Annotated in this window: 57 protein-coding genes (1 of these 57 only partly in view); 21 read left to right on the forward strand and 36 right to left on the reverse strand. The window is 61.8% G+C overall.

Going from position 1 to position 55,542, the window contains the following annotated elements; translation table 11 throughout:
* Positions 1–1,624 carry the 3' portion of a peptidylprolyl isomerase gene (locus tag ACMA5I_RS12335; protein WP_525886582.1) on the forward strand. 182 nt of this gene lie to the left of the window's left edge, so 1,624 of the gene's 1,806 nt are visible here — the last part of the coding sequence; its start codon lies beyond the left edge, outside the window; it ends in the stop codon at positions 1,622–1,624.
* Positions 1,621–3,114 carry an anthranilate synthase component I gene (gene trpE, locus ACMA5I_RS12340; protein ID WP_525886583.1) on the forward strand — a complete coding sequence of 498 codons (1,494 nt, stop codon included), beginning with the start codon at positions 1,621–1,623 and terminating at the stop codon, positions 3,112–3,114. The genes ACMA5I_RS12335 and trpE overlap by 4 nt, the downstream gene beginning before the upstream one ends.
* Positions 3,115–3,127: 13 nt before the next feature.
* Here trpE and ACMA5I_RS12345 read toward each other — a convergent pair whose 3' ends face one another.
* Entirely contained in the window at positions 3,128–3,271 is a 144-nt protein-coding gene (locus tag ACMA5I_RS12345) for a hypothetical protein (RefSeq protein ID WP_525886584.1), read from the reverse strand.
* Positions 3,272–3,361: 90 nt separating this feature from the next.
* Between ACMA5I_RS12345 and ACMA5I_RS12350 the strand changes: the two genes are divergently transcribed.
* From ACMA5I_RS12350 to lexA, 4 genes are all read left to right on the forward strand, one after another.
* Positions 3,362–3,943, forward strand: a complete 582-nt coding sequence (locus ACMA5I_RS12350; protein WP_525886585.1) for an anthranilate synthase component II — start codon at positions 3,362–3,364, stop codon at positions 3,941–3,943.
* Positions 3,940–4,959, forward strand: coding sequence for an anthranilate phosphoribosyltransferase (trpD, locus tag ACMA5I_RS12355; protein WP_525886586.1), 1,020 nt, complete (start codon positions 3,940–3,942; stop codon positions 4,957–4,959). The genes ACMA5I_RS12350 and trpD overlap by 4 nt, the downstream gene beginning before the upstream one ends.
* Positions 4,956–5,765: an indole-3-glycerol phosphate synthase TrpC gene (gene trpC, locus ACMA5I_RS12360; protein WP_525886587.1), complete on the forward strand. Its 810-nt coding sequence runs from the start codon at positions 4,956–4,958 to the stop codon at positions 5,763–5,765. The genes trpD and trpC overlap by 4 nt, the downstream gene beginning before the upstream one ends.
* Positions 5,766–5,872: 107 nt before the next feature.
* Positions 5,873–6,538, forward strand: a complete 666-nt coding sequence (lexA, locus tag ACMA5I_RS12365; RefSeq protein WP_525886588.1) for a transcriptional repressor LexA — start codon at positions 5,873–5,875, stop codon at positions 6,536–6,538.
* Here the strand turns inward: lexA and ACMA5I_RS12370 are convergent.
* Complete coding sequence (locus ACMA5I_RS12370; RefSeq protein WP_525886589.1) at positions 6,535–8,541, reverse strand: ComEC/Rec2 family competence protein; 2,007 nt, start codon at positions 8,539–8,541, stop codon at positions 6,535–6,537. The genes lexA and ACMA5I_RS12370 overlap by 4 nt on opposite strands.
* A gap of 62 nt (positions 8,542–8,603) precedes the next feature.
* Between ACMA5I_RS12370 and gltX the strand changes: the two genes are divergently transcribed.
* Genes gltX through ACMA5I_RS12385 form a run of 3 tightly spaced genes read left to right on the forward strand, consistent with a single transcriptional unit; the run spans position 8,604 to position 11,830 of the window.
* Positions 8,604–10,007, forward strand: coding sequence for a glutamate--tRNA ligase (gene gltX / locus ACMA5I_RS12375; protein WP_525886590.1), 1,404 nt, complete (start codon positions 8,604–8,606; stop codon positions 10,005–10,007).
* A 54-nt stretch (positions 10,008–10,061) separates the two neighbouring features.
* Entirely contained in the window at positions 10,062–11,351 is a 1,290-nt protein-coding gene (locus ACMA5I_RS12380; RefSeq protein ID WP_525886591.1) for a citrate synthase, read from the forward strand.
* The gene (locus tag ACMA5I_RS12385; RefSeq protein ID WP_525886592.1) at positions 11,348–11,830 is read left to right on the forward strand and encodes a YbaK/EbsC family protein; all 483 of its coding nucleotides are present in this window, start codon (positions 11,348–11,350) and stop codon (positions 11,828–11,830) included. The genes ACMA5I_RS12380 and ACMA5I_RS12385 overlap by 4 nt, the downstream gene beginning before the upstream one ends.
* Here the strand turns inward: ACMA5I_RS12385 and lpxB are convergent.
* The 12 genes from lpxB to pyrH form a co-directional block, all read right to left on the reverse strand.
* Entirely contained in the window at positions 11,808–12,908 is a 1,101-nt protein-coding gene (gene lpxB / locus ACMA5I_RS12390; protein ID WP_525886593.1) for a lipid-A-disaccharide synthase, read from the reverse strand. The two genes, ACMA5I_RS12385 and lpxB, sit on opposite strands and share 23 nt — an antisense overlap.
* A complete protein-coding gene (lpxI, locus tag ACMA5I_RS12395) occupies positions 12,905–13,732 on the reverse strand; it encodes a UDP-2,3-diacylglucosamine diphosphatase LpxI domain-containing protein (protein WP_525886594.1) in 828 nt (275 codons plus the stop codon). Before lpxI ends, lpxB begins: the two co-directional genes overlap by 4 nt.
* Complete coding sequence (gene lpxA / locus ACMA5I_RS12400; RefSeq protein ID WP_525886595.1) at positions 13,729–14,514, reverse strand: acyl-ACP--UDP-N-acetylglucosamine O-acyltransferase; 786 nt, start codon at positions 14,512–14,514, stop codon at positions 13,729–13,731. Before lpxA ends, lpxI begins: the two co-directional genes overlap by 4 nt.
* A gap of 2 nt (positions 14,515–14,516) precedes the next feature.
* Complete coding sequence (fabZ, locus tag ACMA5I_RS12405; RefSeq protein ID WP_525886596.1) at positions 14,517–14,972, reverse strand: 3-hydroxyacyl-ACP dehydratase FabZ; 456 nt, start codon at positions 14,970–14,972, stop codon at positions 14,517–14,519.
* Entirely contained in the window at positions 14,965–15,474 is a 510-nt protein-coding gene (locus tag ACMA5I_RS12410; RefSeq protein ID WP_525886597.1) for an OmpH/Skp family outer membrane protein, read from the reverse strand. Before ACMA5I_RS12410 ends, fabZ begins: the two co-directional genes overlap by 8 nt.
* Before the next feature lie 46 nt (positions 15,475–15,520).
* Positions 15,521–17,770: an outer membrane protein assembly factor BamA gene (gene bamA, locus ACMA5I_RS12415; protein WP_525886598.1), complete on the reverse strand. Its 2,250-nt coding sequence runs from the start codon at positions 17,768–17,770 to the stop codon at positions 15,521–15,523.
* Positions 17,771–17,803: 33 nt separating this feature from the next.
* Positions 17,804–19,129 (reverse strand): RIP metalloprotease RseP, encoded by a 1,326-nt coding sequence (gene rseP / locus ACMA5I_RS12420; RefSeq protein WP_525886599.1) that lies wholly within the window; start codon positions 19,127–19,129, stop codon positions 17,804–17,806.
* A gap of 1 nt (position 19,130) precedes the next feature.
* Complete coding sequence (gene dxr, locus ACMA5I_RS12425; RefSeq protein WP_525886600.1) at positions 19,131–20,267, reverse strand: 1-deoxy-D-xylulose-5-phosphate reductoisomerase; 1,137 nt, start codon at positions 20,265–20,267, stop codon at positions 19,131–19,133.
* On the reverse strand, positions 20,268–21,044 hold the full coding sequence (locus tag ACMA5I_RS12430; RefSeq protein WP_525886601.1) for a phosphatidate cytidylyltransferase: 777 nt from the start codon (positions 21,042–21,044) through the stop codon (positions 20,268–20,270).
* Positions 21,041–21,751 (reverse strand): polyprenyl diphosphate synthase, encoded by a 711-nt coding sequence (uppS, locus tag ACMA5I_RS12435; protein ID WP_525886602.1) that lies wholly within the window; start codon positions 21,749–21,751, stop codon positions 21,041–21,043. Before uppS ends, ACMA5I_RS12430 begins: the two co-directional genes overlap by 4 nt.
* Positions 21,751–22,308 (reverse strand): ribosome recycling factor, encoded by a 558-nt coding sequence (frr, locus tag ACMA5I_RS12440; RefSeq protein WP_525886603.1) that lies wholly within the window; start codon positions 22,306–22,308, stop codon positions 21,751–21,753. The genes uppS and frr overlap by 1 nt, the downstream gene beginning before the upstream one ends.
* 72 nt (positions 22,309–22,380) lie before the next feature.
* Complete coding sequence (gene pyrH / locus ACMA5I_RS12445) at positions 22,381–23,106, reverse strand: UMP kinase (RefSeq protein WP_525886604.1); 726 nt, start codon at positions 23,104–23,106, stop codon at positions 22,381–22,383.
* Positions 23,107–23,141: 35 nt separating this feature from the next.
* On the opposite strand from pyrH, the gene ACMA5I_RS12450 reads away from it, so the two are divergent.
* From ACMA5I_RS12450 to ACMA5I_RS12465, 4 genes are read left to right on the forward strand one after another with little or no spacing between them, the layout of a single operon-like run.
* On the forward strand, positions 23,142–23,297 hold the full coding sequence (locus ACMA5I_RS12450; RefSeq protein WP_525886605.1) for a hypothetical protein: 156 nt from the start codon (positions 23,142–23,144) through the stop codon (positions 23,295–23,297).
* Positions 23,298–23,322: 25 nt separating this feature from the next.
* The gene (locus ACMA5I_RS12455) at positions 23,323–23,880 is read left to right on the forward strand and encodes a hypothetical protein (RefSeq protein WP_525886606.1); all 558 of its coding nucleotides are present in this window, start codon (positions 23,323–23,325) and stop codon (positions 23,878–23,880) included.
* A 56-nt stretch (positions 23,881–23,936) separates the two neighbouring features.
* A complete protein-coding gene (miaA, locus tag ACMA5I_RS12460) occupies positions 23,937–24,818 on the forward strand; it encodes a tRNA (adenosine(37)-N6)-dimethylallyltransferase MiaA (protein WP_525886607.1) in 882 nt (293 codons plus the stop codon).
* A 30-nt stretch (positions 24,819–24,848) separates the two neighbouring features.
* Positions 24,849–26,420 carry an ABC transporter substrate-binding protein gene (locus ACMA5I_RS12465; RefSeq protein WP_525886608.1) on the forward strand — a complete coding sequence of 524 codons (1,572 nt, stop codon included), beginning with the start codon at positions 24,849–24,851 and terminating at the stop codon, positions 26,418–26,420.
* Here ACMA5I_RS12465 and ACMA5I_RS12470 read toward each other — a convergent pair.
* Positions 26,417–26,815, reverse strand: a complete 399-nt coding sequence (locus tag ACMA5I_RS12470) for a DUF6314 family protein (protein ID WP_525886609.1) — start codon at positions 26,813–26,815, stop codon at positions 26,417–26,419. The genes ACMA5I_RS12465 and ACMA5I_RS12470 overlap by 4 nt on opposite strands.
* 48 nt (positions 26,816–26,863) lie before the next feature.
* On the opposite strand from ACMA5I_RS12470, the gene purB reads away from it, so the two are divergent.
* A complete protein-coding gene (purB, locus tag ACMA5I_RS12475) occupies positions 26,864–28,165 on the forward strand; it encodes an adenylosuccinate lyase (protein ID WP_525886610.1) in 1,302 nt (433 codons plus the stop codon).
* A 66-nt stretch (positions 28,166–28,231) separates the two neighbouring features.
* Here the strand turns inward: purB and ACMA5I_RS12480 are convergent, their stop codons facing one another.
* On the reverse strand, positions 28,232–28,558 hold the full coding sequence (locus tag ACMA5I_RS12480) for a DUF1476 domain-containing protein (protein ID WP_525886611.1): 327 nt from the start codon (positions 28,556–28,558) through the stop codon (positions 28,232–28,234).
* A gap of 120 nt (positions 28,559–28,678) precedes the next feature.
* Between ACMA5I_RS12480 and purC the strand changes: the two genes are divergently transcribed.
* Genes purC through ACMA5I_RS12505 form a run of 5 tightly spaced genes read left to right on the forward strand, consistent with a single transcriptional unit; the run spans position 28,679 to position 33,434 of the window.
* Positions 28,679–29,434 (forward strand): phosphoribosylaminoimidazolesuccinocarboxamide synthase, encoded by a 756-nt coding sequence (gene purC / locus ACMA5I_RS12485; RefSeq protein WP_525886612.1) that lies wholly within the window; start codon positions 28,679–28,681, stop codon positions 29,432–29,434.
* 15 nt (positions 29,435–29,449) lie between these two features.
* Positions 29,450–29,680 carry a phosphoribosylformylglycinamidine synthase subunit PurS gene (gene purS, locus ACMA5I_RS12490; protein WP_525886613.1) on the forward strand — a complete coding sequence of 77 codons (231 nt, stop codon included), beginning with the start codon at positions 29,450–29,452 and terminating at the stop codon, positions 29,678–29,680.
* Positions 29,677–30,351, forward strand: coding sequence for a phosphoribosylformylglycinamidine synthase subunit PurQ (gene purQ, locus ACMA5I_RS12495; protein WP_525886614.1), 675 nt, complete (start codon positions 29,677–29,679; stop codon positions 30,349–30,351). Before purS ends, purQ begins: the two co-directional genes overlap by 4 nt.
* A 7-nt stretch (positions 30,352–30,358) precedes the next feature.
* Positions 30,359–32,095, forward strand: a complete 1,737-nt coding sequence (locus ACMA5I_RS12500; RefSeq protein ID WP_525886615.1) for a sensor histidine kinase — start codon at positions 30,359–30,361, stop codon at positions 32,093–32,095.
* A 4-nt stretch (positions 32,096–32,099) separates the two neighbouring features.
* Positions 32,100–33,434 (forward strand): sigma-54-dependent transcriptional regulator, encoded by a 1,335-nt coding sequence (locus ACMA5I_RS12505; protein ID WP_525886728.1) that lies wholly within the window; start codon positions 32,100–32,102, stop codon positions 33,432–33,434.
* On the opposite strand, the gene ACMA5I_RS12510 is transcribed toward ACMA5I_RS12505, so the two are convergent.
* The 17 genes from ACMA5I_RS12510 to ACMA5I_RS12590 all read right to left on the reverse strand — a co-directional run bounded on the left by ACMA5I_RS12510 (position 33,431) and on the right by ACMA5I_RS12590 (position 48,561).
* Entirely contained in the window at positions 33,431–33,676 is a 246-nt protein-coding gene (locus ACMA5I_RS12510) for a hypothetical protein (RefSeq protein WP_525886616.1), read from the reverse strand. The two genes, ACMA5I_RS12505 and ACMA5I_RS12510, sit on opposite strands and share 4 nt — an antisense overlap.
* Positions 33,667–34,563, reverse strand: coding sequence for a histone deacetylase family protein (locus ACMA5I_RS12515; protein WP_525886617.1), 897 nt, complete (start codon positions 34,561–34,563; stop codon positions 33,667–33,669). The genes ACMA5I_RS12510 and ACMA5I_RS12515 overlap by 10 nt, the downstream gene beginning before the upstream one ends.
* Positions 34,560–37,334, reverse strand: coding sequence for a bifunctional [glutamine synthetase] adenylyltransferase/[glutamine synthetase]-adenylyl-L-tyrosine phosphorylase (locus ACMA5I_RS12520; protein WP_525886618.1), 2,775 nt, complete (start codon positions 37,332–37,334; stop codon positions 34,560–34,562). Before ACMA5I_RS12520 ends, ACMA5I_RS12515 begins: the two co-directional genes overlap by 4 nt.
* Positions 37,334–38,107, reverse strand: coding sequence for an enoyl-CoA hydratase-related protein (locus tag ACMA5I_RS12525; protein WP_525886619.1), 774 nt, complete (start codon positions 38,105–38,107; stop codon positions 37,334–37,336). The genes ACMA5I_RS12520 and ACMA5I_RS12525 overlap by 1 nt, the downstream gene beginning before the upstream one ends.
* A 56-nt stretch (positions 38,108–38,163) precedes the next feature.
* Positions 38,164–38,556, reverse strand: coding sequence for a cytochrome c-type biogenesis protein (locus tag ACMA5I_RS12530; RefSeq protein WP_525886620.1), 393 nt, complete (start codon positions 38,554–38,556; stop codon positions 38,164–38,166).
* The gene (locus ACMA5I_RS12535) at positions 38,553–40,481 is read right to left on the reverse strand and encodes a heme lyase CcmF/NrfE family subunit (protein WP_525886621.1); all 1,929 of its coding nucleotides are present in this window, start codon (positions 40,479–40,481) and stop codon (positions 38,553–38,555) included. The genes ACMA5I_RS12530 and ACMA5I_RS12535 overlap by 4 nt, the downstream gene beginning before the upstream one ends.
* A 52-nt stretch (positions 40,482–40,533) precedes the next feature.
* Positions 40,534–41,097 (reverse strand): 3TM-type holin, encoded by a 564-nt coding sequence (locus ACMA5I_RS12540; protein WP_525886622.1) that lies wholly within the window; start codon positions 41,095–41,097, stop codon positions 40,534–40,536.
* Entirely contained in the window at positions 41,088–41,699 is a 612-nt protein-coding gene (locus ACMA5I_RS12545; protein WP_525886623.1) for a holin-associated N-acetylmuramidase, read from the reverse strand. Before ACMA5I_RS12545 ends, ACMA5I_RS12540 begins: the two co-directional genes overlap by 10 nt.
* Positions 41,700–41,753: 54 nt before the next feature.
* Positions 41,754–42,164, reverse strand: coding sequence for a cytochrome c maturation protein CcmE (gene ccmE / locus ACMA5I_RS12550; RefSeq protein ID WP_525886624.1), 411 nt, complete (start codon positions 42,162–42,164; stop codon positions 41,754–41,756).
* On the reverse strand, positions 42,154–43,047 hold the full coding sequence (locus tag ACMA5I_RS12555; RefSeq protein ID WP_525886625.1) for a YhjD/YihY/BrkB family envelope integrity protein: 894 nt from the start codon (positions 43,045–43,047) through the stop codon (positions 42,154–42,156). Before ACMA5I_RS12555 ends, ccmE begins: the two co-directional genes overlap by 11 nt.
* Positions 43,044–44,075 (reverse strand): N-acetyl-gamma-glutamyl-phosphate reductase, encoded by a 1,032-nt coding sequence (gene argC, locus ACMA5I_RS12560; RefSeq protein WP_525886626.1) that lies wholly within the window; start codon positions 44,073–44,075, stop codon positions 43,044–43,046. The genes ACMA5I_RS12555 and argC overlap by 4 nt, the downstream gene beginning before the upstream one ends.
* Positions 44,076–44,114: 39 nt before the next feature.
* Complete coding sequence (locus ACMA5I_RS12565) at positions 44,115–44,948, reverse strand: sulfotransferase (protein ID WP_525886627.1); 834 nt, start codon at positions 44,946–44,948, stop codon at positions 44,115–44,117.
* 104 nt (positions 44,949–45,052) lie between these two features.
* Entirely contained in the window at positions 45,053–45,562 is a 510-nt protein-coding gene (gene rpsI, locus ACMA5I_RS12570; protein WP_525886628.1) for a 30S ribosomal protein S9, read from the reverse strand.
* Complete coding sequence (rplM, locus tag ACMA5I_RS12575; RefSeq protein ID WP_525886629.1) at positions 45,562–46,026, reverse strand: 50S ribosomal protein L13; 465 nt, start codon at positions 46,024–46,026, stop codon at positions 45,562–45,564. The genes rpsI and rplM overlap by 1 nt, the downstream gene beginning before the upstream one ends.
* Positions 46,027–46,167: 141 nt before the next feature.
* A complete protein-coding gene (locus ACMA5I_RS12580; RefSeq protein WP_525886630.1) occupies positions 46,168–46,572 on the reverse strand; it encodes a PaaI family thioesterase in 405 nt (134 codons plus the stop codon).
* A 3-nt stretch (positions 46,573–46,575) separates the two neighbouring features.
* Positions 46,576–47,718, reverse strand: a complete 1,143-nt coding sequence (gene ctaA / locus ACMA5I_RS12585) for a heme A synthase (RefSeq protein ID WP_525886631.1) — start codon at positions 47,716–47,718, stop codon at positions 46,576–46,578.
* Positions 47,719–47,808: 90 nt separating this feature from the next.
* On the reverse strand, positions 47,809–48,561 hold the full coding sequence (locus ACMA5I_RS12590; RefSeq protein WP_525886632.1) for an RNA methyltransferase: 753 nt from the start codon (positions 48,559–48,561) through the stop codon (positions 47,809–47,811).
* Between the two features lie 122 nt (positions 48,562–48,683).
* Here ACMA5I_RS12590 and ACMA5I_RS12595 point away from each other — a divergent pair, with 122 nt between their 5' ends.
* Positions 48,684–49,898, forward strand: coding sequence for an NADP-dependent isocitrate dehydrogenase (locus ACMA5I_RS12595; protein ID WP_525886633.1), 1,215 nt, complete (start codon positions 48,684–48,686; stop codon positions 49,896–49,898).
* Positions 49,899–50,030: 132 nt separating this feature from the next.
* Here the strand turns inward: ACMA5I_RS12595 and ACMA5I_RS12600 are convergent, their stop codons facing one another.
* Positions 50,031–50,597, reverse strand: a complete 567-nt coding sequence (locus ACMA5I_RS12600; RefSeq protein WP_525886634.1) for a hypothetical protein — start codon at positions 50,595–50,597, stop codon at positions 50,031–50,033.
* A gap of 190 nt (positions 50,598–50,787) precedes the next feature.
* Entirely contained in the window at positions 50,788–51,720 is a 933-nt protein-coding gene (gene hemC / locus ACMA5I_RS12605) for a hydroxymethylbilane synthase (protein WP_525886635.1), read from the reverse strand.
* A gap of 100 nt (positions 51,721–51,820) precedes the next feature.
* On the opposite strand from hemC, the gene hemE reads away from it, so the two are divergent.
* Positions 51,821–52,846, forward strand: coding sequence for a uroporphyrinogen decarboxylase (gene hemE / locus ACMA5I_RS12610; protein WP_525886636.1), 1,026 nt, complete (start codon positions 51,821–51,823; stop codon positions 52,844–52,846).
* 32 nt (positions 52,847–52,878) lie between these two features.
* On the opposite strand, the gene alaS is transcribed toward hemE, so the two are convergent.
* Positions 52,879–55,533, reverse strand: a complete 2,655-nt coding sequence (alaS, locus tag ACMA5I_RS12615) for an alanine--tRNA ligase (protein ID WP_525886637.1) — start codon at positions 55,531–55,533, stop codon at positions 52,879–52,881.
* Between the last annotated feature and the right edge of the window lie 9 nt (positions 55,534–55,542).

Below are 55,542 nucleotides of genomic sequence, written 5' to 3' on the forward strand. Positions count from 1 at the left end.
GATCGCCCAGCAGACCGGCACCGCCGTGAGCCGCGACCAGATGCAGGCGCAAGGGATTGATCGTGCAGTGCTTTTCAATCTGGTCTCCTCCGCCGCGCTTGGCGAGGAAGGCGCGGATCAGCGGCTTGGCGTGAGCGATGAGACGCTGCGCGCCGCGATTGAGGCGACCGAGGCGTTCCAGGGTGCGAATGATCAGTTTGATCCCGCGACGTACCGCACGCTCTTGAACCGCTCCGGCTATTCGCCGTCGGATTATGAAGACAATCTGCGCGCCGATGAGCTGTCGCGAATGATCCAGACCGCGATTCAGGGCGGCGATCTGGCTGCGCCCGAGGCGGCGGCGCAGCTTCTGGCCTATGCCAATGAGCAGCGCAGCGCCGAATGGGCGATGGTGACCGAGGACATGCTGGACGCGCCCGTCACCGTCGATGACGCCGATGCTGAGGCGTATTACGAGGCCAATCTGGAAGCGTTTGTCGCGCCGGAGCGCCGCCGCGTGGCCCATGTCGCGCTGACGCCGGAGACTTATGCGGAGACGGCGGAGATCGGCGACGAGGATGTGCGCGCCGCTTATGAGCGCGCGGCCGATTACAACACGCCGGAGCAGCGGATCGTGGAGCGGCTGGTGTTTTCCGATCAAGCGGCTGCCGATGCGGCCAAGGCTGCCGTGGATAGCGGTGAGAAGAGTTTCGACCAACTGCTCGAGGAAGCTGGCTTAACGCCGGAGCAAGCCGATCTTGGGGCCGTGCGCCGCAATGCGCTTGGCGCGGCGGCGGAGACGGTGTTTGCGCTGACGGATACCGGCATCGCGGGCCCGGTCGAGACAGATTTCGGACCGGCGCTTTTCCGCGTCAACGCGATCATCCCGGCCAATGAAACGCCGCTCGAAGAGGTGGAGGCGGAGATCCGCGCCGACCTTGCAGCGCGGGCGATGGAGAGCGAAATGGCCCCGCTGTCGGAGACGGTGAATGACATGCTGGCGGGCGGCGCGACGCTAGAAGAGGTTGCGGACGAGACCGCCCTCACCTATGGCGAGACCGAAATTGGTGCCGATGATGGCGAGGGTATTGCGACGGATACCGCCTTCCGGATCGCCGCCGAGAACGCTGATCTCGATTTCCCGACCGATGCCGAACCGCTGACCCGCGGCGGCATTTTCGCCCTGCAACTTCTCGAAGTCATCCCCGAAGCGCAGCAATCTTTCGACGAGGTCCGCGAGCTGGCGGAGGCTGGGGCGCAGGAGCAGGCACTGGCCGGAGCGCTCACCGCGCGGGCCGAGGAGATGGTCGCGGCGGATGCGTTGCCCGAAGGCGCGGAAACGGTTGAGGGCCTCACCCGCAACGGGCCGAGCGCCCTGCCCGAAGCGCTGAAAGCGGCGCTGTTCGAGGCCGAACCCGGCACGCTCGTGAGCGGCGCGGATGGTGCGAATGTCGCGGTTGCGCGCCTCACCGAGATCACGCCCTTTGATGGCGGCTCGGAGGTGCTCGATCAGGTCGCCACGGTCCTCGGTCAGGCCCGCAAATCCGACCTCAACACGCTCTACATCCAAGCGCTTCAGCGCAAGCACGAGACACGGATCAACCAGGCCAATATCGACATCGTCCTTGGGGAGATCCCGAATTGAAGATATCGCCGGACTACGCTGATTTCGAACGCAAATACGACAGCGGGCTGAACCAGATCCTGTGGGCGCGCTTCCCGGCGGACCTCGACACACCGGTCTCGCTGATGCTCAAACTGGCCGGGGCGGGCGAGATGAGTTTCATGCTCGAATCCGTCACCGGCGGCGCGCAGAAGGGCCGCTATTCGCTGATCGGGATGGAGCCGGATCTGATCTGGCGCTGCCATGGCGAGACGAGCGAAATTAACCGGAATGCGCTGAGACAGGACCTGTTCGAACCGGTGCCGGGCCATCCGCTCGACGTGCTGCGCGCCCTGCTCGCCGAAAGCCGGATCGAGATGCCGGTGGAACTGCCGCAAATCGCCGCCGGGCTTTATGGCTATCTCGGCTATGACATGATCCGCCTTGTCGAGCATCTTCCCGATGTGAACCCCGATGTGCTCGGCACGCCCGACGCGATCATGGCCCGGCCCGCGCTGACGGTCGTTCATGACAACGCCAAGGGGGAGGTCATTCTTTGCGCGCCGGTCTGGGCGGGGCGCGACACGCAAAGCGCTTATGAGGCCGCCGCCGCGCGGATCGAAGCCGCCGCCACGCGCCTCTCCGCCGCGCTTCCGCACCAGCCCGCGGGCGAGCCGGTGGACCTGCCGGACGCCGTCTCGAATATCAGCCATGAAGGCTATCACCAGATCGTCGAGACCGCGAAAGATTATATCCGCGCGGGCGATATTTTTCAGGTTGTCCCCTCGCAAAGATGGGCGCAGCCCTTTGACCTGCCGCCCTTTTCCCTCTACCGGGCGCTGCGCCGGACCAACCCGTCGCCCTATATGACCTATTTCAATTATGGCGATTTCCAGATCGTCGGCGCGAGCCCGGAAACGCTGGTCTCGGTCGAGAATGGCAAGGTCACGATCCGCCCGATTGCGGGCACGCGCAAACGCGGCGCGACCGAGGCGGAGGACAAGGCGCTGGAGGAGGATCTGCTCGCTGACCCGAAGGAGCTAGCCGAGCATCTGATGCTGCTGGATCTCGGCCGAAACGATGTGGGCAAAGTGTCGCAAACCGGCACCGTGACACCGACGGAAAAGTTCATCATTGAGCGCTATTCGCATGTCATGCACATCGTCTCGAATGTCGAGGGCCAGCTTGCGGAGCAGCATGATGTCGTGACCGCCCTGCTCGCCGGTCTGCCTGCGGGCACCGTCTCCGGCGCGCCCAAAATCCGGGCGATGGAGATTATTGACGAGCTGGAAACCGAAAAACGCGGCGTCTATGGCGGCGGTGTCGGGTATTTCTCGGCGGGCGGCGATATGAACCTTTGCATCGCGCTGCGCACCGGGGTGGTGAAAGATAAAACCCTCTACATTCAAGCCGGTGGCGGCGTTGTCTATGACAGCGAGCCGGAAGCGGAATTTCAGGAAACGGTCAATAAAGCGGGCGCATTGCGGGCCGCAGCGCGGGAAGCCGGGCGGTTCCGGGGCGGCGCGAATTAAGCGCCCGGCAAGGTTAATCGGCCTTCAGCTCGATCAGCTCCGCACGGGCGGCATCCGGGTCCACCGGGTTCGCAATCCACACCACGCAGAGCAGCAGAGTCGCGAGGATTACCCCCGCCAGAACGCCATCGAGAAATGTGAGCCGCAATGTTCGCATCTTCGCCTCATAACACCGCCGGGCCGGTCTTGACCCTGCCCTACATTAATGCGCATCTGTGACACAAAGCTGAAGACGAGACAAGAAACCATGCTGCTGCTGATCGATAACTATGACAGCTTCACCTATAATCTCGTGCATTATCTGGGCGAGCTTGGCGCGGCGGTCGAGACCATCCGCAACGATGCGCTGAGTGCGGCAGAGGTGATCGCGAAAAAGCCCTCCGCGATCATGCTTTCCCCCGGTCCCTGCACCCCGAATGAAGCGGGCGTTTGCCTTGATTTGGTGGGCGCGGCCGCCGAGGCGCGCGTGCCGCTCATTGGGGTTTGTCTCGGGCATCAGTCGATTGGTCAGTATTTCGGCGGCAAAGTGGTCCGCGCGGGCGAGATCATGCACGGCAAAATGGGTGAGATTCACCATAAGAACAGCGGTGTTTTCAAGGATTTGCCAAGCCCTTTTCAAGCCACGCGCTATCACTCGCTGATCGTTGAACGAGGCAACCTGCCGGACTGTCTGCAGATCACCGCCGAGACGCCGGACGGCACCATCATGGGGCTGCAACATCGTGAGTTGCCGATCCACGGGGTGCAGTTCCACCCGGAGAGCATCGCTTCGGAACAGGGTCATAAGCTTTTGAAAAATTTCCTCGATACCGCAAAGGAGCCCGCATGAATGACGCTGTGAAACCGCTGATCGGTCTCGCCGCCAAGGGGCCGCTCTCGCGTGAGGAAGCCCGCACGGCCTTTGGTGCGATGCTCTCCGGCGAGGCCAGCGAAGTGGAGATCGCCGCGCTTCTCATGGCCATGCGCGCCCGCGGCGAAGCGCTTTACGAGGTGATCGCCGCCGTCGAGACGATGCGGAAAAACATGCGCAAAATCAACGCGCCAGCGGACGCTATTGATATCGTCGGCACGGGCGGCGATGGCAAATCGACGCTGAACATCTCCACCGCCGCCGCGCTCGTGATTGCCGGGGCTGGCGTGCCGGTTGCGAAACATGGCAACCGGAATGTTTCTTCGAAATCAGGGGCTTCGGACGCACTCTCCATGCTCGGCGTCGACATTATGGCCGAGCCGGAGGTGACCGAGAAGGCCATTGCGGAGTGCGGCATCGGCTTCATGCACGCCATGCTTCACCATCCCTATATGAAGCACGTCATGCCGGTGCGCGCCGCGCTCGGCACGCGCACGATCTTCAACATGCTCGGCCCGATGAGCAATCCGGCAGGTGTGAAATACCAACTTACGGGTGGATTTGCGCCGGAAATTCTGCGGCTTATGGCGGAGACTTTACGTGAACTCGGCTCGGAGCGCGCTTGGCTCGTGCATGGTCATGACGGCACGGATGAGCTCTCCATCGCCGGTCCGAGTACCGTGGTAAAGCTGGAGAATGGCGAGATCACCGAAACCGAGATTTCTCCTGAAGACGCAGGGCTTTCCGCGCATCCCTTCTCAAAAATCGTTGGCGGCGCGCCCGAGGACAATGCCGCCGCGATGCGCCGGCTTTTGGAAGGCGAAACATCGGCTTATCGCGACGCGGTGCTGCTGAACGCGGCGGGCGGGTTGCTTGTTGGCGGCGCGGTCACCGATTTGCGCGCCGGTGCGGCGCTTGCGGCGGAGGCCATCGACAGCGGCAAGGCCCGCGAAAAACTGGATCTTCTCGTCGAACGGAGCCATGTAAGCGCATGAGTATTCTGCAAAAAATTCGCGACTATAAGCTCGAAGAAGTCGCCGCAGCGAAGGCCGAACTCCCCGAGGAGCAATTGCGCGAGGCGGCGCTCGCCGCGCCCGCGCCGCGCGGGTTTCGCGAAGCGCTGATGACGGCCTCGAAGGCGGGCGGTTATGGCCTGATCGCCGAGATTAAAAAAGCTAGCCCCTCCAAGGGGTTGATCCGTGAGGACTTCGATCCCGCCAGCCTCGCGGAGGCCTATAAAGAAGGTGGCGCGACCTGCCTCTCCGTGCTGACCGACGCGCCTTCTTTTCAGGGCGCTCCAGAATTCCTGCGCGAGGCCCGTGCGGCGGTCGATCTGCCGATTTTGCGTAAGGATTTCATGTATGATCCTTATCAGGTCGCCGAGGCGCGGGCTTGGGGTGCCGACGCGATCCTGCTGATCCTCGCCTCGCTCAGCGATGACGAGGCGCGGGCACTGATCGACGCGGCGAAAGAGATGCAGCTTGATTGCCTTTTCGAGGTGCACACGCTGGATGAAATGCACCGCGCGGAGAAACTCGGCGCGGATATGATCGGCATAAACAACCGCGATCTCAACAGCTTCGAGACGGATATTCGCGTCACCAAAAAGCTCGCGGGCGAGCTTCCGGCGGACACGATTGCCATCTCGGAATCCGGTCTCAGCACCCGCCGTGACCTCACGCAGCTTGCAAAATGGGGCATCCGCTGCTTCCTGATTGGCGAGAGCCTGATGCGGCAGGACGATGTGGCCCGCGCGACAGAGCAATTGCTGGCAAGCCCTTGGAGTCCAGAGGGCGAATAACCCGCCGGAGCCTCGACGGCGTTTCGCAAGAACAAAGTCAAACCCGTTGACACAAAACGAGAACATGGGTAGAACTTCCCCAACAGGAACATTGGGGAGACGCGCCCATGCTGACCAAGAAGCAGCTTGAACTTCTGACCTTCATTCACCAGAGAATGCAGCAGGAAGGCGTCCCGCCCTCCTTTGACGAAATGAAGGATGCGCTTGATCTCAAGAGCAAATCCGGGATTCACAGGTTGATGACAGCGCTGGAGGAACGCGGCTTTGTGCGGCGTCTGGCGCATCGGGCGCGGGCCATTGAAATTCTCAAGCTGCCGGAGGGCATGAACACGGATATTCCGGCGGAGACAGCGAACACGCCCGCGCCGCCGGTTGCGCTCCCGGACAATATTCTCGAACTGCCCGTTATGGGCCGGATCGCGGCGGGCACGCCCATTGCCGCCATTCAAGAAATCTCGCATCACGTGACGGTCCCGGCGGATATGCTATCGCGCAATGCGCAGCATTATGCGCTGGAGGTGCGCGGCGACTCGATGATCGACGAGGGCATCCACGACAATGACATCGTCATCATCCGCGAGCAGAGTTTTGCGGATAATGGCGATATCGTGGTGGCGCTTGTCGAGGATGAAGAGGCGACGCTGAAACGCTTCCTCAGACGCAATGGCCAGATCGCGCTGGAAGCCGCAAACCCCGAATATGAAACGCGAATTTTCCGCGACGATCAGGTGAAGGTGCAGGGTAAACTGGTCGGGCTGTTCCGCATTTACTAACGGCTCCAGAGTCTGCTGCGGCGACCGGCTGTGCGCATCGCGCCGCCGGGATGGTGGAAGGCGATGGCACCTGCGGCTGCGAGGTCCGTTTTGTCGAGAATGCGGCACGGCGCGGGCGGTGCGTCTTCGTCTTTGCGGCGGATGAGAAGCCATGATGTACCGCAATCGGCGCCCTGCCCTTCGCTGTTCACCCCTATCGTTTCAAGAGGATAGCGAGACGCGCGCCCCGCGGCCTCTTCTTGCGTGGCCGGGTCTCCATCTTCTTCCAGCCAAAGCTGCGCGGCGAAATTTTGCGACGTCGCGCTGGAGAGCGCGCGGCCTTCTGGGGTCGTCCAACCAATGAGTTTGCCGCCGGGCGCGATGAGAAGCGCATCGCGCGGGAGCGCACCCCAGAGGACGAGCGCGGAGGCGATCATGACGGCACCCACGAGTTTGCCACGCCCGCGCCAAAGCACGGTGATTAGGCCGCCGAGTGTGATGAGACCGAGGACGTAGCCGGGGGCGCCTTTTACCATCATGGCGCTGATATCGAGCCCGCCGAGACCTTCCGCGACCCCAAGGACTGCGGCAATGCCGGCTTTCATAAGAAGCGCGGGCAAGGCACTGATTCCAAAGGGCATAAGGGCCAGCATCAGAAGACCGGCGGGCATGATGAGCGAGCCCATGAGCGGGACGGCGAACAGGTTCGCGATCAGGCCGATGCGCGAGACCATGTGGAAATGCCATGCGCCGAAGGGCGCCGTCGCCATGCCCGCGACGAAGGAGGCGAGCGCGAGGGAGAGCGTGGCGGCAACCATGCGGCCTGCGAACCCGCGCTGGCGGGTGATGCGAACCGTGCCGAAGACCCAGACAAGCGCCGTGGTGGCCGCGAAACTCATTTGAAATCCGGCATTTGTGAGCGCTGACGGAGTGATCAGCAGGATCAGCGTTGCCGCCAGCGCCACGGAGCGGAGCGAGATGGCTTGCCGGTCCATCAGGATCGCGAGATACAGGCACGTGACGGTGACGAAGGCGCGGACCGTGGGGATGCTCGCGCCGGAAATCACAAGATACAGCGCACCCGAAACGATCCCGCCAATCGCCGCGATTTTCTTGACAGGCCAGTGAATCCCGGCGCGCGGCCAGAGGGCGAGGAGGCGCAACAAGGTAAACACGGTGCCCGTGAGCAGCCCCATATGCAGGCCAGAAATCGCAAGCAAATGCGCGAGGTTACTGCGGCGGAGCGCGTCGAGCGCGCCTGCGTCGAGCGCCGTTCGGTCGCCCACCAAAATCGCGGCGGCGAAGGCCCCTTCCCGCCCGCCGACCTCGGCGCGGATCAGGGTCGCGAGATGTGCGCGCATCCGGGCGATTTTTTGCGCAAAAGCGGGCTCAGGATCGGTTTGGGTCAGCAGAACCGGGCCCTTCGCCGAGCCGACCCCGCCGATTTGCTTGAACCAAGCATAGCGGCGGAAATCGAAGCCTTCGGGCTGCGTGGGTTCGGGCGGCGGGCCGAGCGAGGCGATCAGCATCACGCGGCTTCCGATGGGCGGCGCGGGCTCTGGCACAGAGATGCGGATCTGATGGGGCGGGCTGCGCGAGGCCAGCCGCACATCGCCGAGCCACATGCGCAGACGTCCATCGCCGGCGCGGTCATAGCCGCGGACCTCGCCGGTCACCGGCCCCGTGTAAAACCAACTCAGCTTGGGCGCGGCGACGCGGTGCGCTTCCCAGGAGGCGAGCGTCAGGCCGAGCAGAAACACCATGGGCAGGCGCATAAACCGGAGCCGGAGCGAGACCAGCGCCGCGATCCCGGTCAACACCGCGAGCAGGCGCAAATCCGGCTCGTGATGGAGCGCGAAATAGAGCGCGACGCCGCCGCCGAGAAAAACCGGCACCCAAAGCATCCGCCGCGACGCTTGCTGCGCCAGCACCGCCGCGAGCCGCGCGCGCCAGAGCAAAACACGCGGCGCGAGAGAAAACCCGCCACCGCCCGTCAATTCCATGACCCGCGTCTCTTGTGTCAAACCGCGCCTTTCGCCTAAGTTGCGGTCAAGGTAAATCGAGCTTCATTTCCGAAAGGTTAACCATGTCCCAAGCTGTCGTGACTCGTTTCGCGCCTTCGCCCACCGGGTTTTTGCATATTGGCGGCGCGCGGACGGCGCTGTTTAACTGGCTTTTCGCGCGCCATCATGGCGGCACCTTCCTTCTGCGCATCGAGGACACGGACAAGAAACGCTCCACGCCCGAGGCGACGGCGGCCATTCATGACGGTCTGGCCTGGCTTGGGCTGGAGGGCGACCAACCAGCAGTGAGTCAGGCGGCGCAGGCGGAGCGTCACGCTGAGGTGGCCCATGAAATGCTTACGCGAGGTGCGGCCTATAAGTGTTTCTCGACAAAGGAGGAAATTGACGCCTTCCGCGAGAAAGCCGCTGCCGAGAAGCGCGACACCGTGTTTCGCTCGCCCTGGCGCGATGCGGACCCGTCCACCTATCCCGACGCGCCTTATGTGATCCGCCTCAAAGCGCCGCGCGAGGGCGAGACTGTGATCGACGATCAGGTGCAGGGCAAAGTTACGTTCAAAAACAAGACCTTCGACGACCTTATTCTCCTGCGCTCCGACGGCACGCCGACCTATATGCTGGCCGTTGTTGTCGACGATCACGACATGGGCGTGACCCATGTGATCCGCGGCGATGACCACCTCACCAATGCGGGGCGGCAGGCGCAGATTTACCATGCGATGGACTGGGATCTCCCTGTTTTTGCCCATATTCCGCTGATCCATGGGCCGGATGGCGCGAAACTGTCGAAACGTCATGGCGCGCTCGGCGTCGAGGCCTACCGCGAAATGGGCTATCCGGCCGAGGCGATCCGCAACTATCTCGCGCGGCTCGGCTGGTCCCATGGCGATGATGAGGTGTTTACCACCGCGCAGGCCGTGGAGTGGTTCGATCTGGACGGTGTCGGCAAGGCTCCGGCCCGGTTCGACTTCAAGAAACTCACCCATCTGTCGGGCCAACATATCAAAATGATGGATACGCCCGAGCTGATGGCCGCCCTCGATCAATGGTGCGCCGCAACAGACACAGCGATGGATGCGGAGAAGCGGAACAAAATTGAAACAGCGTTGCCGCTCATTAAGGAGCGTGCGAAGATCCTGCCAGATCTCATTGAAATGTCAGCGTTCTATACCGAAGAGCGCCCCTTCACACCGGACGAGAAAGCCGCCAAACAGCTTGATGAGACGGCACGTGACCGTCTCGCGAGATTGACTGAGCAGTTGCAACATGCTAGCTGGTCACGGGAAGAACTGGAGGCCGCGGTTGCAGAGTTTGCCGAAGACGAAGGGGCAAAACTTGGGCAGATCGCGGGGCCCCTTAGGGCCGCCCTTACGGGCTGTTCTGTCAGCCCAAGCGTGTTCGACATCATGGTGCTGATCGGCCAAGCCGAAAGCCTTGCGCGGCTCTCAGACGCTGCGCGACAAGGATAACCGAGGTCTGCACGACCATATGACAATGGGCTCCGGCCCCGACAGGAGGACAATATGACCGACAAGACTGCAAAACTGAGTTTCCACGATCAGGAACTCGAGCTGCCGATCCTCTCCCCCACAGCCGGGCCGGATGTGATTGATATCCGTAAGCTTTATGGTCAGGGCGATGTGTTCACCTTCGATCCGGGTTTCACCTCGACGGCGGCTTGTGAAAGCGAGATCACCTATATCGACGGCGACAAGGGCGAGCTGCTCTATCGTGGCTACCCGATCGACCAGCTGGCCGAGCATTCCAACCATCTCGAATCCGCTTATCTGCTGCTCTACGGCGAGCTGCCGACGACCGAGCAATATGAGGATTTTCAGGACCGTGTAACCCGTCACACCATGGTTCATGAGCAGATGAACTATTTCTACCGCGGGTTCCGCCGCGATGCGCACCCTATGGCGATCATCTGTGGTGTGATGGGCGCGATGTCGAGCTTTTACCACGATTCGACGGATATTACGGACCCGTGGCAGCGCGAGGTCGCCTCGATCCGCATGATCGCGAAACTGCCGACCATCACCGCGATGGCCTATAAGTATTCGGTGGGTCAGCCTTTCGTTTATCCTGACAATTCGCTGTCTTATGCCGGAAACTTTCTGCAAATGTGCTTCGCGGTTCCGGCGGAGAAATACGAAGTCGATCCGATCCTTTCCAAAGCGATGGACCGCATCTTCCTGCTCCACGCCGATCACGAGCAGAACGCCTCGACCTCGACCGTGCGTCTCGCCGGCTCCTCGGGCGCGAACCCGTTTGCCTGTATCGCCGCCGGGATCGCCTGTCTCTGGGGCCCGGCCCATGGCGGCGCGAACGAGGCCTGTCTGCGGATGCTCCGCGAGATTGGCACTGTCGATCAGATCCCCGAATACATCAAACGCGCCAAGGACAAGGACGATCCGTTCCGCCTGATGGGCTTCGGCCACCGCGTTTACAAGAATTTCGACCCGCGTGCGAAGGTCATGAAGGAAAGCGCCGACGAGGTGCTGGATCTCCTTGGCATCGAGAACAACGAGACCCTCAAGGTCGCGAAAGAACTCGAAAAAATCGCGCTGGAAGATGAGTATTTCGTCGAGAAGAAGCTCTATCCGAACGTCGATTTCTACTCGGGCATCATCCTCGACGCCATGGGCTTCCCGACCTCGATGTTCACGCCGATCTTCGCGCTCTCGCGCACCGTCGGCTGGATCGCCCAGTGGAAAGAGATGATATCCGACAAGCACAACAAGATCGGCCGCCCGCGCCAGCTCTACACCGGGCCGACCGCGCGCGACTACATCAACATCGACAAGCGGTGAGCAAGTCGCTGAAACGGGTTCGGGCGGCGGCGGAAACGCTGGCGCTCGACATCGAGATCGAGGAAACCTCGGGCTCGACACGCACCGCCGCAGAGGCCGCCGCCGAACATGGCTGCGATGTGGCGCAGATCGCGAAATCCATTCTTTTTCATGCCCCTGAGAGCGACCGGATCGTTCTGTTCTTGACGTCCGGCGCCTATCGCGTGGATCTCACGCAGGCCGAAGCGCTGATCGGTGAGCCGCTCGCCAAAGCCGATGCCGCGCTCATCCGCGAGCGCACGGGCTTTGCCATCGGCGGCGTCTCTCCCATCGGGTCAAGCGGCCCCGTGGTGGAGTTTTTCGACCGCCGTTTGCTCGATTTCCCGGTGATCTATCCCGCCGCAGGGACGCCCCGCCATACCTTCGCCATCGCGCCGCAGCGCCTGGCCGAAGTAATGGACGCGCAAATCGCAGATTTCAGCGTCGATTCAGATAGTTGAGAACAGACTCTGCCGCACGTTGACCCGGCGGCGGGCCGTCTTCGCCCAAGAGCCGCATGGACTCCGCCATTACCTCATGCTGCGCCGCTGCGTCGCCTTTGAGAAGGTTTGAAACGGCTGGAAGAATTTTCTCCACCGTGCAGTTTTCAAACAGATATTCCGGGATCTCCCGCCGCTCTGTCAGCAGGTTGATGAGCGTCGCCGTGTCGATCTTGACCATCCGCCGCAGCAGAAGTTGCGTGAGCCAATTCGCATCATAGGCGATCACCATCGGCGTGCGGTAGCGTGCAAGTTCGAGCGACACCGTGCCCGAAGCCGCCAGCGCCACATCCGCCGCCGCGAAAAGCGCATATTTTTCAGCATTGTCGCGCGGTGTGATGATCTCCATCTCTGGCATCAATTCCCAAAGCGCGGCCTCTCGACCGGGGGCTGCCAGAGTCAAAACGCGCGCGCCCAGAAGCCGTTTCGACACCTCATTGAACACCGGCGCGAGCCGCTTGATCTCCGAATTGCGCGAGCCCGGCAGCACCAACACCCGCGGTCGGTCTCCCTTCAGCGCGGCAACCTCCGCCGGGTCCGCATCCGGCAGACTGACAACCGGGTGGCCGACGAAATCGCAACTTAGACCCTCGGCCTCGAAATAGGGCGGCTCGAAGGGAAGAACGGCCAGCAAATGATTGAAAATCTCGGCGAATTTCTTGGCACGGCCCGCGCGCCAGGCCCAGACCGTCGGCGCGACATAATGGACGCGCGGGATCTCAGGCCGCAGTTTGGCGACCCGCTTGGCGACCCGCGTCGCGAAATCGGGACTGTCGATGGTGATGAGCGCGTCGGGCCTCAGATCCGCGACCGCCTCCGCTGTCTCGCGCACCCGGCGCAAAAGCTGCGGCGCGCGCGGCAGAATTTCGGCGATGCCCATGACCGACAGCTCATCTATCGGAAAGAGACTCTCCAGACCCGCCGCCTCCATCTGGCTCCCGCCAATCCCATGAAACGCAGTATTTTCAGGGAAATAAGGCATCATCGCCGCCGCGAGTGCGTCGCCGGACGCTTCCCCCGCGGCGAGAAAAAACCTCATGACCGCGCCCAGAGAAACAAGCCGTGCGCATCCGCCTCGCGGATCACCGCGTCACGGTCGAGCACGATCACGCCGCCCGCCGCGATCACCACCCCCGCAAGCCCGGCCTCGGCAGCCTTCCGGACCGTCTCGACACCAATCGCCGGGAGATCCGCGCGCCAGTCCTGACCTGGCTTCGGCGCCTTATAAAGCAAGCCCTTAGCGCCATCTGCATCGGTCAGAAACGCGCCTTTCTGCGCCGTGACGGCCTCCAGCATCGCGTCGGTGCCGCTGATGCTCTCGACGCCAAGCGCCAGCCCTTGCCCGACCACCGCGCCCTGCCCGACATCAAGCTGACCAAGCGCCGCAACGATCTCAGCCGCGCGCGCCGCATCGGATTTATCCGCATCACTCGGCTTGAGCGTCGTCGGGCAACCCTCTGGCATCACAAGATTTTCGAGGATGTCATGCGCGCCCACGACGGTGAAACCTTCACCCTCCATTGTCTTGGTAATCGCGCGCAGCGTCTCGTCATCGCCCTTCTTGAGCGCAGGCAGCAACGTTCCGGCGAGTTTGAGAAATTTCCAGTCGAATTTCAGCGGGTTAAGCTTCGGCCGCACCATCGCGCCCGCATAGCACACTTCGTCGCAATTTGCCTCACGCATGGCTTTGAACATCGCGCCGGGCTTCTCATATTGTGCGACCAGATGCGGATGCTCGCTTGACCATTTGGGCATAAGCCCCTGAAAGCCAACAACCAAATAGGGCGAATCCATCGCGGCGCGATGCTCGGCGAGAAGGCGGGGAAGGTCGCCCTCCCCGGCAATGATCGCGAGACCGCTCATCGGGTTTGCGGCGTCGTCAGGTGACGATCCGTCTCTGCGAGAATGAAATCAATGACTTGGAGCGACTGCTGCGTGTTGGCGAACTCGCCGCGCAGCGCTTCGGCGCGGCTCTTAACCGTGCCGTCGCCACTGAAGAGCTTCTCCATAAGGTGCCGTAATTGGTGCATTTCCTCGCGCGGCGCACCGCGGCGTTTCAGCCCGACGAGATTGAGGCCCGCCAGATGCGCGCGTTCTCCAACCACGGAGCCGTAAGGGATCACATCCGCCGCCACCGCCGCAAGGCCGCCGATCATCGCGCCTTGCCCGATCCGGCAGAACTGATGCACACCGGCCAAAGCGCCGATAACCACTTGATCTTCAATGATAGAATGACCACCGAGCGAGGCGTAATTCGCCAGCACGCAGCCATTGCCGATCATGCAGTCGTGGCCGACATGGACGCCCATCATGAACAAATTGCCGTCGCCCACGCGGGTCAGCCCGCCGCCCCCCTCGGTGCCGGGGTTCATGGTCACATATTCGCGGATCGTGTTGCGCGCGCCGACCTCCAGCCGCGTATCCTCGCCCGCAAATTTCAGATCCTGCGGTTCATGGCCGATGGAGGCAAAGGGGAAAATCCTTGTTTTCTCGCCAATTACCGTCCGTCCTTCGACCACCACATGAGAGTGCAGCTTGACGCCATCCGCGAGCCGCACCTGAGGGCCGACCACGCAAAACGGACCGATCTCGACGCCGTCGCCAATCTCGGCCCCCTCATGGATGACCGCGCTTTCATGGATCATGCTTACTCCTCCGGCGATGCGATCATCGCGGTGAATTCGGTCTCGGCGCAGAGGGTTTCGCCGACCATGGCGCGGCCTTCGAATTTCCAGACCTTGCCGCGGCCGCGCAGAACTTTCACATGCAATTCAAGCACATCGCCCGGCCCGACCGGCGCGCGGAATTTGGTTTTGTCGATCCCCATGAAATAAACGAGGCTGTCGCTGTCATGGAGACCCATGGTTTTCGCGACCAATATCGCCGCGGTCTGCGCCATCGCCTCAACCATATAAACGCCGGGAAACACCGGTTTCGCCGGAAAATGGCCGGTGAATTGCGGCTCGTTCATGGTGACATTCTTGATGCCGACCGCGCTTTCGCCCGATTTCACATCCAGCACTTTATCGACCAGAAGGAAGGGGTAACGATGCGGGATAAGCCGCTGGATTTCAACGATATCTACAAGTGCAGCGTCAGTCATTCTCGGTTTCCTCCTCAGGCGTCGTTGATGTGTTCTGGTCGAGCATCCGGATCGCTTCGGCCGTAATATTGGTGCCCGGCGCAGCGAACAGCACGGTTTCACTGTCCAGAAGCATCGTTGCCCCGTAACTGTTCATCAATTCAAGCATCAAGGGCACGATATCACGGAAAAATTCTTGCCGCTTTTCTTCGGTATGGGCGGCGAGACGGGTCAGCTTGTCCTGTTGTTGGGCGCGCAGGCGCACCACTTTGGCGTCAAACGCGTCTGCAAGCGGCAGAAAGGCTTCGGGCGTCATGGCCTCGCGGCGGGCCGCGAGCGCCTGCTCCTCCGCTTCAAGCTCGCTCTCGATCTGTCTGTTTTCGCTGGCAAGTTCCTGCTGCTCGGCCTCGATCTGACGGAGCAGCGCCTGACCGCGCGCGGAGCGGGTCAGAAGCTGGTCCTGATCGACCACGAGGATCGGCTGCTGCGCAATGCGGGGGCCCGTCTGGGCCCCCTGTGCCATGGCGCTTGTCGCAATCAGACCGCTGCCAAGCAGCGCGAGGGCCAGACTAGAAGCGCGTATCCATCGTGAAACGGAAGGGTTCTTCTTCGTCATAGTCTTCTTTCTTGACTGCTTTGGCGAAATTGAAGCGGAGCGGGCCAAGCGCGGTGTCCCAGAAGATCGACGCGCCGACCGAGGCCCGCAGATTGGCGTCCTCATCGACGAAACCGCCATTGTCATCGAGACCCCAGAGCGTTCCGACATCCGCGAACACCCCGCCGAAAATGCCGTATTCTTCCGGCAGACCGATCGGGAAACTCGCCTCGGTGCGCATGATGGCGTAGTAATGCCCACCGAGCGCATCCTCGTTTTCCGCTTCCGTATCGCGCGGGCCGAGACCGCGGGATTCGAAGCCGCGGAAGCTGTTGCCGCCAAGGTAGAAACGGTCCGTGATGCGGCTCTCATAATCGCCGAAGGTGGCAAGTGCGCCGCCCTCCACTTCCGCCGACAGGATCACGCGCTCGCGGAAGAGCGAGCTGTAAACCCGCGCATTGGCCGTGGTTTTCGAATATTGCGAGTCCCCGCCAAGGCCGGCGAGTTCTTCATCGAAGCGCAGGATGAAACCGCTGGTCGGCGCCACAAGCGAGTTCCGGCGGTCATAGGTGTAGGTCAGCCCGACCGCGCTGGTGATGTTCTCGCCCTCATCCTTGGTGATGAGTTCGGAAATACCCTCCTCGAAATTCTGGATCTTGTCCTGTTCGATGACGTAGCGCAGGCGCAGACGGCCATTCTCGCTCACAGGGAAGGAGGTGTAGGGCGTGAAGCTGATCCGGCGCGAGTCATAGCTGGTCGAGTCAGATTCGTAGTTGCGGTAGAGAATGTCGAAGCCGACCGAAAGGTCGCGGTCCAGAAGGAACGGCTCTTCGAAGGACAGGCGGTAGTTTTCGTTGTCATCGCCGCTTGAAAGGGCCAGACGCACCCGCTGCCCGCGCCCGAGGAAGTTGTTCTCACGCACTTCCACATTGCCGGTGATGCCCTCGCTCGACGCATAGCCCACGCCAAAATTGAGGCTCCCGGTCGGGGCTTCCTCGACATTCACGTCGATGATCGCCTGATTGGGGGACGAGCCCTCCCGCACGCGCACCTCGACATTGCTGAAATAACCAAGCGCGCGGATGCGCTCTTCGGCCCGGCGGATGGCCACGCGGTCCAGCGGATCGCCTTCCACCACGCGGAATTCGCGGCGGATCACCCGGTCGAGAGTCTGAGTATTGCCTTCAATATCAATCCGCTCGACGAAAACCTTCGGGCCCTGGCTGAGGTTGAAGGTGATATCGACCGTCTGGTTCGCATTGTTCTGCTGCACCTGCGGGTCGATGCTCACGAAGGGGATGCCCTGACGCGAAAGCTGCGTCTCGATCCGCTCGATAAAGGTCTCGACACGGGTGCGGCTGTAAAGCTCGCCGCTGCGCACATCGAGCTCGCGCTGGAGGCTGGAGAGGTCAATGCGCGGATCGGCCGATTGCACGGCGACCTGACCGAAGCGGAATTGCTGCCCTTCCTCGACATTGAAGGTCACATAGAAATCATCCCGCGCACTCGACAGCTCGGCGCTCGACGAGAGGACGCGGACATTCGGAAAGCCGCGATCCTGATAGAAGGCTTCGAGTTTCTGACGGTCATTGGCGACCCGGCCCTCATCATAGGTGTCATTCGAGAAGAGGAAGGACACCAGATTCCGCTCCCGCGTATCAATCGCACGGCGCAATTGGCTGTCGCTAAACGCGCGGTTGCCGACGAAACCGACGCGGCCAATCTCGGTCACATCGCCTTCGGTGATCTCGAAGGCCACATCGACGCGGTTATCGGCGCGCTCGATGATGACGGGGCGCACGGTCGTGTCATAGCGCCCTTGCGAGCGGTAGAGATCCGCGATCCGCGCGGCATCCTGCTCGGCGGCGGCGGCGGTGTAGACCCGGCGCGGCGTCAATTCGACAATCTCGCCGATCTGCTCATCGCTTATCCGGCGGTTGCCCTCGAAATTGATGCGGTTCACGGTCGGGTTTTCCTCGACCAGAATGATCACCGAGCCGCCGATATTCTGGATCTCGACCCGCGAGAAGAGCCCCGTCGCATAAAGGTTCTCGGTCGCCCGGCTCAGATCGCCAGTGGAGGTGCCCTGGAGATCGGCATATTCGGCGATGGTTTGCGCCGCGATCCGTTGGTTGCCATCAATGGTGATGCTCTGCGCAAAAACGGCGCTGCCCAAAGAAAGGGCCAGCGCCGGTCCCGCCAGAAGTTTAAATTTTGTGCTCATGCTCATCTGCCCGTCCTCATTTTGCGCGGAAGCTCATGAGCTGAACTGCCGCATGATGTCATTATAGGTCGCAAATAGCATTAACAGCAGAAGCAGGCTCATGCCAACCGTCATCATGAAATTGACGGCTTTTGCTGGCAAAGGCTTACCGCGAAGCCACTCTGCGAGGTACAGCATGAGATGACCGCCATCGAGAACGGGGATCGGGAAGAGGTTCATCAGGCCAATCGCGGTGGAAATGACCCCAATAAGCGAGACGAGTTGCAGCCAACCGCCTTCCGCCGCCTGCCGCGAGAAATCGGCGATGCCGAGCGGGCCTTGCAGATTGTCCGCCGAAACCTGTCCGCCGAGGATTCCGATCAGCCCGGCAATGGAGGAGGAAATCACGAACCAGACCCGCTCCACGCCGCGCCCCATGGCGGTGAAGAGGCCCGGCGTCTCCGTCACGGGCGACATCACCGGCGCGCCGAAAACGCCGATCATCACCCGCTTTTCGAACCCGTCGGCGGTCTGGCTGTCCATCTCTTCGGGCACCAGCGTGAGGGTGATCTCCTCGGCGCCGCGCAGCACGGTCAGATCCAGCTCCTGGCCGACAGACGGTTCAACCGTTTCGCGCAAGGCGTTGAAGCCCCAGATGGTTTCGCCATTGATCGCCCGGATCACATCACCTTCTTCCAGCCCCGCATTGGCGGCGGGCGAATAGGGTTGCACGCCGCCCACGAGCGGCGGGAAGGGCATCGGGCCCGGCACGGTCAGCGTGTCGCCATCCCGGCGGATCAGATAATCGACACTGGCGGCGTCCGGCAATTCGACCGCGAAGACCTCGCCAAGGCTCGCGACCTCCTGCCCGCCGACCGCCAAAATCTCGTCGCCGACCTGAAGCCCGCTTTCCACGCCCGGAATTTCGACCAGCGCGCCGATCTCGGTGCCTTCTTTCGCCTGCCCCACCCAGAAGGCGAGCGCAGTAAAGATCACCGCCGACAGGATGAAATTCGCGACCGGCCCGGCCACCACGGTCAGCGCGCGGGCAAGCAGCGAGGCATGAGGGAAACTCCGCGCCTGATCCTCGGCGCGCACCGCCGCCGTGGTCGCCGCATCGGCGCGGCTCGTCGCATCGGCATCGCCCAGAAATTTCACATAGCCGCCAAGGGGAAGCGCCGCGATCTGCCAGCGCGTCCCGCGGCTGTCCACCCGGCTCCACAGCACTTTGCCAAAGCCGATGGAGAACACCTCCGCATGGATCCCGCACCAGCGCCCCACGATATAATGCCCGTATTCATGGATCGCGACCACGATGGAGAGCACGAAAACAAAGGGCAACAGCGTGCCGATGAGGGGGATGGAGGTCAGAAATTCCATGTCAGACTTTCACTTTGCGGGCGCGCGCGCGGGCACCCACGTCAATCGCTTCAACATCGGCGAGACTGGCGGGCTGCGCCTCGGTCTCCTCCATCACATGGGCCACGAGGGGCGCCATGTCCAGAAAGCCGATCTCTCCGGCGATGAATTTATCGAGCGCGATCTCCTTGGCGGCGTTGAGCGCGATCTGCGCGCCCTGCCCTTGCGCCATGGCTCTGTAAGCGAGGTTCAGCGCCGGGAAACGCGCATGGTCCGGCGCTTCGAAATCCAGCCGGCCGAGCGCGCCGAAATCGAGCCGCTCCAGCGGCAGATCGCGCCGCTCCGGATAGTTCAGCGCATAGCCAATCGGGCCGCGCATATCCTGCGCGCCGAGATGCGCGAGCCAGCCGCCATCGACGAATTCCACCATCGAATGAATGAGGCTCTGCGGATGGATCACCACCTCGATCTGCTCAGGCGCGAGGCCGAAAAGCTCTTTTGCCTCAATCACCTCCAGCGCCTTGTTGAACATGCTGGCGCTGTCGATGGAAATCCGCTGACCCATCTCCCAATTCGGGTGCGCCACCGCATCAGCAACGCTCGCTACCCGCATGTCCTCCAACGACTTTTTGCGGAACGGCCCGCCGGAGGCGGTGAGCGTCACGCGGGAGACTTCACGTAAAGGATGCCCGCCAAGGCATTGGAAAATCGCGCTATGTTCGCTGTCGGTCGGGATGAGCGTGGTGCCGTGGGTGGCGCAGATCTCGTGAAGCTGCGGCCCGGCGCAGACCATGCTTTCTTTGTTGGCGAGCGCCAGCACCCCGCCATGTTTCGCGCTCTCGGCGGTCGGCCCGAGACCCGCCGCGCCGACAATGGCGGACATGGTCCAGTCCACCTTGCGGCTTGCCGCTTCGAGCAGAGCGGTGCGGCCCGCGGCAACCTCGATACCCGTGCCCGCCAGCGCGTCGCGCAGATCGCCGAGCAAGCTCTCTTCCGAAGTCACGGCCAGTTTCGCGCCAAGCGCTTTTGCCTGTTCAGCCAGAAGGGGAATATTGCGCGCGCCCGTCAGCACCTCGACGGCAACGTCCTCTCCCGAAATCAAATCAACGGTTTGGCACCCTATCGACCCGGTGCTGCCGAAAATCGAGAGGGTCCGCATTCAGGCAAAAAGTCCGGTGAGTGCGCCATAGCCTGAGACCGCGAGCGCCGCGCCGCCGAGCCCATCGATCCGGTCCATTAGCCCGCCATGACCGGGGAACATGGTGCCGCTGTCCTTGACCGCGAAGATGCGTTTGAGGGCGCTTTCCAGCAAATCGCCCGCCTGCGCGGCGGTGGCGGCGAGGATCGAGGCGAAGAGCATTCCGCCAAGCGGCCAGCCCATGATCAGCGCGTAAATCAGCGTAACGAGCAGCGCCAGCGCCTGCCCGCCGATCATCCCGGCCCAAGTTTTGTTGGGGCTGACGCGCGGCCAGAATTTCGGCCCGCCAAAGCGTTTGCCCGCGAAATAACCGCCCACATCGGTGGCGATCACGATCAGGATCACCCAAAGCATCGGCCAGAACCCCATGCCGAGGCGAATGGCGAGGAACCCGGCGCAGGCCGCGGCCACATAGAGCGAGCCGAAGGCGCGCAGGCCATCCGCCCGCGGGGTCACGATGTAAAGAACGCCCGAGACGGCGAGCGAGGCCAGCGCGAGCAGCCAGTTGCTGTCCCACACCGCCAGCACCGCTAGAACGCCGGTCAGCACCATCAGCAGGGTTTCGAGCGAGGCGCGTTTCACCCCGGCCATGCGGCCAAATTCGCGCATCACCAGCCCCATCAACGCGCCGACGAGGATCAGCGCCCACCAGCCGCCCATGGCGAGAAACACCAGCGGGATCGGGATCATCAGCAGGGCGGAGAAACTCCGCTGGCGCAGGTCGTCAAAGGCACTCATAGCACGGCTCCAAAGCGCCGCTCGCGGGTGCCGAACTGATTGAGCGTGTCGCGGAACGCGGCCACGGTGTAATCCGGCCAGGCGAGATCCACGAAAGCATATTCGGCGTAAGCGGCTTGCCACAAAAGGAAATTCGAGATGCGCTGCTCGCCAGAGGTGCGGATCACCAGATCCGGGTCCGGCAGCCCGCCCGTGTCGAGATGGGCGGCAACGGCATCCTCGGTAAACTCCGTCACGCCCGCTTCCGCCATCCGCGCCATGGCCCGCATGATCTCGTCCCGCCCGCCATAATTCAGCGCGACATTGAGGTGAAGCCGCGTGTTTCCCGCCGTCTTTTCCTCCAGCGCGCCCATCAGCGTCTGTAAATGCGCGGCCAGCGCGCTGCGATCCCCCAGAAACCGCACGCAAACGCCGCTCTGATGCAGCTTCTCCGCCTCTTTTTGCAAGAAGTGGTTAAAGAGCCGCATCAAACCGGCGACCTCTTCCTCCGTGCGCTTCCAGTTCTCCGTCGAGAAGGCGAAGAGTGTCAGATAATCCACCCCGAGCTCCGGGCAGGCGCGCACGATGTCGCGCACCCGGTCCACGCCCCGCCGATGACCGGCAAGCCGCGCGAGACCGCGTTTCGTGGCCCAACGACCATTGCCATCCATGATGATCGCAACATGTTTCGGGCCGCTCATGGGCAGGCTGGGGGCCGGTTGCGCCATCAGACCTGCATGATCTCCGCTTGCTTGTTTTCCAACGCCTTGTCGATTTCGGCAATCGTGCTGTTGGTCAGTTCCTGAATTTCGCCTTCCCAGAACTTCACATCATCCTCGGACATATCGTCCTTGGCCTTTTTCACCTGATCCATCCCGTCGCGGCGCACATTACGCACGGCCACGCGGCTTTGCTCGGCATATTGACCCGCGAGTTTGCCAAGTTCCTTGCGGCGCTCTTCGTTCAGCTCCGGGATCGGCAGACGCAGCGTCGTGCCATCCATCACCGGGTTAATGCCGAGCCCGGCATTGCGGATCGCCTTGTCGACGGTCCCGACCATGCCCTTATCCCAGACATTCACCGTCACCATGCGCGGCTCCGGCACGTTGATCGTCGCGACCTGATTGAGCGGCATCTGGCTGCCATAGGCATCCACCGTCACCGGGTCGAGCATCGAGGCCGAGGCGCGGCCCGTCCGCAGACTCGCAAAGTCGGATTTCAGCGAGCTCAGCGCCCCATCCATCCGTTTCTTGATTGCGTCGAGGTCAATTTCCACATCTGCCATGTTTTTCTCCTTATCGGCCATGCGGCGCGGCTGCCTTGGGCACCGCGCAGGTCATCGCCGGTGGTCTTGGTGTTAACTTTCGGGGCCGACTATGGTGTATTTGGCGTCGCCGCTCAAGACGCCCTTGAACCCGCCCGGCTCATCGAGCGAAAACACGATGATCGGCAGGTTGTTGTCCCGTGCGAGCGCAATGGCCGAACTGTCCATCACTTTAAGATGCTTGGCCAAAACCTCGTCATAGCTGACTTTCTCATAGCGCTTGGCATCGGGGTTGGTCTTGGGGTCGCTGTCATAAACCCCGTCCACCTGCGTGCCTTTGAGGATCGCTTCACACTGCATCTCATTGGCGCGCAGCGTCGCGGCCGTGTCGGTGGTGAAGTAAGGATTGCCCGTCCCGGCGGCGAAAATACAGACGCGGCCTTTCTCCAAGTGGCGCACCGCGCGGCGGCGGATGTAGGGCTCACAGACCTGATCCATCGGGATCGCTGAAATCACCCGCGTGTAAATCCCGCGCGCCTCCAGCGCCGATTGCATGGCGAGCGCGTTCATCACCGTCGCCAGCATCCCCATATAATCCGCCGTGGTCCGCTCCATGCCCTGCGCCGAGCCCTGCAGCCCCCGGAAAATATTACCGCCGCCGATCACCATGCAGATCTCGGTGCCCATTTCATGCACCTTCTGCACCTCATCGGCGATCCGTTCCACCGTGGGGGGATGCAGCCCGAACCCCTGATTGCCCATCAGCGCCTCGCCGGAAATTTTCAACATGACACGGTTATAAACGGGGGCGTCACTCATTCTTTGTCTCCGGCTCTCTCTGCTTTGCGCGGACCATGCCGAAAACGGCGGCAAAGTTCAACGGCTTTGCCGGTGTCTTTGATGCCGCCGCGCGCGGTTTTGCGCCATGCGGGCGTGGTTTTTCGACATTGTCTCAAATCTATTTGATCTCGCGTGAGGATGTTAACGGGTTGGCGGGGCCCCGCGCGTAAACTTGGCGCAGTTTTGGAGGGGATTATGCAGATCAACCCCGTCACGCCGCAGATGCTGAGCCTGCTTTTGGGCCATGGGAGTGACGCACAGATGGCGGCGCTGGCGCAAAAACTCGCGGCGTATGAGCGGCAAAACCCCGGTGCGGTCGCCCGCGCGATCTCGGCCCATGCGAGCGGGGTGAGCGTGGGCCGCAGCGCCGCGCAGATCCCGCCGCTGACGGAAGAGCAATGGGCGAAGGCCGCGCAGACGGCGATGGCGCTGGCCAAGGCGAAGGACGCGCCCGTAGCCGCGGAACCGCGCCCGCTCTCGCCCGAGATCACCGCGCGGCTTGGCGATCCCGGTCTGCCGCGCCCGCCTTTAGAAGCCGCCTATAACCCGATGATCTGGCGCGAAGACCCGCCGCCGGAACCGCCGCCCCCGACCCGGCGCTATCTCACCGACGGGTTTGAAGCGCTCCAGATCGGGACGCGGAGAACGGCAATGGCGCTTGGCGGGATGCTGAGTCTCAAAGGCGGGTTCGGGCGGCGCTCCAAAATCGCGCTGCTGCTGGTCCTGCTGATCCTCTGGCTGCTGCATTATTAAGCGCCCATGGGCAGGCCCCATAGACAGGCGGCACGCAATCGGGCACATCCCTTGCCATGAACTGCCCCGTTCTCATCGCTGGCCCGACCGCCTCGGGCAAATCCGCGCTCGCGCTGGAGATCGCGGCGGCGCGCGGCGTGCCGATCGTCAATGCAGACGCCTTGCAGGTCTATGCCAACTGGCGCGTGCTCACCGCCCGGCCAAGCCCCGCCGAAGAGGCCGCGCATCCGCACCGCCTCTACGGCCATATCCCGCGCGACACCGCCTATTCCGTCGGCCATTGGCTGCGCGAAGTGGAACCGCTTTTGCCGCAAAATCCGGTGATTATCGGCGGCACCGGCCTTTATTTCATGGCGTTGACCGAAGGGCTCGCGCCGATCCCTCCCATTTCGCCCGAGACCCGCCAAACCGCCGACGCGATGGACCCCGCCGAAATGCGTTCGCTGCTGGAGGCGCGCGACCCGGAGACCGCCGCGAAGATCGACCTCGCCAATCCCGTGCGGATTCAGCGCGCTTATGAAGTGCTGATGGAAACCGGGCGCGGCCTCTCAAGCTGGCAGGCCGAGACGCCGCCGCCGCTGGTGACAGACGCGCATCGCCTCGTGTTCCGCCCCGAAGTGGACTGGCTGAACACCCGCATCAATCGCCGCTTCGATCAGATGATCGCGGAAGGCGCGCTTGAGGAAGCCGCCGCCAATCGCGACGGTTTCGATGCCAAACGCCCCGCCGATCAGGCGCTCGGCGCGAAGGAGCTTGTCGCCCATCTGAGCGGCACACTGCCCCTTGAGGACGCCATTGCCGCCGGCAAGCTCGCCACCCGCCAATTCGCCAAACGTCAGCGCACATGGTTTCGCAAACGGATGCGGGACTGGCACAGCCTCGATCCGGCCACACCCCTAAGCGCGCAAATCCGCGCGATTCCTAACCTGATCCCTTGATTTCGCCTGCTCTTCCGGCAGGATAGAGCGATGAAACGCTCCGACCTGTCCCGCCGCGAATTTCTCGCGCTCGCCTCTGTTTTTGCCGGTGGTGCGGGCTTTCCCGCTCGCAAGGCCTGGGCACAGGAGGCGGCGGGCGGCACGGTGCTGCGCATCCAGATGGACGTGCCGGAGTTCACCGATCCGCGCCTCTTCGAGCAGCCCGAATCCGCCAATATCCTGCGCGGCTCAAACGAAACGCTGATCCGCTATCGCCGCGACGGGCGGTTCGAGCCGTGGCTTCTCGAAAGCTGGGAGGTGAGCGAGGACGCCAGCCAGTATCGCCTAACCTTGCGCGAGGGTGTGCTCTGGTCGAATGGCGATCCCTTCACCCCCGAAGATGTGCTGTTCAACATCCGCCGCTGGTGCGATGCCGCGGTCCCCGGCAACTCCATGGCGAGCCGAATGGACGCGCTGATCGACCCGGAAACCGGTGCGCTCGCCGAGGGCGTCGCCGAGATCACCCGCCCGCGCGAGATCACCCTCACCTTGCGCAAACCCGACATCACGCTGATCGCCAGCATCAGCGATTATCCCGCGCTGCTGGTCCATCCGAGTTTCGACGAGAGCGGCGCCAGAATCGCGGAAAACTCCATCGGAACAGGGCCTTACGACATTGAGGTAACAGCGGGGAGCCGCGCCCGGCTCACCAAACGCGCCTCATGGTGGGGCGGCGAGGTGGCGGTGGAGACCATCGAGTATCTCGATCTCGGCCCCGACCCTTCCGCGCAACTCGACGCCTTCGCCGCAGGCCGGATCGACGCGAATTACCAGTCCACGGGCTGGTTCGGGCCGGAGTTTGACGCCATGGGGCTGAAGCGCTCAGCCATCACTTCGGGCGCGACCATTGTTTGCCGCGTTCACCGCGACGCCACGATTAACGGCGTGAAACCCTATGCGAACCGCACGCTCCGCCGCGCGCTGGCGCAGATGGTGGACAATGGCATCGTGCTCGAAATCGGCCATGGCGGGCGCGGGCTGCTGGCGATCAACGCCCATGTCGGCCCGATGCACCCAGATTTCGCCCGCATCGATTCCCTGCCCTATGACCCCTCCGGCGCGATGGAGGCGATCTACGGCACCGGATTCGCGGAGATGACCTTCACCCTGACGACCCTCGACGACGACTGGTCGCGCCTTTCGGGCGATGCGATTGCCAGCCAGTTGCAGGATGCGGGACTACGCGTCGCGCGCAGTATCCTGCCCGCGGGACCGTTTTGGGAAAACTGGCGCACGCATCCTTTCTCCGTCACCGAATGGAGCGCGCGACCGCTCGGGGTGCAGAATCTCGCGCTCGCCTATCGCAGCCACGCCGCGTGGAACGAGACCGGATTCGCAAGCGCGGATTTCGACGCCGCCCTCGACCGCGCGCTGGCGATTCCCGACAATTTCGCCCGCCGCGAGGTGATGGCGGAGCTGCAAACCATGCTGATCGAAGATGGCGCGATCATTCAGCCCTATTGGCGCGAGCTGTCGCAACATATGCGCATTGGCGTGACCGGGATGCATATCCACCCGATGCTGGAGCATCACCATGATCTCTGGCAGGTCGCCCCCGCTTAACGGCTGTAGCGGCTGATCATGGTGTAGGATTTGCGCGGCCCCTGCACCGTCCATGTGCTTTTCCAGCTTGGCCATTTCGCGAAGCAATAGACCACATCGTAAATATCCGGATCACACAAATGCCGCGCTTCGGGCGCGTCTGCATCGGGGTTGAAGCGGTGAAAAAAGCGGCCATCCTCGAAATAGACCGCAATCGCGTCCTCCTCCCGGTGCCAGCGCAGATGACGGGTCGCCCGGATCGGCGTCTGCCCATCCATCGCCAGCATCCCGTCCTCACGATAGATCGCGCCGAAGGGCGTTTCGGTAATCACCGCCTCGCCCTCGAACCGCGCGCCCGTCGACACCTCGCGCGCGAGATGCCAACTGCCGTAAAACCGTTCCATTGCCTTTGCCATGCCTGTTTGATAGGCGACTGTCATCTTCTTCTCAATGCGGTTGCTGCTATGATCCCTCGCTATTCTCGCCCCGAAATGGTTAACATCTGGTCGCCCGAGACCAAATTTCGCATCTGGTTTGAAATCGAGGCCCATGCGGGCGACAAAATGGCGGAGCTGGGGATTATCCCGAAAGAGAACGCCGAAGCGGTCTGGAAAGCCCGCGAGGTGGAGTTCGATGTAGCGGAGATCGACCGGATCGAAGCGGTCACGAAACATGATGTGATCGCGTTTCTCACCCATCTTTCGGACATCGTTGGCGCGGACAATGCGCGCTTCGTCCATCAGGGCATGACCTCCTCGGACGTTCTGGACACCTGTTTCAATGTGCAGTTGATGCGCGCGAGCGACATTCTTCTGGACGATATGGACAAGCTGCTCGCGGCGCTGAAAAAACGCGCGCTGGAGCATAAGGACACGATCACCATTGGCCGTAGCCACGGGATCCATGCCGAGCCGACGACCTTTGGTGTCAAACTCGCGCAAGCCTATGCGGAGATGGAGCGCAACAAGCGCCGCCTTGAGGTCGCCCGCGAGGAAATCGCGACGGCGGCGATCTCCGGCGCGGTCGGCACCTTTGCGAATGTCGATCCGCAAGTTGAGGAATATGTGGCGGAAAAAATGGGGATGCAGCCGGAAACGGTCTCGACCCAGGTGATCCCGCGCGACCGTCACGCCGCGTTTTTCTGCGCCCTTGGCGTGGTGGCGTCCTCGATTGAGCGCATCGCGACGGAAGTGCGCCATCTTCAGCGCACCGAAGTGCTGGAAGCGGAAGAGTTTTTCTCGAAGGGCCAGAAAGGCTCCTCGGCAATGCCCCATAAGCGCAACCCGGTTCTGACCGAGAACCTGACCGGTTTGGCCCGCCTCGTGCGCGGCTATGCGCTGCCTGCGATGGAGAATGTCGCGCTCTGGCACGAGCGGGACATTTCGCACAGCTCGGTGGAGCGCAATATCGGGCCGGACGCGACCATCACCCTCGATTTCGCGCTGGCGCGTCTGACCAATGTGATCGAGAACCTTGTCGTCTACCCAGAGACAATGCTGAACAATCTCAACAAGTTCAAAGGGCTCGTTCACAGCCAGCGCGTGCTGTTGGCGCTGACCCAGAAGGGCGTGAGCCGCGAGGACGCCTACACGCTCGTTCAGCGCAACGCCATGAAGGTTTGGGAAAAAGGCGCGGATTTCATGGAAGAACTCAAGGGCGATACGGATGTGCGCAAGGCGCTTTCGGACGAAGAGATCGAGGAAAAATTCGACCTCACCTATCACACCAAACATGTGGACACGATTTTCAAGCGTGTCTTTGGCTGAAATCGCCGCTCTTAACGTGAAAAACGGGGCCGAACGCCCCGTTTTTTAATGCCGATTGGGAAGTGTTTAAAATTCGCCCTGATCGATGATCTCGCCCTTGGCGCGGATCGTCGCCTCGGCGATGCGGGCGCGGATTTCCTTCTCCGTCACCTTGCCTTCGAGATCCGTCTTGAGCTTGCGGATCACATCCTCATCCCCGGCTTCCTCGAAATCTGCGCGGATCACCTCTTTGATATACTCGTCTGATTCCGCGTCGCTTTTGCCAAGAATTTCCGCCGCCCACTGGGCCATATAACGGTCGCGCCGCGCCTCGACCCTGAACTGCAACTCCGCATCATGCGCGAACTTGTTCTCGAAAGCGCGGCGGCGTTCTTCAAAATTGTCTGTGGTCATAAGGCCCTCCTCCAAACTCTTTATAGCGGATGTACGGCGCGCCGCCGAATAAAACAAGTCTGGCTTGCCCGAATGCCCCCCCTTCTTTATAGGAGGGGCAACCCAGCACAGGAGACGTCCATGGCCCGCCGCCGCATGATCTACGAAGGCAAGGCGAAGATCCTCTATGAAGGACCGGAACCCGGCACGATTATCCAATATTTCAAGGATGATGCCACCGCATTCAACGCCGAGAAAAAGGGCGTGATCGAGGGCAAGGGCGTGCTGAACAACCGCCTGTCTGAGCATTTCATGTCGGGCCTGAACATGATCGGCGTGCCGACGCATTTTATCCGCCGCCTCAACATGCGTGAGCAGCTCGTCCGCGCCTGCGAGATCATCCCGCTCGAAGTGGTGGTGCGCAATGTCGCCGCGGGCTCGCTCGCCAAGCGTCTGGGGATCGAGGAAGGCACGCCGCTCTCCCGCCCCATCGTGGAATATTACTACAAGGACGACGCGCTCGGCGATCCGCTGGTGACGGAGGAGCATATCCTCGCCTTTGGCTGGGCGCAGCAGCAGGATCTCGACGATATGGTCAGCCTCGCGCTCCGGGTAAATGACTTCATGTCCGGGCTGATGCTGGCCGTCGGCATCCGTCTGGTCGATTTCAAAATCGAGATTGGCCGGGTCTTTGAGGGCGATTATCAGCGCCTGATCATCGCCGATGAGATCAGCCCCGATAGCTGCCGTCTCTGGGACATCGAGACTGGCCAGAAGCTCGACAAGGACGTGTTCCGCCGCGATCTTGGCGATCTGGCCGACGCCTATACCGAAGTCGCCCGCCGCCTTGGCCTGATGCCCAAAGGCCCGGCGAACGGCCCGAAACTTGTTCACTAACCCCTTGAGGACGCCATGAAAGCACGGATTTTTGTCACTTTGAAAAACGGCGTTCTGGACCCGCAGGGGCAGGCCATCGGCCACGCGCTCGGCGCGCTTGGTTATGACGGCGTGGAAGAGGTCCGGCAGGGCAAGCTGATCGAGCTGGATCTGAAAGACGGCACTTCCGAGGACCAGATCGCCAAAATGTGCGAGGATCTGCTCGCCAACACGGTGATCGAAGACTACCGGATCGAGCTCGCATGAAGGCCGCCGTCCTCGTCTTCCCCGGCTCCAATTGCGACCGTGATCTGGCCGTCGCCTTCCGCGCGGCGGGGTTCGAGACCGAGATGGTTTGGCACAAGGATGCGGCGCTGCCGAAGGTCGATCTCGTCGGCGTTCCGGGCGGCTTCTCCTTCGGCGATTATCTGCGCTGCGGCGCGATTGCGGCCCGTGCGCCGATCATGTCCGCGGTCAAGGATCACGCGAAGAAAGGCGGCTATGTCCTTGGGATCTGCAACGGTTTCCAGATCCTGACCGAAGCCGAAATGCTGCCGGGCGCGCTCCTGCGCAATGCGCAGATCAAATATCGCTGCCACCCGACCCCGCTCAAGGTCGAGACCACCGACAGCCCCTTCACGAGCCAATATCGCCAAGGCCAGACCGTCAATTTCCCGGTCGCCCATCACGACGGCAATTACCGCGCGGATGAGGAGTTGGTGAAGCGTCTTTACGGCGAAGGCCGTGTCGCGTTTTCCTATGCCAAAGAGGGCGGGATCAATGGCGCGGCGGGCCATATCGCGGGCGTTCTGTCGGAAAATCGCCATGTTCTCGGGCTGATGCCACATCCGGAGCGCGCGGCGGACCCGGCGCTTGGCGGTACGGATGGCAAGGCGATGTTCGCCGGGCTTGCGGAAAGCCTCGCGGCGGTCGCCTGAGAGGCGCATGGCGCAGCAAGCGGCGCATACCACCCCTTCCCGGCGACGCCCCTATCTCTGGCTGGTCGCGGGTCTTGTTCTGATCGCGACGCTGGCGCTGATCGTGATGGCGTCGAGCTTTCTGGGCAAGCGCTACACGGCGGGTCTGCGCGATCAGGCGGGGATCCGCGCCAATCTCTACACCGGCGCGATCACCTCGCTTTTGCAACGAAGCTCCGTGGTGCCGCTCCTGCTCTCGCGCGATAGCGAGCTGATCCAGGCCCTCCGCGCCGACCAATATCCGCTGACCTCTCAACGCCTTATCGAATTTCGCGACGAGCTTGGCGCGTCCTCCATCGTGCTTCTGGACGACACCGGCCGCACCGTCGCCTCCTCGGACCGCGCGCTGATCGGCACCAATATGGGGACCTCGGCCTTTTACACCGCCGCGCTGCGCGATCTCGACACGATCTTCACCTCCGAGCGGATGGACAACAACGTCACCAGCTTCTATTTCGCCCGCCGCATCATGGACGGGAACCAGCTTCTCGGCGTGGTCGGGGTCGCGGCGGAACTCAGCCGGCTGGAGGAAAGCTGGCAACGCTCCTCGGCGATCATCACGGTGACGGACAGCGAGGGCAACGTGATCCTCTCCTCCCGCCCGGCCTGGCGCGGGCAGAATTACCCCGAACTGATGAACCGCCTCCGGGCGCGCGGGCAATTCAAATCCGTCACGAATTTCTTCAGCCGCCTCTCCGGCTCCAACGATCTCGTCGAGGTCGGCAACACGAATTTCCTTGAAATCGAGACGCCGGTGCGATTCCGGGGCTGGCAACTTCATTATCTCGCCTCCATCGAGGATGTGCGCGCCCGCGTCTCCGCCGCCATTGCCACCGCGATCATGGCGCTCTCGCTGATCGCCACGGGGATTTTCTTCCTGCTGGTGCGCATCGCGCAGCGCTCCAACGTGCGGCTGACCCGCGAATCCGCCGAGCTTCGGGCGCTCAACCAGCGGCTGACCGAAGAGATCGGCGCGCGTGAAGAGGCCGAGCAGAGCTTGAGAGTCGCCGAGCAAAGCCTTGTGCAGGCATCGAAACTCGCCTCGCTCGGGGAAATGTCCGCCGCCGTGAGTCATGAGTTGAACCAGCCGCTCGCCGCGATGCGCACTTATCTCGCGAGCGCCCGGCTTCTGCTCCAGCGCCAGCGCCACAATGAGGCGCTCTCCTCGTTCCAGCGCATTGACGATCTTTTGACCCGCATGGGCGCGATCACCCGGCAACTCAAAAGCTTTGCCCGCAAGGGCAGCGACGATGTGCAGCGCGTCGATCTGCGCAATGTGGTCGATGCCGCGCTCTCCATGATGACGCCGCAATTCTCCCGCGGGGACATCGAAGTCACCCGCATGATGCCGCCGCATCCGCTCATGGTGATGGGCGATCCTTTACGTCTTGAGCAAATTATTGTTAACCTTTTGCGCAATGCGGTGGATGCAACAGCCGGACAGGAGGAGCGGAAGATCGACATATTCGCCATGGCAGGCAGACGCGTGCATATCCGCGTGCGCGACAATGGCCATGGGATTGACGATCCCGAAGCGCTTTTTGAGCCGTTTTACACGACCAAACCGGCCGGTGAGGGGACCGGGCTTGGGCTGGCACTCTCCGCAGGGTTTGCGAATGATATGGGCGGGCGGCTGACAGCACGCAACATTGCGCCGCGTGGCGCGTTGTTCGAGCTGGAACTGCCTGCACTGGAAGAAGGGTAAATATATGGCCGAAGGGTTCAAGGTCGCGGTGGTGGATGATGAAGAGGTGATGCGCGAGTCTGTCTCGCAGCTTCTCGACCTCTCAGGATACGCGCCTCTGGTCTATTCCGACGCGGCATCTGCGCTCAGTGAGTTAACGGCGGAGTTTGCCGGGATCGTCATCACCGACATTCGGATGCCGGGCATGGATGGCATGGAACTGCTCCGCCGCCTTCAGGCGATGGATGGCGCGCTGCCGGTGATCCTCATCACCGGTCATGGCGATGTGCCGATGGCGGTCGAAGCCATGCAGATCGGCGCTTATGATTTCGTCGAAAAACCGTTCGATCCCGAGCGGTTGCTGGGGCTTGTTGAGAAAGCCTCCGAGCTTCGGAAAAAGGCGCTGGAGACCCGCGCCATCCGCCGCGAGCTGGCCGATTCCGAGACGCTGCAAGCCCGCCTCATCGGCGCCTCTCCGATGATGACCAAGCTGCGCGAGCAGATCGTCGATGTGGCCCAATCGGACGGCCATGTGCTGATTTTGGGCGAGACCGGGACCGGCAAAACCTTAACGGCGCAGGCGATCCACGCGACCAGCCCGCGGCAGGGCAAGGCCTATAATTCGGTCTCCTGTCAGGGGCAGGACCCGGAGACATTGGAGCGCCTGCTCTTCGGCCCGCAAGCCGGGGACACCGCGCCGTTGGTGAATGCCAGCCGCGATGGCACCCTCGTCATCGAGGATATCGACGCGATGCCGGACAATGTGCAAGCCCGTCTCGTCTCCTATCTCGCCGCCCGTGAGGCGGGCGATCCGGCCGAGCGCGCCGGCACCCGGATCATCGCGACGAGCAGCAACACGCAGCTCGCACAGGCCGCGCTGGTCCGCGACGATCTTTACCATCGTCTCGCGACCATGCAGATCACCCTCGCGCCGCTGCGCGAACGCGGCGAGGATATCATCACGCTCTTTAACCATTACACGAGTTATTTTGCGGATGAATATGGCGGCGCGGCCCCGAGCCTCAGCCCCTCCGAAGTCGCCGCGTTTTTGCAAGCGCCCTGGCCCGGCAATTTGCGTCAACTCATCAATCTGAGCGAGCGCGCCGCCCTTCTCAATCAAGAGGAAGAAGGCGCCATGGCCGCACTGATTGGGCAACTCGCGATGGAAAACGGCGAAATCCCGGCGCAGTCCAAGGCCCTCAAGGAGCATGTGGACGCCTTCGAGAAAACGCTGATCGAGAACACACTGCGCCGCCATAACGGCTCCGTCGCCGCGGTGATGGAGGAACTCTCCCTGCCCCGCCGGACGCTCAACGAGAAGATGCAGCGCTACAATATTAACCGGTCTGACTTCACCTAAGAGCGGCGGCGCTTCGGCGTCGCCAGCCCTTCCTTGAGCACGAAACTCATCGGATGGGCGGGCGCCGTCGCGCCGTAGCGTAGATGCAGCCGCCGAACCGCCTCGGGCAGATCATCCGGCGCGCCCGGCCCCATGGCCCAGTCGAAAAAGATGCTCCGCGCCTCGACCAGACTCAGCCCCTCAATGCGATAGGCCTCGCGGATCAGCCCGCGCGGATCGTCGGGATCGCGGCTCACAGCCATGTCGCGGCCTCCTCAAATGTGTTGGCGTGACGGGCGGCGAGCGCCCACGGGTCGCGATCATAGCCGCCCCCGAGGGCGAAGGCGAGCGGCAGGTGCCGCGATCTGGCCCAGCGAAACACCGCCCGGTCCCGCGCCCGGAGCCCCTCTTCCGTTAACGAAAGCCGCCCCAAACGGTCGCCCTGATAAGGGTCCACCCCGGCGTTGAAAAACGCGAGGTCGGCCTGCGGTAACGCTTCCAGATTTTGCTCCAGCACCTTGAGATAAAACGCATCTTCGGTGCCGTCCTGAAGCGCCACATCGAGATCACTTTGCGCCTTCTCCATCGGGTAATTCTTCGCCGCGTGGAGTGAGAAGGTAAACACGCGCGGCTCCTTTGCGAAGATCCGCGCCGTGCCATCGCCCTGATGCACATCGAGATCGACGACCACGATATTTCGCACAATCCCCTCATCAAGCAGCGCCTGCGCCGCCACGGCAACATCGTTAAACACGCAAAATCCTGCGCCGCCCTCCGGCCCCGCATGATGCGACCCGCCCGCGCCGCTGCCCGCCAGCCCATGCTCCAGCGCGAGCCGCCCGGCCAACAATGTGCCCGACGCGGACAGCCGCGCACGGCGGGCAATCGTGTCGCTCCCCGGAAGGCCGATGCGCTTTTCTTCCGCCCTGGTTAACCGCGCGCCAAACACCCGCTCCGCATAGCCGATCTCATGCACCGCCGCGATCTGGCGCAGCGGCGCGGGCGCCGGCGCGATATAGCCGCCCGCCTCCGGCAAGAGGCCGCGCCGCGCCAAAACATCGCGCAAATACCCATATTTAGACATGGGAAACCGATGACCGGGCCGCAGCGGCGCGACATAATCGGGATGCCAGACAATCGGCAGGCTCACGGCGCGAGCTTCGCTTCGATCACCGCCCGCGCGGCTTGCGCGTGATCCGCCAATTGCGCCGCGAGCGCATCCATATCCGCCGCCTCAAATCGCTCCAGATAAACATTGCGGCTGGCCGTCCCGAGCCGCTCGACATTGAGCGCACCATTCGCCGTGATCCGCACGATCTGCTGAAGTTTGCGATAAAAATCCAAGGCTTGCGACAAGGTGTTCGCATCCTCTGCCGTGATAAACCCCGCCTCCGCCTGCGCGTCAATCTCGGCCTTCCCCGTGAGCAAATGCCCGGTCTGCAGCAGCAGTTCCACATCCATGAGCCGCCCGGAACCATATTTGATTTCAAAGGGTTCGATCTTCTCTTCCGGGTGCGCCTCGGCCAGCCGCCCACGCATGTCCTGCACATCCTTCAGAAGCGCGACGCGATCGCGATCTTTGCTTAAAACCTCGTCGACAACCTCTTGGATTTTCGCCTTTAATCCGTCCGGCCCCGTCAAAATCGCCGCGCGCGTGAGCGCCATATGCTCCCAACTCCACGCCTCATTTTTCTGATAGGACTCAAAGGCCGACACGCGGATTGCGACCGGCCCCTGCTTACCCGATGGCCGCAGCCGCATATCGACCTCATAAAGCGGGCCTTCCGCCGTCGCCACCGTCAACGCATTGACCAGCGCCTGCGTGAGCCGCGCGTAATAAGCCGTGATCGCCAAAGGTTTTTTCCCGTCCGACGCCTCCGCGTCCTCGGGGTCGTAAATGATGATGAGGTCGAGATCAGACTGCGCCGTCATCTCGCCGCTGCCAAGCTTGCCCATGGCCACGACCGACCAGCCAAGACCCGGCGGCGGCCCGTGGCGGCGGGAAAATTCAGCCTCCACCTCCGGCGCGATCCCGCGAATGGCAACGGTCGCGATGTCCGAATAGCTGCGCGCGGCCTCCTCGGCGCTGACGATCCCGCGCAGCAGCAGAACGCCCGTGCGAAAATGATGATCCTTCACCCAACGGCGCAGCGCATCGAGGCGGCGCTCGTAGTCATCCTCTTGAGAAAGCTTGTCTTTTAGCGACGCCGCCAGCGCCTCCGCGCCTTCCAGAGGCGCAAAAAATTGCCCTGTCACGACCGCATCCAGCACTTGCGGGCGCTGGCCGAGATAGGTCGCAAGCCGCGGCGCCGTTCCGCAGATTTCGATAAGCAAATCAAGGATTTGCGGCGCGGCTTCAAAGAGCGAGAAAATTTGAACACCGGCCGGTAACGCCTTGAAAAAGCGATCCAATTGCAAAAGCGCATCGTCAGGGGCATCGGATTCTCCCAGAAGTTCAAGGATCCGGGGCTGGATGCGCTCAAAGATACGCCGCGCGCGGTCGCTGCGAAAGGCCGGAAGCGCGTTCCAACTCGCCATGAGCGTCTCGGCCTTCTCCGGATCCTCGAAACTTTCGGTCGCCGTCGCGCCTTCCTCCGGCGTGCCGCGCTCCTTGCGATAGAAACTTTCTGCAATGTCATGAACCTCTTGCAGATGGTCTTGCAAGTTGGCCTTGAACGCGTCCACATCCTCTTCGCCGCAAAAGGCCGCGAGCCGCGCGAACCCTTCTTCGGAGCCGGGCAAAAGATGCGTCTGCGCGTCGTCAAACATCTGCATCCGGTGCTCCATCTCCCGCAGGAAGCGGTAGTGGGTGATCAACTTCTCCGAGATGTCCGTTGAAATCCATTTCTTTACGGCGAGTTCCTGAAGCGCCGGAACGGTCTCGCGCATCCGCAAATCCGGGTCGCGCCCGCCCGCGATGAGTTGCCGGGTCTGGGTGAAAAATTCGATCTCGCGGATCCCGCCGCGCCCGAGTTTCAGGTGATGGCCCGGCAAGGTGATCGGTCCATGCAGTCCCTTCTCGGACCGGATGCGCAGGCGCATGTCATGGGTATCCTCAATCGCGGCAAAATCCAGATGCCGCCGCCAGATAAAGGGCCGCAAACGTTGGATAAATTCCGCGCCCGCCTCAAGATCACCCGCTGCTGGCCGCGCCTTGATCCAGGCGGCGCGCTCCCAGTTGCGGCCAAGGCTCTCGTAATAGCTCTCCGCCGGGTCCATCCCCATCACGACGGGCGTGACGGCGGGGTCCGGGCGCAGGCGCAAATCGGTTCGGAACACATAGCCCTCGCCCGTCACCTCGGAGAGCAGCTTCACCGTTTTCTGCACGACGCGGATGAAACTCTTGCGCGCGGTCAGATACTCCTCAGGCGGAAACCGGTCCTGATCGAAGAGCATGATGATGTCGATATCGGAGGAATAATTCAGCTCCCGCGCGCCCATTTTCCCCATGGCGAAGGGCACGAGGCCAGCCTTTTCAGGATCGTCGCCCTCTTCCATCCCTGGCAATTTGCCGCGCTTGATCTCGTTTGAAATCAAGAGATTGAGCGATGCTTTAAGAGCGCCATCCGCGAGATCCGACAGCGCGCCAGTCACCTCTTCCAAGGACCAAACGCCGCCAAGATCGGCGAGCGCTGCGATCAGTGCGACACGGCGTTTCGCCTCCCGCAAACGGGTCGACAGCGCCGCCTCCTCCTCCCGCGAAAGATCCGCTAGCTCCGCCGCGAGCGCCGCTTCGGGGTCGTCCGCCGCGCCCTCGAGCCAGTCGCCTTCGCGGCGGATGAGTTGCGCGAGATAAGGGCTGCACCCGGCCGCGCCCGCGACCAAATCGCCGAATTGGCCGCCGAACCGGGCGCCCGCCTCCTTGCCGCGTTCTTCGTCAAACGGGATCGGGCAGCGGGTCAGACGGTCGGCTAAGCTCATTATTTCCCCTGATAATTTGGTATCCGCTTTTGCAGAAAGGCGATGACCCCCTCAAGGAAATCCGCCGACTGGCCAAGCACACCCTGCGCCTTCGCCTCGACGGCAAGTTGCTCGTTAAGGGATTTGTCATAACTCCCGCGCAGCGCCTCTTTGATGTGACGATAGGCAAGCGTCGGGCCGTTGGCCAGCTTTTGTGCGATGCGATTTTGCTCCGCCGTGAAGGCGTCATCCGGAAAAGACGCCCAGATCATGCCCCAATCATCGGCCTGTTTCGCGGTGATCGGCTCGGCCAAAAGCGCCGCGCCCATGGCTTTCGAAAAGCCCATCTGACGGGGGAGCCAATAGGTGCCCCCTGCGTCGGGCAGAAGGCCAATACGCGCGAAAGCCTGAATGAAAACAGCGCTTTCTGTCGCAATCACAATGTCCGCTGCCAGCGCCAGATTTGCGCCTGCGCCCGCAGCCGGGCCGTTCACGGCTGCGACGGTCGGCAGTTTGCAATTGTAAATCGCGTTCAGCATCGGCTCATATTCGTCGCGCAAAACCGCTTCGAAATCGATTTCGGACGGGTGCTTCGTGTCTGACAGATCCTGACCCGAACAGAACGCACCCTCGGCCCCGGTGAAGACCAGCACCCGCGCCTCGCCCTCCGCCTTTGCCACCGCGTCAATGATCTCGCGGCGCATCTGGCTCGTCAGCCCGTTTTTGGTTTGCGGACGGTTAAAGGTGATGGTCGCGACATTCTCCGTCACATCGTAGAGGATTTGTTCATACATGGCTGGATCTCCCTTTTGCGCCGACGATGCGGCGGAACGCGGCGCGGGCGCAAGATTTATCCCGCGTCACTCCGATTGGCCGCGCGCATGGTTAACCACACGAAAATCCCGCCGATCAGCAGAATCACCGGCCCGCTGGCCCACAGGATCCAGTTGAGGCCGGATTTTTCGGGGCGCATCAGAATATCTTCCCCGAACCGGGCTTTGGCCTGATCGCGAATCTCGTTGTCGGTGAGGCCCATCGAGATTTGCTCGCGTACAAAGAGCCGCATGTCGCGGGCGAAATCGGCGTTAGAGCCCTCGATGGTCTCACCCGCACATTGCAAGCAGCGCAGTTCCTGGCCGAGCGCCACGGCGCGGGATTCCTGAACAGGATCAGCGAGTTGCTCGTCGGGGTTCGCAGCGATTGCGGCCCCGGCCCAGAGCAAAATAAGCAGCACGCGGATCATCGGACCACCTCCCCCTTGCGCCGACGCCGGTCGCTCAGCGAGAGCATCCCGCCGAGCGCCATCAGCGCGCCGCCGATCCAAAGCCAGAGCGCCAGCGGTTTGATATAGGCGCGCAGCACCCAGCGGCCATCGTCCTGCCGGTCGCCGAGCGCGAGGTAGAGATCTTCCTTAATGGTCGAGCGGATCGCGGCCTCGGTGGTCGGCATCCCGGCGCCCGGATAGAAGCGTTTTTCGGGGACCAGACGGGCGATCTCCGCACCGCCGCGACTGACCTGCACATCGCCGTCAAGCCCTTGGTAATTCGGACCATTCGCATTGGTGATGTCGACCAGCGTCAGCGTGTAGCCGCCAATTTCCAGCGTGCCGCGCGGCCCGAGCGCCGCCACATCTTCGCGCGCCCAAGTTGTGACCATCACCGCGCCGATAGCGAAAATCCCGAGGCCGCCATGCGCCAGAACCCTGCCCCAATCGGCGGCGCGGATACGGGTGAGTCGCCCCAGATTCCAGCGCGCTTTTTCGCCAAGATCGACCAGTGCGCCGAGCGTGACCCAGAGGCCGAACGCCGCGCCGAGCGGGCCAATCGCGCTGCGGCCCGAGCGGATCGCGAAGGCGAGCGCCCCGATGGCGATGGCGAGACCGGCCGCATACAGCACGGTCTGCGGCAGGCGCGCGAACCGCCCGCGCCGCCATGGGAGCAGCGCGCCAATCGGCAGGACGAGCAGAAGCATCGCAAAAATCGGCGTCACGGATTGGTTAAAGAATGGCGCGCCGACGGAGACCCGTCCGCCAAAACCGATCTCGATAATCAGCGGCCAGAGCGTGCCCATGAAGACGACAAGACAGGCCGTGATCAGAAGCAAGTTATTGATGAGCAAGGCCCCTTCCCGGCTGACCGGGGCAAAGGGCGCGCCTTGGCGTAGGCTGCTGGCCCGGAGCGCAAACAAGGTAAAGGCCGCGCCCATGAACACGGCGAAAATGCCGAGGAGCGCCAGCCCGCGCTCCGGGTCCACCGCGAAGGCATGGACCGAGGTGATGATGCCCGAGCGCACAAGAAATGTGCCGATCAGTGAAAAGCCGAAAGCGATGATGGCGAGCAGAATGGTCCAGACTTTCAGCGTCTCGCGGCGTTCCACCACGAGGGCGGAATGAAGCAGCGCGGTCCCGGTTAACCACGGCATCAAAGAGGCGTTTTCGACCGGATCCCAGAACCAGAAGCCGCCCCAACCGAGCTCATAATAAGCCCACCAACTGCCGAGCGTGATGCCGATGGTCAGGAAAATCCACGCCGCCAGCGTCCATGGCCGCACCCAGCGGGCCCAGGCGGAATCGACGCGCCCCTCGATCAGCGCCGCCATGGCGAAGGAAAAGGCGACCGAGAAGCCGACATAGCCGAGATAGAGGAAGGGCGGGTGGATCGCGAGGCCCGGATCCTGCAGGAGCGGGTTGAGGTCCGCGCCTTCGAGTGGCGGGCGGGCGAGGCGCAAAAAAGGGTTAGATGTGAAGAGCATAAAGGCCATGAAGGCGACGCCGATGCTCCCCTGCACCGCCAGCACATTCGCCCGCAGCCGCCGCGGGAGCGCCGATCCGCGCAAGGCCACTGCCGCGCCGAATGCCGCCAAAATCAGCACCCAAAGGAGCAGCGAGCCTTCGTGATTGCCCCAGACCCCAGTGATTTTATAGATCAGCGGTTTGTCCGTGTGGGAGTTGTCGGCCACCAGTTTGACGGAGAAATCCGAGGTCACGAAGGCCTTGGTTAACGCCGCGAAGGCGATCAGCACCAACGCCAGTTGCGCCAGCGCCGCGATGCGCCCGACCTCCATCACACCGCGCCAGCCGCGCTGCGCGCCGGCAAAGGCCAAAACCGCCTGCGCAAGGGCAAATGCGAAGGCGAGGATCAGCGCAAAATGTCCGATTTCTGCTGTCATCACCGCCTCTTTTGACAGAGGCGGCGACAAAGGGCAATTGCTCCCGCGCGCCCTAGCGGCGCATCGCGCGCCACTCTTCGAGCGCGGCGTTCCAATCCGGGTCCGCCGGGCGGCGCGCTTGTGAAGATATGGCCTTAACAGGCTGCGGCTTCACGGATTTTGGCGCGTTTGGCACTTCACGTTCCGGCGCTGTGTTCACCGTATCCACCGGCAGCGGCACGGTCACACTTGGCCGCTGACCACGCGCGTGATGCAGCTCCCGCGCGCCGAAATAAAAGCTCACAATCGCGCCAAGAAGCCACCAAAGCGCGTCCGGCACATAGGCGAGCCCCTTCATCCGCTCCGTAAACCCAATCGGTTCCGCCATCGCATAGACGAACAGCCCCATTGTCCCGAGCGCCAAAAGAGGACGCGGCAAGCGATTGAGACCATTGATAAAACGGTCGAACCCGCCGCGCGCATGACCAAACTCCGCCGCATATTGCCCGAGCGATGCCATATAGGCGTGATGCGCATTCGCGGCCTCGGCGGTGCGGTTCGGGATGAACACTTCGGCCACGTCCTTTGCGCCGCCGAGCAGATTGCCAAACCCCATGATTTTCCCCATCACGCCCATGCCGACACCCGCGCTTTGTGATCACTCAGCGAAAAATGAAACCGCTTGGCGATGAACTCTTCCGCCCGCGTGATCCAACCGCCCTTCCCGCCATCGCGGCGGCGCGCATATTTGCGACTCGCCGCCCGCGCATCGGCCAGTTTGTAGTAATAATTGCGCCGCGCGATCCCATAGGAATCGACGAAATGGTCGGGCGCCTTCTCCATCACACGCGCCGCCGCGCCGAGCGTTTCGGGACCGATCGCGCCGTCTACCTTCACCGGCTCGCCAAACTGCGCCAGCAGACGTTGCAGGATCTTCACCGCATGGCCGCCCGCATTCACATACATGTCGAACACGCTGACCTGGATCGGCGCGGGAAGGCCTTCGATTCCGGGCTTTTGGAAGTAGTCCTTCACAAAGATCTCTTCGGCCTGATCCGCCGTCAGACGCCGCACATCCGCCGCGTCGATCCGGCCATTTCCGTCGAGATCGAGGCCAAGCCGCCGCATGGTATGGATCGTCACGCCGAAATTCGTGGCGCCGCCGGGATCATCCGGATCATTCACATAGCCGCCTTCGCGCCGAATGATCTCCCGCGCGATGTCGTTGACTGTTTTCATAAACACCCCTGCTCGCACCGCCCGAGCACAGATATCGCCGAAATTGGTTAAGATTTATTGTGCAGTCGCCTGAAGGGCGTTCTCAAGCTCGCGCGGCATATAGCTTTCATCATGCTTGGCGAGGATTTCGGAGGCCACGAACACCCCCTGCTCCAGCGCGCCCTTGCCTACCATGCCCTGCCCCTCGGTGAAGAGATCGGGCAGGATCCCGCGATAACGCACGGGGATGCTCGCGGCGCCGTCCGAGACCAGAAATGTCACGGTTTCTCCGCGCTTTAGGCTGCCATCTTCAACCATTCCGCCAAGCTGAAATCGGCCTTCAGGGGCCTGCGCGAGCGCTTCGGAGGGGGTCAGATAGAGGTTGATATTGGCGCGAAGCCCGTAGCCGATCAGCGCGCTCGCAGCGAGCAGCACGCTCGCGGCGATCACCGCGATGCGGATGCGGGCTTTCTTGCTATTCCTCATCAAGCTCCTCCAGAGCCTGCCGCCGTTCATACCCGTGAATCGCGGCATTTACCTCTGCCCCGAAAATAATAATCGCGCCGGTGATGTAAAAGAAGAGCAGCGTCACGATCACGCCAGCGATGGAGCCATAGGTCAGCGTGTAGCTCGGCGCATAGCTGAGATAAACCGAGAACAGCGTCGCCGCGATCACCCAGAGCAGCACGGAGACGAAAACGCCGCGCCAGAGGAAGGTGATTTTGAGGTCATGTTTGGGGAGCAAGCGGTGCATCGCCATCAGAAAGCCCGCGAAGAGAACCCCTCCAACAAAATAGCGTAGCGCGTTGATTCCCAACGGAACATCGAAGCCGATGGAGTGGCTCATCGTGTTGATTTGGCGAATGATAAGCGGGCCCAGGATGATGATCAGCGAGAGCATCGCCGCAACCAGTGCGCCGCCCAGAACGAAGCCCATCGAGGTCAGGCGGCCGCGGATCATGCCCTTTTGCTCGGGGAAGCCATAGGCGCGATCAAAGGCGGTGCGGAAGGCCTCCACCGCGTTAGAGGCCACAAACATCGTCATCAGGAAGGAGATGGTTAGCAAACCGTCGGTCCGTTGGTCCAGCACCTCGCTCACCACCGGCTCCAGCGTCAGCGCGATATGCTCCGGCGCATATTCAAAGAGCGCGGAGAGCATGTCGGTCGCTCCATAAGGACCGAGCAATATCCCTGTGATTTTGAACGCAAAAATCAGGAAGGGGAAGAAGGCGAGCAGCACCGAATAAGCGATATAGCCCGCCAGTGCGCCGCCATCATGGCGCGCGAATCCGGCAATGGCGCGTTTCGCGACATCGAAGGTCTGGCCCCAGTTGAGGCCGATACGGCGCGGCGGTGTGGGTGTCGTCATGGGAACATCGGTGCAGCGGTCAGACCCGCCGTCTCCTCCAGACCAAGCATAAGATTTGCGTTGTGAAGCGCCTGCCCGGACGCGCCTTTCACCAGGTTGTCGAGGGTCGAGAACACGATCGCCCGGCCTTCCCGGCGATCCGCGACCACCCCGATCCGGCAGAGATGCGAGCCGCGCACATGGCGCGTATGCGGCGCGTCGCCAAGCGGCAGCACATCCATGAAAGGCTCGGTTTTATATTCGAGATCAAGGGTTTCGTGGATTTTCTTCGCATCGCCCTTGAGATAGATCGACGCCATAATCCCCCGGTTTTGCGGCAAAAGATGGGGAATGAAGGTCGGCACGACCTGTCGGCCCGCCGCTTTCGACATTTCCTGTTCAAATTCCGCCAGATGCCGGTGACCGTTCAAGCCGTAAGGCCCGTAGCCCTCGGAAATCTCCGCATGGAGCATCGCCTCTTTGGGCGAGCGCCCGGCCCCGGACACACCGGTTGCGAGAGAAATGATGATCTCATCGGGGTCCACCACGCCGGCCTTCAACAGCGGCAGCATCGCCAGATTGCCGGTCGCCGCGTTGCAGCCTGTGCCCGCGACCAGCCGCGCCCCGCGAATATCATCCCGATAATGCTCGGTGAGGCCGTAGACCGCCTCCTCCTGCAACTCGGGCGCGCTGTGCGGGCGGCCATACCATTCCTCGTAAGCCGCCAGATCCCGCAGCCGGAAATCCGCCGAGAGGTCGACGATCTTCAGATCACGCGGCAACTCCGACACCACCTCCTGCGTGGTCGCATGGGGCAAGGCGCAGAAAACCAAATCGATACCGGAGAAATCCACATCCTCGATCCGCTGCAGCACCGGCAGATCGAGATGCGCCAGATGCGGGAACACCGCGCCCATTTTTGCGCCCGCCCGGCGATCCGCGGTCAGCGCCCCAATCTGCATCTGCGGATGCCCGGCAATCAGGCGAACGAGCTCGGCACCGGTGTAGCCACTGGCCCCGAGAATAGCGATGGTTTTCGTTGTGTTCATATCGTTTCGGATAACGCCCGCCGCGGGGATTGTCCATTGTCAGAACTTGTAACCGAAGGATTCCCAAACACCGTGACCATAACGTCGCCGCCCATGCTGCGGCAGGTAGCGGGCGTTGGAATTGCGGATCTCGGCAAAGCGCGGATCGATGGCTTTCAGCTTGGGCGGCCCGAGCACCGCGCCAAGCCCGCTCGCCTCGATCGCGCCGCGCGGATCCTCGCAAAAATCCTCATAGCGGATCACATAGCAATCCGGCCCCAGATCGCGCTTGGTGATGCTGTAGGCGGCGTCCCAGTGATGCAGCAGCCGTTCCCGGCCCGCCGCGTTCCATTTCATCGTCGCCCCCGCCACGGCGCGCGGATCGCGGGTCACGATCAGGATCTGGCAGCCGGGAAACACATGGCGCAGCCAGGGGATGCGCACGAGATTGGGCGGGCTCTTCTCCACCAGCAAATCGCTGTCGCCGACGATGAACTGCGACCACTCCGCCATAATCTCGGAGCGCACGGTCTCCGGGTCGTCGGGCAAGGCAAACTGCGCCCGCGGATCAAACGCAAATTCCCCCGCCCCGCCAAAGCGCTCCCCCGTCGGAAACACCGATTGCAGATGCTGGCCTTCACTTTCCGGCACAGTCGCGCGCAGACAGGCGACATCATAATGGGCGTGAATATAATGCTCGATCAGCGTGGTGCCGCTGCGATGAAGGCCCCCGATGAAGAGATAGCGGGTGATCTGCGGGGCGTCGTTGTAAATCTCGCTGGTCAGCCGTGCGGGTGTCGCCGGGACATACACATTCAGCCCGAAGGCATTGAGAACACGTCGAAAGAGGCGGTCAAAACGCGTGCCTTTCAGACGGTTCTTCACTGCATCCATGTGTTTTCCAAGCCAAATTTTATATAAATTGGCGGGTTCACACGGGAGATACAATTAAAAAAACCGCCCGTGACGGGCGGTTTTTAATTTTCTGGTAAATAATATTAACGCTTCGAGAACTGGAAGCTGCGGCGGGCTTTCGCGCGGCCGTATTTCTTCCGCTCGACGACGCGGCTGTCGCGGGTCAGGAAGCCAGCAGCTTTCAGCGCCGGACGCAGCTGCGGGTCGTAAAGCGACAGAGCCTTGGAAATGCCGTGCTTCACAGCGCCAGCCTGACCCGACAGACCGCCACCTTTCACGGTGGCCATCACGTCAAACTCGCCTTCCACACCGGCGACCGAGAAGGCCTGACCGATCAGCATCTGGAGCACGGGACGCGCGAAATACTTGTCCATCTCCTTGCCGTTCACGGTCACATTGCCCTTGCCCGGCTTGACCCACACGCGGGCCACGGCGTCTTTACGCTTGCCGGTCGCATAGGAGCGGCCCAGCTCGTCGCGGACAGGCTCGGTCGGCGCACGGTATTCGTTGCTTTCAACCTCTGCACCATTTGCAGCGGCATTTTCGTTCACGGCGTCTTTCAGGCCGTCAAGCGATTTGATGTCTTCAGCCATTATGCGCTCCGGGTGTTCTTCTTGTTCTTCGACGCGATGTCGAGAACGGTGGGGTTCTGCGCTTCATGCGCGTGCTCGGCACCCGCGAAAACGCGAAGATTGGTCATTTGCTTTTTCGACAGCGGACCGCCCGGCAGCATACGCTGAACGGCTTTCATCACCACGCGCTCCGGGTGCTCGCCTTCGAGAAGCTGGCCAGCGGTGCGCTGCTTGATGCCGCCCGGATGGCCGGTGTGCCAGTAATAGACCTTGTCCGAGCGTTTCTTGCCCGTGAGCTGCACCTTGTCCGCATTGATGACAATGACGTTGTCGCCCATGTCCATATGCGGGGTGAAGGTCGCTTTGTGCTTGCCGCGCAGACGCATCGCGATGATCGAGGCCAGACGCCCCAGAACGATGCCTTCCGCGTCGATCAGCACCCATTCTTTTTCGATATCTGCCGGTTTGGCGGAATAGGTTTTCATGACGTGTTTCCCTTGATGGGTCGGAAATTCAGATTGCGCGGTTATATGGGGGTTCTTTGGCGCAATCAACACGCATGAACCGAAATTATATGAGCAAATTCAGTGCTTTATAATTTTGGTATTAAAATACCCCATCCCATCTCAGTCTTTCGGGATGGAATAGGTCACCTGAGCATGGGCCACGGGCGCGTCCTCGCCCTCATTGTAGATCGTGACATCCCCCACGGCGAGGCTCTTGCCCATTTTCAAAATCCGCGCATCGCCGTAAATCGCAGGCCCCGTAGGTTTGCGCATGAAATTGATGTTGAGCCCCGTCGTAACCGACAGCAGCTTCGGCCCGATCTTGCTCAGGATCGCGAAATACATCGCGAGGTCCGCCAGCGCGAACATGGTCGGCCCGGAAACCGTCCCCCCCGGCCGCAGATGCGAGTCGCTGACCGCGAGGCGCAGGGTCAGCTTCTCGTCATCCTGATGGGTGATCTCCCACCCCTCCCCGATCTGCGGGAACACTTCGCGCATCAGCGCCTGAATCTCTTGCTTGTCCATGGCTTACCCCCGGATCGATTGTGCGGGCGGATAGCCTGCGGTGAAACGCGCATTCAGGATCAGCACGATCAGCAGGATCGCCCCGGTCTGGTGCAGGATCGCCAGGTTCAGCGGCGCGGCATAGAGCAGCGTCACGATCCCCAAGGCCACCTGGAAAAGCATCATGATCGCCACCAGCGCGAAGGCCGAGCGCATCGCCGCAATCGGTGCCTTGCGCGCTTTCCACCACATGAACGCGCCGAGGATGACCAGCAGATAGCCGACCATCCGGTGGAAGAACTGCACCGGCGCCGGGTTCTCGATCAGGTTCTGCCAGCCAAGCGCCGGGTCCCAGAAATTATAAGGCACGAAAGTCCCGCCCATCATCGGCCAGTCCGTATAGTTGCGTCCCGCGTCGATCCCCGCGACAAGCGCGCCGAGGATGATCTGGAACGCCGCCAGATGCAGCAGGCCCGTGGCGCCGCCCCAAAGCCCCTTGTCCCGGTCGCGCCGCGCCTGGATGAGCTGCGCCTCACTGCGGCCAAGGCGCAGCACCCACCAGATAATCAGGCTCATGATGAGGAAAGCGAGGCCCAGATGGGTCGCCAGCCGGGTCGAGGCCACGCTGACGCGCTCGCTGCCCGCAAGGCCGGAGGACACCATCCACCAGCCGATCACGCCCTGAAGCCCGCCCAGAATGCCGAGGGACAGAAGGCGCCCTGTCCACCCCGTCGGGATTTTCTTGGCGAGCAGGAAATAAAGGAACCCCACACCCCAGACGAGGCCAACGATCCGCCCAAGGAAGCGATGCCCCCATTCCCACCAGTAAATCGTCTTGAACTCCGCCAAGGTCATATTGGGGTTCATTTCGGAAAATTGCGGGATCTGCTGATAAAGCGCGAACTCGCTGTCCCAATCGGCGGCGCTCATCGGCGGAATGGCCCCGGTGACCGGCTTCCACTCCGTGATCGACAGCCCCGCATCCGACAGCCGCGTCAGCCCACCGACCACGATCATCGCGGCGACCAGCACGAAAAGGCTCATCAGCCAAATCGCGATCTGGTGGCGGTTCTTCGCCTTGGTCTCATCCCGCCGCTGCGGCACCGCTTTGGGTGCCTCGCGGGTCTCGGTGGCAACGTCCTCGAAAATCTTGCGGTTCTTGGCCATGGCGTCCTCGTTCAGCTTGGGCTTGATCTAAACCGCAGGCCCGCGAGCGGCAAGAGGAACACAGATCTCTTAACGCCCGATGACTGCGCCCTATTTCTCCTGACGCCGCGTCAGCGCCCGGATCATGCCGTGCCAGATGCGCACATCGCCATCCGTCAGCGGCATCCGCGAGATCATATTGCGCAAATTGGCGATCATCGACGGGCGCTTATCCTCGGGCCAGAAGAAATGCGCCCGGTCAAGCGCCTCCTCCAGGTGATCGGTCAGCGCATGAATGACCTGACCCTCGGCCCGCTCGGGAAACTCCCGCTCCGGCGCGCCCTGCTGGCGCATCCATTCATAGGCCACGAGCAGCACACATTGCGCGAGATTGAGCGATGCAAAGGCCGGGTTCACCGGCACCGTGATGATCGCATCGGCCCGCACAATATCGCTGTTTTCAAGGCCCGCCCGCTCCGGGCCGAACATCACGCCGACCTTCTGGCCCTGCGCCATGCGCGCCCGCGCCTCGGCCATCGCCTCCTCGGGAGTATAGCAATCCTTGACCAGATCCCGCGGCCGCGCCGTGGTCGCAAAGACGAAATTGAGATCCGCCGTCGCCTCTTCCACCGTGTCCCTCAGCATCACCTGATCGAGCACCCGGCCCGCGCCCGACGCCATCGCCACCGCTTTTTCATTGGGCCAACCGTCGCGCGGCGCGACAAGCCGCATCCGGTCGATCCCGAAATTCCACATCGCCCGCGCCGCCGCGCCGATATTCTCGCCCATTTGCGGGCGCACGAGGATCATTGCGGGAACCTGCCCCGCCCAATCCGCTGCTTTGTCATGATCTGTTCCAGCCATGCGCACCCTCTAGCGACCTCTTGCGCGGCGGGCAAGGCATACAACGGCATACCCTTTTCTTTGTGCCCGTGATGCGCTAAGCAAGGCGCAATTCGAATCCAACCCGAGAGAAAGGGAAACTCATGAGCAAAATTAAGGTCGAAAACCCGGTCGTCGAACTCGACGGCGACGAGATGACCCGCATCATCTGGGATTTCATCAAGCAAAAGCTGATCCTTCCCTATCTCGATGTGGACCTGAAATATTACGATCTCGGCATCGAAGAGCGCGACCGCACCGATGACCAGATCACCATCGACGCGGCAAATGCCATTAAAGAACATGGCGTTGGCGTGAAATGTGCAACCATCACCCCCGATGAAGCGCGCGTCGAAGAGTTTGGCCTGAAGAAAATGTGGCGCTCGCCGAACGGCACCATCCGCAACATCCTTGGCGGTGTGGTGTTCCGTGAGCCGATCATCTGCAAAAACGTCCCGCGCCTCGTTCCGGGCTGGACTCAGCCGATCGTCATCGGCCGTCACGCGTTCGGCGACCAGTATCGCGCGACCGACATGAAATTCCCCGGCAAGGGCACGCTCTCGCTGAAATTCGTCGGCGAAGATGGCACGGTGATGGAAGAGGAAGTCTATCAGGCTCCGAGCGCCGGCATCTATATGGGCATGTATAATCTTGACGAGTCGATCAAGGATTTCGCCCGCGCGTCCTTCAACTACGGTCTCATGAAGGGCTGGCCGGTGTATCTCTCGACCAAGAACACCATCCTCAAAGTCTATGATGGCCGCTTCAAGGACATCTTCCAGGAGATTTTCGACGCGGAATTCGCGCAGAAATTCGAAGATGCGGGGATCACCTATGAGCACCGCCTGATCGACGACATGGTCGCCTCGGCGATGAAATGGAGCGGCGGTTTCGTCTGGGCCTGTAAGAACTATGATGGCGACGTGCAGTCCGACACCGTGGCCCAGGGCTTCGGCTCGCTCGGCCTGATGACCTCGGTTCTGATGACCCCCGATGGCAAAACCGTCGAGTCCGAAGCGGCCCACGGCACCGTGACTCGCCACTATCGCCAGCACCAGAAGGGCGAGCAGACCTCGACCAACTCCATCGCGTCGATCTACGCTTGGACGGGCGGCCTGAAGCATCGCGCGAAACTCGACAACAACGACGCGCTGATGAATTTCGCGAACACGCTGGAAAAGGTCGTCGTGGACACCGTGGAATCAGGCGACATGACCAAAGACCTCGCCCTGCTCGTCGGCCCGGACCAGAAATGGCTCACCACCACGGGCTTCCTCGACAAAATCGACGAGAACCTCAACAAGGCACTTGCAGGCTAACCCGCAAACCTTTGCTTTCAAACGCGAAACGGCCCCAAACGGGGCCGTTTTTCATTGCGCTCATAAAGTGGCGCGGAAGCTGTTGGTTTTGAACGGAGAAAAGGTGCTCCTTCGCTCCTCGCTGCTTAACCGTTAAGCCGCTCTCCGCCGCGCCATCGCGCCAAGACCCACAAGCCCCAACCCCATCAGAAACGCGCCGCCCGGAAGCGGCACCGGGGCGATCACTTCGTCATAGACGAAATTGGTAAACCGCGCGTGGTGGTCCTCCTGAAGAAGCGTCTGATCGTCGCTCAACTCCGGGAAACCGTCCAGCGACAGGCTAATTTCCAGCCGGTCAATCTGCTGAAACGCATCGGGGAAACGATAGGTATAGGCCTGATCCACCGTCGCAAAACGCGTATAGACCTCAGCAACCTTCTGCCCGTCGCGATAGCCCGTGAACCGGCCATCATCCCAAATCGCCTCTTCGATGATCGTCTCGCCCTCGAAGGTCTCGGGATCAAAGACAAAACTCTCGATCAGAAAGCCATTCCCGAGAGAGTCGATATCAATCGAATTCGCGGTAAACGTCGCGCCATCGCGCTTCTCGAACGCGGTGCGGCCGGTCCAGGGACCAATCGCAAAATCCATATGGAGCCCTTCCTCGGGCGCAAATCCGATATGCTGAAGGTCCGATACGAGGAATTCGTCCTGCGACACTTTTTTCTTAAAAGGGTTCTTCAACCCACTGAAATCCAAAGGCAATACAGCTGCCTGAACATGTGATGCGGACAGCACAGCCCCCACCACCAATAACCTTAACGCCATCTATCCCTCCTAAGTCCACCTTAAGGTTAAACGCCGCGCCCCCGAGTGAAAGCCCAAAATACGTAAAGTTTCGATACGCTATTCAGATGAGCGAAAAGAAGCCGGTTCCGCCCTTTTTCTTTAACTCTGCGGCCAAATCGGCGCCCAATTCGGCGGCATCAGCCTCTGCACCGCGGCGTTCGCCCGCATGCTGAGCCGATCCATCAGGCGCAATAATCTCGCCGCGAAGCCAAATCTCGCCACCGTTCAGCTCCGCGAAACCGCCAATCGGCGTGTTGCAACTCCCATCGAGCCCCGCCAGAAAAGCCCGTTCGGCACGAAGCTGGATTTCCGTCGGCTCATGGTTAATCGGCGCCAGTATATCCGCGATCCGCTGATCGGTTTCGCGCTGCTCAATCCCGATCGCGCCTTGCGCCACGGCGGGCAGCATGTCCTCCACCGGGATCGGCACCCCCACGGTGTCCGCCATCCCAAGACGATGCAATCCGGCGGTCGCGAGAAAGGTCGCCTCCGCGACGCCATCGCGCAATTTCTGCATCCGCGTCTGCACATTGCCGCGAAATTCAACGACCTCCAGATCCGGCCTTTTGTGCAAAAGCTGCGCACGCCGACGCAAACTCGACGTCCCGACCACCGCATGTTCCGCCAACTCATCAATGGCTTGCACGGAAAAGCTCACAAGCGCATCCCGCACATCCTCGCGCGGCAGATAGCAGGTCAGCGCGAGGCCATCGGGCAGCACCGTCGGCATATCCTTCATCGAATGCACCGCAATATCGATCCCGCCCGAGAGCAACGCTTCCTCGATTTCCTTGGTAAACAGACCCTTGCCGCCAACCTCCCGCAACGCCCGATCTTGGATCCGGTCGCCCGAGGTTTTGATGACCACCACCTCAAACGCCTCTTCGGGCAGGCCATGCGCCTCCATTAACCTTCCGCGCGTCTCGTAAGCCTGCGCCAGCGCCAAAGGCGAGCCGCGCGTGCCAATTTTTACGGGAGCGTCAAAAACCGTCATATCTTCGGGACCTTTCGGGCGATCAGGCGTTTCCAATTGCGCCTCCGTCTCTTAGGGTGGCGCGCGGAAAATTGCAAAGGCCCGATCCGAAGGACCCGTTATGACAAAACTGCTGCTGCGCGCTTTGAATGGTGAAACGCTTCCAACGCCGCCGATTTGGTTAATGCGTCAGGCCGGGCGCTATCTGCCGGAATATCGTGCGACGCGGGCCAAAGCGGGTGGATTTCTCGATTTATGCTATACGCCCGAGCTCGCCGCCGAAGTGACGTTGCAACCGATCCGCCGTTTCGAGCTCGACGCAGCCATTCTATTCGCGGATATTCTTCTGGTTCCTCAAGCGCTTGGCCTCGATCTTTGGTTTGAACCGGGGGAAGGCCCGCGCCTGTCGACCATCACCGATAGCAAAGGCGTCGATGCGCTCCGCCCGGTCGATGAGATCGACGCGACGCTCTCGCCCATCTATGAAACGGTTAAAATCCTGCGTCAGGAACTGCCGAAAGAAACGCCCCTCATCGGCTTCGCCGGCGCGCCCTGGACCGTCGCGACCTATATGATCGCAGGCCGCGGCACAAAGGATCAGGCCCCTGCCCGCGCGATGATTTACCGTGATCAAGCCGCGTTTGATCGCCTGATGAATCGTGTCACCGAGGCCACGATTCACTATCTTCGCCAGCAAATTCTGGCCGGTGCCGAAGTGGTCAAGATTTTCGACAGCTGGGCCGGAAGCCTGCCCGGCGGGCTTTTCGACCGCTATGCGCTAGCGCCTGCAAAGACAATCACAGCCGCGCTCCGGGCCGAATTCCCCGATGTGCCCGTGATTGGTTTCCCGCGCGGCGCCGGTGGTAACTATTTGAAATTTGCGAAGGAATCGGGCGTACAAGGCATGGGTCTCGACACCAATGTCTGCCCCAAATGGGCCGCCGAAAATCTCCAACCGCATCTCTGCGTCCAAGGCAATCTCGACCCGCTGCTGATGGTCAAAGGCGGCGACGCGCTCACCCGCACCGCCCGCGAGATCCGGGATGCACTGTCAGGCGGCCCGCATATCCTTAACCTTGGCCACGGGATCACGCCCGAAGCGGACCCGGAAAATGTCGCCCGCCTGATCGACGCGATCCGAACATAAAAAACGCGACCCGAAGGCCGCGTTTTCAAAGGTTAAGAAGAAAGCTGAACGCGCACCGCGTCCAAACCCTCCTGCGCTTTGGACGCATCCGGCGCACCGCCCTGAGCCATATCCGGACGACCACCGCCACCCTTCCCGCCCATGGCTTCCACCGCGGCCTTAACCAAATCGACGGCCGATACAGCGTCTGTCAAATCCTCGGTCACACCCGCCGCCACGGCCGCCTTTCCGCCCGCGTCGGCGATCAGCACGACAACGCCAGACCCGATCCGCTTTTTCTGCTCATCAATGAGCCCGCGCAAATCCTTGGCTGACACGCCTTCAAGATGTTGCAGGATCGCATTGTAATCACCGATTTTTTCGCCGCTTGCCTGCCCTCGATCACCGCCGAGCGCGACCTTCTTGCGCAACTCCGCAACCTCATTCTGCAGCGCCTGCCGCTCGGAAAGCAGCGCCGTCACTCGGTCCGCCGCTTCTTCCGGCCGCGTTTTCAGCGCGGCCGAGACATCATCAAGCAGCGCCACACGCGCGTTAAGATATTGCGCCGCCGCATCGCCGCTCAGCGCCTCGATTCGGCGCACCCCGCTGGACGACGCCTCCTCACCAACGATCACCATTTGCCCAATTTCGCCGAGGCGCGTGACATGCGTCCCGCCGCAAAGTTCCAGCGAATAGGTGTCGCCCTTCGGTCCCAAACCGGTTTCGGGCGCGGTTCCCATCGACACGACGCGCACCTCATCGCCATATTTCTCGCCAAACAATGCTCGCGCACCAAGCTCTTTGGCCTCATCCGGCGTCATGACACGGGTCTCAACCGCGCCATTTTGACGGATTTTCGCATTCACCGCCGTCTCAATCTCCCGCATCTGCGCGGGCTCAACCCGTTTACTATGCGAAAAATCGAAGCGCAGACGATCTGGCGCCACCAGCGAGCCGCGCTGCGCAATATGATCGCCAAGCGTGCCGCGAAGTGCCTCATGCAGCAAATGTGTTGCCGAATGGTTCGCGCGAATCTGATTGCGCCGCGCCGAATCCACGGCGAAATGCGCCGCTTCGCCATTAGAGAGTATGCCTTCGGTGACGGTCGCCATGTGCAAAAACACGCCGGCTTTGCGTTTGACATCAGTGACTTCCGCGCGACCCTTCGCGCCGATAATCGCGCCAGTATCGCCAACCTGACCACCCGCTTCACCGTAAAACGGCGTCTGGTTGGCCACGATGATCACCTGATCGCCCGCCTGCGCCTCATTAACCTTCGCGCCATCTTTCACGATCGCGCGGATATGCGCATCGCTGGCCTCGCTGTCGTAACCAAGAAATTCGGTCGCGCCGCTCTCATCCGCAATATCAAACCAAATCGCCTCATCCGCAGCATCGCCGGACCCCGCCCAAGCGGCGCGCGCCTTGGTTTTCTGCTCGGTCATCGCGTCGTCAAAACCGGCAATGTCGACCTCACGCTGTTTCTCGCGGAGCGCATCCTGCGTTAAATCCAGCGGGAAACCATAGGTATCATAAAGCTTAAAAGCGACATTGCCCGGCAGGGTCGCGCCCTCGGGCAGCTTTGCCAACTCGTCATCAAGGAGTCGTAAACCACGATCCAGCGTTGTTTTAAAACGCGTTTCTTCGAGCTTTAACGTTTCCTCAATCAGCGGCTGTGCCTGACCAAGTTCCGGGAACGCCTGCCCCATCTGCTGCACCAAGGCCGGAACAAGACGATACATCACGGGATCCTGCGCGCCGAGAAGATGCGCGTGACGCATTGCACGACGCATGATGCGGCGCAGCACATAGCCGCGGCCTTCATTGGAGGGCAAAACACCATCGGCGATCAGGAAAGAGGTCGACCGCAAATGGTCTGCAATCACCCGATGATGCACATTTTTCGCGCCATCCGGGTCGACATTCGTCGCATGAGCCGAAGCCTCGATCAGCGCGCGCATCAGATCCGTGTCGTAATTGTCGTGTTTCCCCTGAAGCACCGCACCGACACGTTCCAAACCCATGCCGGTATCAATCGACGGGCGCGGCAGATTCACGCGGCTGCCATCTTCCTGCTGATCATACTGCATGAAAACGAGATTCCAGATCTCGATGAACCGGTCCCCATCCTCTTCCGGACTTCCCGGAGGACCGCCCCAAATATGTTCACCATGATCGTAAAAAATTTCGGAGCAAGGCCCGCAAGGTCCCGTCGCGCCCATCGACCAGAAATTGTCCGAGGTCGCGATGCGAATAATCCGGTCATCAGGCAGACCCGCGACCTTCTTCCAAAGATCCGCCGCCTCATCATCATCGTGGTAAATGGTGACGAGCAGCTTCTCCTTGGGCAGACCAAATTCGCCGGTGATCAAATCCCAAGCCAGGGGGATCGCCCGCTCCTTGAAATAATCCCCAAAGGAAAAATTCCCAAGCATTTCAAAAAATGTGTGGTGCCGCGCGGTGTAACCAACATTGTCGAGATCATTATGCTTACCGCCGGCACGAACACATTTCTGGCTGCTCGTCGCTGTGGAATAGTCGCGCGTTTCCACGCCGGTAAAGACATTCTTGAACGGCACCATCCCCGCATTGATGAACATCAGGCTGGGATCGTTGCGCGGAACCAGCGGGGCGCTCGGGACAACTTCATGTCCCTCTTTCTCAAAATGGTTAAGAAATGAGCGACGAATATCATTCAGGCTAGGCATAAACTCTCC

The sequence above is a fragment of the Jujubicoccus corallicola genome (assembly GCF_047345645.1).
In the GTDB taxonomy this organism is placed as follows: Bacteria; Pseudomonadota; Alphaproteobacteria; order Rhodobacterales; family Rhodobacteraceae; genus JBLEFH01.

Coding starts and splice junctions, on each gene's coding strand:
- ACMA5I_RS12345 (WP_525886584.1), bottom strand. CDS start 3,271: ATGCGAACATTGCGGCTCACATTTCTCGATGGCGTTCTGGCGGGGGTA.
- ACMA5I_RS12350 (WP_525886585.1), top strand. CDS start 3,362: ATGCTGCTGCTGATCGATAACTATGACAGCTTCACCTATAATCTCGTG.
- trpD (WP_525886586.1), top strand. CDS start 3,940: ATGAATGACGCTGTGAAACCGCTGATCGGTCTCGCCGCCAAGGGGCCG.
- trpC (WP_525886587.1), top strand. CDS start 4,956: ATGAGTATTCTGCAAAAAATTCGCGACTATAAGCTCGAAGAAGTCGCC.
- lexA (WP_525886588.1), top strand. CDS start 5,873: ATGCTGACCAAGAAGCAGCTTGAACTTCTGACCTTCATTCACCAGAGA.
- gltX (WP_525886590.1), top strand. CDS start 8,604: ATGTCCCAAGCTGTCGTGACTCGTTTCGCGCCTTCGCCCACCGGGTTT.
- ACMA5I_RS12380 (WP_525886591.1), top strand. CDS start 10,062: ATGACCGACAAGACTGCAAAACTGAGTTTCCACGATCAGGAACTCGAG.
- lpxB (WP_525886593.1), bottom strand. CDS start 12,908: ATGAGGTTTTTTCTCGCCGCGGGGGAAGCGTCCGGCGACGCACTCGCG.
- lpxI (WP_525886594.1), bottom strand. CDS start 13,732: ATGAGCGGTCTCGCGATCATTGCCGGGGAGGGCGACCTTCCCCGCCTT.
- lpxA (WP_525886595.1), bottom strand. CDS start 14,514: ATGATCCATGAAAGCGCGGTCATCCATGAGGGGGCCGAGATTGGCGAC.
- fabZ (WP_525886596.1), bottom strand. CDS start 14,972: ATGACTGACGCTGCACTTGTAGATATCGTTGAAATCCAGCGGCTTATC.
- ACMA5I_RS12410 (WP_525886597.1), bottom strand. CDS start 15,474: ATGGCACAGGGGGCCCAGACGGGCCCCCGCATTGCGCAGCAGCCGATC.
- bamA (WP_525886598.1), bottom strand. CDS start 17,770: ATGAGCACAAAATTTAAACTTCTGGCGGGACCGGCGCTGGCCCTTTCT.
- rseP (WP_525886599.1), bottom strand. CDS start 19,129: ATGGAATTTCTGACCTCCATCCCCCTCATCGGCACGCTGTTGCCCTTT.
- dxr (WP_525886600.1), bottom strand. CDS start 20,267: ATGCGGACCCTCTCGATTTTCGGCAGCACCGGGTCGATAGGGTGCCAA.
- ACMA5I_RS12430 (WP_525886601.1), bottom strand. CDS start 21,044: ATGAGTGCCTTTGACGACCTGCGCCAGCGGAGTTTCTCCGCCCTGCTG.
- uppS (WP_525886602.1), bottom strand. CDS start 21,751: ATGGCGCAACCGGCCCCCAGCCTGCCCATGAGCGGCCCGAAACATGTT.
- frr (WP_525886603.1), bottom strand. CDS start 22,308: ATGGCAGATGTGGAAATTGACCTCGACGCAATCAAGAAACGGATGGAT.
- pyrH (WP_525886604.1), bottom strand. CDS start 23,106: ATGAGTGACGCCCCCGTTTATAACCGTGTCATGTTGAAAATTTCCGGC.
- ACMA5I_RS12450 (WP_525886605.1), top strand. CDS start 23,142: ATGCCGAAAACGGCGGCAAAGTTCAACGGCTTTGCCGGTGTCTTTGAT.
- ACMA5I_RS12455 (WP_525886606.1), top strand. CDS start 23,323: ATGCAGATCAACCCCGTCACGCCGCAGATGCTGAGCCTGCTTTTGGGC.
- miaA (WP_525886607.1), top strand. CDS start 23,937: ATGAACTGCCCCGTTCTCATCGCTGGCCCGACCGCCTCGGGCAAATCC.
- ACMA5I_RS12465 (WP_525886608.1), top strand. CDS start 24,849: ATGAAACGCTCCGACCTGTCCCGCCGCGAATTTCTCGCGCTCGCCTCT.
- ACMA5I_RS12470 (WP_525886609.1), bottom strand. CDS start 26,815: ATGGCAAAGGCAATGGAACGGTTTTACGGCAGTTGGCATCTCGCGCGC.
- purB (WP_525886610.1), top strand. CDS start 26,864: ATGATCCCTCGCTATTCTCGCCCCGAAATGGTTAACATCTGGTCGCCC.
- ACMA5I_RS12480 (WP_525886611.1), bottom strand. CDS start 28,558: ATGACCACAGACAATTTTGAAGAACGCCGCCGCGCTTTCGAGAACAAG.
- purC (WP_525886612.1), top strand. CDS start 28,679: ATGGCCCGCCGCCGCATGATCTACGAAGGCAAGGCGAAGATCCTCTAT.
- purS (WP_525886613.1), top strand. CDS start 29,450: ATGAAAGCACGGATTTTTGTCACTTTGAAAAACGGCGTTCTGGACCCG.
- purQ (WP_525886614.1), top strand. CDS start 29,677: ATGAAGGCCGCCGTCCTCGTCTTCCCCGGCTCCAATTGCGACCGTGAT.
- ACMA5I_RS12500 (WP_525886615.1), top strand. CDS start 30,359: ATGGCGCAGCAAGCGGCGCATACCACCCCTTCCCGGCGACGCCCCTAT.
- ACMA5I_RS12505 (WP_525886728.1), top strand. CDS start 32,100: ATGGCCGAAGGGTTCAAGGTCGCGGTGGTGGATGATGAAGAGGTGATG.
- ACMA5I_RS12510 (WP_525886616.1), bottom strand. CDS start 33,676: ATGGCTGTGAGCCGCGATCCCGACGATCCGCGCGGGCTGATCCGCGAG.
- ACMA5I_RS12520 (WP_525886618.1), bottom strand. CDS start 37,334: ATGAGCTTAGCCGACCGTCTGACCCGCTGCCCGATCCCGTTTGACGAA.
- ACMA5I_RS12525 (WP_525886619.1), bottom strand. CDS start 38,107: ATGTATGAACAAATCCTCTACGATGTGACGGAGAATGTCGCGACCATC.
- ACMA5I_RS12530 (WP_525886620.1), bottom strand. CDS start 38,556: ATGATCCGCGTGCTGCTTATTTTGCTCTGGGCCGGGGCCGCAATCGCT.
- ACMA5I_RS12535 (WP_525886621.1), bottom strand. CDS start 40,481: ATGACAGCAGAAATCGGACATTTTGCGCTGATCCTCGCCTTCGCATTT.
- ACMA5I_RS12540 (WP_525886622.1), bottom strand. CDS start 41,097: ATGGGCGTGATGGGGAAAATCATGGGGTTTGGCAATCTGCTCGGCGGC.
- ACMA5I_RS12545 (WP_525886623.1), bottom strand. CDS start 41,699: ATGAAAACAGTCAACGACATCGCGCGGGAGATCATTCGGCGCGAAGGC.
- ccmE (WP_525886624.1), bottom strand. CDS start 42,164: ATGAGGAATAGCAAGAAAGCCCGCATCCGCATCGCGGTGATCGCCGCG.
- ACMA5I_RS12555 (WP_525886625.1), bottom strand. CDS start 43,047: ATGACGACACCCACACCGCCGCGCCGTATCGGCCTCAACTGGGGCCAG.
- argC (WP_525886626.1), bottom strand. CDS start 44,075: ATGAACACAACGAAAACCATCGCTATTCTCGGGGCCAGTGGCTACACC.
- ACMA5I_RS12565 (WP_525886627.1), bottom strand. CDS start 44,948: ATGGATGCAGTGAAGAACCGTCTGAAAGGCACGCGTTTTGACCGCCTC.
- rpsI (WP_525886628.1), bottom strand. CDS start 45,562: ATGGCTGAAGACATCAAATCGCTTGACGGCCTGAAAGACGCCGTGAAC.
- rplM (WP_525886629.1), bottom strand. CDS start 46,026: ATGAAAACCTATTCCGCCAAACCGGCAGATATCGAAAAAGAATGGGTG.
- ACMA5I_RS12580 (WP_525886630.1), bottom strand. CDS start 46,572: ATGGACAAGCAAGAGATTCAGGCGCTGATGCGCGAAGTGTTCCCGCAG.
- ctaA (WP_525886631.1), bottom strand. CDS start 47,718: ATGGCCAAGAACCGCAAGATTTTCGAGGACGTTGCCACCGAGACCCGC.
- ACMA5I_RS12590 (WP_525886632.1), bottom strand. CDS start 48,561: ATGGCTGGAACAGATCATGACAAAGCAGCGGATTGGGCGGGGCAGGTT.
- ACMA5I_RS12595 (WP_525886633.1), top strand. CDS start 48,684: ATGAGCAAAATTAAGGTCGAAAACCCGGTCGTCGAACTCGACGGCGAC.
- hemC (WP_525886635.1), bottom strand. CDS start 51,720: ATGACGGTTTTTGACGCTCCCGTAAAAATTGGCACGCGCGGCTCGCCT.
- hemE (WP_525886636.1), top strand. CDS start 51,821: ATGACAAAACTGCTGCTGCGCGCTTTGAATGGTGAAACGCTTCCAACG.
- alaS (WP_525886637.1), bottom strand. CDS start 55,533: ATGCCTAGCCTGAATGATATTCGTCGCTCATTTCTTAACCATTTTGAG.